Raw genomic sequence first — 55,432 nt, 5'->3', positions numbered from 1 at the left:
TGGACATCGACCCCTCGCGCGAGGAGGACCACGCCTGATGGAGCTTCTCGTCGCGACTTCGATCGGCGTTTTGACCAGCGTCGGGATATACCTCGTGCTGCGCTTCCGCACCTTCCCCGTGATCGTGGGCATGTCGCTTCTGACCTATGCAGTGAACGTGTTCCTGTTCGCCAGCGGCCGGCTTGCCCTCAACCGACCCCCGATCCTGCGCGACGGGGTGGAGCTTTACACCGACCCGCTGCCGCAGGCATTGGTGCTGACCGCCATCGTGATCTCGTTCGGGATGACGGCGGTCGTCGTGGTCTTTGCGCTCGGCGCCTATCTGGGCCTCGGCAATGACAAGGTGAATGACGACGACGTCGAGTTCGACGTGGCCCGCGAGCGGGAGGAGCGCGGCGCATGACTCACTGGATTATTCTGCCCGTCGTGCTGCCCGCCCTGCTGGCTGCAGCGATGATCCTGGTCGCCCGCTTCCACCCAGAGGTCGAGCGGACCCTGTCGCTTGCAGGGCTGGCGGCTCTGCTTGGCATAGCCGCCGGGCTGGCGTGGCAGGCATCCGACGGGACGGTCACGATCTATCAGCTGGGCGCGTGGCAGGCGCCCTTCGGCATCGTCCTCGTTGCAGATCGCCTGTCGACCTACATGGTTCTGCTGCTGGCGATCCTGTCGCTCCTGGTGATGCTGCACGCCATCGGCTCGGGCTGGGACAAGCGAGGGAGGCACTTCCACCCGCTCTTCCAGTTCCAGATCATGGGCATCGCGGGCGCTTTCCTGACCGGCGACGTCTTCAACCTGTTCGTCTTCTTCGAGGTTCTGCTGATCGCGTCCTACGGGCTGATCGTCCATTCGGGCGGCGCCCGGCGCGTGCGAGCGGGGACGCAATACGTCCTCTACAACCTGCTTGGTTCGACGCTGTTCCTGTTCGCCCTCGGCACGCTTTACGCCGAAACCGGAACGCTGAACATGGCGGACCTCGCGGGGCGGGTCGCGATGATCGATCCCGGTGCTTCGGCGTCGATTCGTGTCGCGGCGGTTCTTCTGCTGCTTGTGTTCGCCGTGAAGGCCGCGCTCCTGCCGCTGCATTTCTGGCTGCCCGCGGCGTATTCCAATGCGCCGGGTCCGGTCGCGGCGTTGTTTGCGATCATGACCAAGGTGGGCGCCTATGCCATCATCCGCATCTACACGCTCGTCTTTCCGCCCCAGCTCGAGGTGACGGCCGGCCTTCACGAGGTGTGGTTGCTACCGCTTGCGCTGATCTCGCTCGCTATCGGGATGATCGGTGTACTGGCGGCGCGCAGCCTTGATCGGCTGGTGGCTTTTGCCGTGATCGGCTCGATGGGAATGGTAATGACGGCAATCGGGCTGATGAACGAGGCGGGCCTGACGGCCGCGCTTTACTACATCGCCCATTCCACCTTTGCGACGGCGGCGCTGTTCCTTCTGGTGGACATCGTCGCAGAACGCCGTGGCGCCGGCGCGCGGATCGAGGGCGCGGCGCCGATGGTCGGGGGGCCGCTTCTGGGCGGCATGTTCTTTGCCGCGGCGATCGCCATGGCAGGCCTGCCGCCGCTGTCGGGGTTCCTCGGCAAGTTGTTGATCCTTGATGCGGCGTTCGACAGCCCGCTGATGGCCTGGGTCTGGGCGGTGGTTCTGGCCGCGTCCCTCGTGGCGGTGGTGGGCTTTGCCCGCGCCGGGTCCACGGTGTTCTGGAAGCCGCAACAGCTGGCGCATGACATGGACGATCTTCCGTCCGAAGAGCACATCTCGGCCGCGGATCGCGTCGGTCGCGGGCACAAGGCGCCGGCGCTGCCGCTGGTGGCGGCTGGCGGCTTTGTCGGATTGCTGATCGCTCAGACCGTGTTCGCGGGACCGATGACCGCCTACTTGCGTGCGACAGTGGATCAACTGATGCAGCCCGACGCCTACATCTCGCAGGTGCTCGACACGCCGGGCAAGGAGATCACCCACGGCAATTACGAAGAGGACGCCACCTACGAAAACGAGGCTGGTGCCGATGACGAGGGGGCGCACTGATGCGGAGACTTGGGAAACGACTGCTGCCGCATCCGGTGCTGTCGCTCATCCTCGTTGTGGTGTGGTGCCTCCTGGTCAATGCGCTGAGCCTTGGCACCGTTGTCCTGGCGGTGATCCTGGGCATCGTGATCCCGATCGCCACGGCGCCCTACTGGCCCGATCGGCCGGCGACGCCGAAGATGTTCAAGCTGACGCTTTATGTTGTGATGGTGATCTGGGACATCGCCGTGGCCTGTGTCCAGGTCGCCTTCATCGTCCTGGTGCGCAGCAATGACCGCATGCGCCCGGCTTGGCTCGTCATCCCGCTGGAGTTGAGGACGCCCGAGGCGATCACGATGCTGGCGGGCACGATCACGCTGACGCCGGGCACCGTCTCGACCGACTTGTCGGATGACGGCCATTACCTTCTGGTGCACGCGCTCGACAGCGCCGATCCCGCGGCAGATGTTCAGGCGATCAAGGACCGCTACGAGCGCCGGTTGATGGAGATCTTCGAATGAGTTCCCTTTCCTCGATGACCGATCTGGCGCTGATCGTCGCCTTCGCCGCCGTCGGGCTTTCGCAGATCATGGCGATGGTCCGCCTGGTGATGGGACCCTGCGTCGGAGACCGTATCCTGGCCATCGACACGATGGCGATCAACGGCATCGCGCTGATCGTCCTCTTGGGCATGGCCGGGCACACGCAGATGTATTTCGAAGGCGCGCTGCTCTTCGCGATGCTCGGCTTCGTGTCGACCGTGGCCTATGCGCGCTTCGTGCTGAGGGGGGATATCATAGAATGATCTGGGACATCCTGATGATCGCCGCCCTGCTCTCTGGAGCGTTCTTTTCGCTGGTCGGTTCGGTTGGGCTTCTGAAACTCGACACGCCGATGAAGCGGCTGCACGCGCCGACCAAGGCATCGACGCTGGGGGTCGGCTCGCTGCTGCTGGCGTCGATTATCCAAGGGTTCTCGCAGGGCACCGGGTCGCTGCACGAGGTGCTGATCATGGCCTTCGTCTTCGTGACGGCGCCGATCTCGGCCAACTTCATCTCGAAGGTGAACATGCACCACGAGAACATCGACCCCACGCCTCCGCCGCCGGGCGGCCGCACCTGGGGCACGTTCGACACAAGCGAGGCGGACGAGGGCGACCCGGGCCAGCACGGCTAGATCAGGCGGTCGATCTCTTCTCGGGTCGGCATGGACGGCGCGGCTCCTGCGCGCGTGACGGACAGGCCGGCCGTGGCGCTGGCGACCCGCAGCGCCCGCTCGATCGACTGACCCGCGGCCAAGGCGGTGACGAGACCGCCGTTGAAGGCGTCGCCGGCGCCTGTCGTCTCGACCACCGGGCCCGAAGTCAGGGCCGGGATGTGCAGCACGGTGTCTCCGTCGTGATACAGGGCGCCGAGCTCGCCCAACGTGACGATGACCGCTCCTGCGCCCCGCGCTCGCAATGCTCTTGCGGCAGCTTCGGCGTCTGCCGGACCGGTCACGGACAGGCCGGTCAGCAGCGCGGCCTCACTCTCGTTCGGAGTGACGAGATCGCACAGGGCCAGCATCTCGTCGGAAAGATCGGCGGCGGGGGCGGGGTTGAGAACAGTGCGGACGCCCGCGGCGCGCGCAATTTCAAGGCCTCGTCGCGCCGCGTCCAGAGGCTGTTCCAACTGGGTGACAAAGACCTTCGCGCCGCGGATCGTCGGACCCCAACGATCAAGGTCCGCAGGCGTGATCGTTCCCGCGGCCCCCGGATTCACTATGATCGCGTTGTCGCCGTTTTGCGCATCCACGAAGATGAAGGCGGCCCCAGTGGGATCATCGGTCTCGTCCCCCGCAAAGGCGACCCCGGCCTCGTCCCATGTGCGGCGGGCAAGAGCACCGAACGTGTCGCGCCCGATCTTGCTGAGGAACGCGACGTCGCCCCCCGCCCGAGCAGCCGCGACCGCCTGATTCGATCCCTTGCCGCCGGGGTTCAGCGCGAAGCCCTCGCCAAGCACTGTCTCCCCGATGCGGGGCAGGCGGCTGGCGCGATAGGCAGTATCGGCGGCGAAAATGCCGAGGATGGCGATGTCGGCCATGGTGTCTCCTGCTGGAACGGGCCGCGCCATTCTGCCCGTTCCCGTCACCCTTGTAAAAGGCCTGCGTCAATCAGGCCGGAGCGCGCAGGGAGCGGTGAGCCAACGCCAGCTTCTTTCGCACGCCCGGGGTCAGCACGAAGGGGTAGAGGTCCGGAAGATCGACGGCCCGGTTCACGTGGTTCACCGCGATCGAGATCTGCACGGCGCGATTCAGCACGTCCTCGGTGTCGGTCTGGGCATAGGCGTCGTAGCCTTGGGTTTTGACGCCCGGCAGGCTCAGCGCCACCGCCGTCGCGCTGTCCAGCACGTCCACGAGATGCAGCAGGTGGGCGACGGTCTCGGCCCAGTCCTCGTGCGGGTGCATGGTCGCGTAGTCCGATATGTAGCTGTCGTCGGCCGTTCTGGGATTGTCGTAGTGCCTCTTCAGCGCCTCGCCGTAATCCGTGCGTTCGTCGCCGAAGAGGGCGCGGAATTCGGCGACGAAGCGGTCGTCCTTCGACAGGCGCAAGTGCAGGAAGTGAGCCATCTCATGGCGCATGTGGCCCAGCATGGTGCGGTAAAGCTCGCCCAGCTCGGCCCGACGCTCCACGCGCACGGCCTCGTCGCTTTCGGTGACGTTGATCGTGATGGTGCCATTCGCATGCCCCATCGTCACGTTTATCTCGCCGGTCGACGTCTGCTCGGAGAGGAGCTTGAACACGGGGCGATCGCCCTTGTCGATGGCGCCGAACCAGCCCCAGCGGCCGAGGTTCGCCAGCATCCACCGCTTGGCATATTCTGTCGTGCGCCAGTGGCCGAGGTTCTCGGGCGCGCCGAGATCGGGGACGGTGCGCGTCATTGCGCAGGATCGGCACAAGACCGCTTCGGCCACCCAGTTGCAGCCGATCCTGTCGCGGTTGGCGCAGGTGTCCCGGGCGATGCCCATGCTCTGGGTCTCGGGGTCGAACGCGACTTCCTGACCGCAGGCGCACCGGGTGTTGTGGAAATAGACTGGCCGGTCGCAGACAGGGCAGCGGAAGACTTGCAAAGGCGTAACTCCAACGGGTGACAGGCGATCAACAGTTCCGCGCGGGGGTTCGGTTCCACCGGCGCGCCTGCGGTCAGTTACCGAAGATGCTGAGCACGTCGTTGATGATCTGCTCGGCGACGTTGGCAGGGCGGTTCGGCTGCTGGCTTTGCGGGGCCGGGCCGATCAGGCGGTCGCCCTCCGACCGGACAACCTCGCCCTGGCCCTCGTATTGCGGGGCGGGCACGGGGTCGGCCTGCGAGAGGGCCTGTGGCTCCGGCTGGGACGGCACGCGCATCGGCAGCTGCTGGATCGGCAGGCCGTCATGGACCCGCACCATCGTCTCGCGCCAGATGTCGGCGGGCAGGCCGCCGCCCGTCACGCCGGTGAGCGGTGTGTTGTCGTCGTAGCCCATCCAGACGCCAACCACGTAGTCGGCGGTGAAGCCAAGGAACCACGCATCGCGCGCCGCCTGCGTGGTGCCGGTCTTGCCGGCCGCGGGGCGCGCGCTCAGGCTGGCGCGTGAGCCGGTGCCGCCGTCGACGACCTTGTTCATCATGTAGACGAGCTCTTCGGCCGCCTCTTGGCTGATGACGCGCTCGCCCAAGCCACCCTCCTGGCCCAGAAGGACCTCGTTTTCGCCCTGAAGGCGCAGGTCACGGATACCGTAGGGCTCGACCGAGGTGCCGCCGTTCAGGATGCCGGCATAGGCGCCGGTCATCTCGATCAGCGTGGATTCCGACACCCCGAGCGCAAGCGACGGCCCCGTCGCGAGATCGCTGTCGATCCCGAAATCGGCTGCCACGCGGCGTACGTTCTCGCGGCCCACGGCCTCGCTGATCTTCACCGCCGGGATGTTGAGCGAGTTCTGCAGCGCTTGCGTCAGCGTCACCGGGCCGCGATACCTCCGGTCGTAGTTTTCTGGCGACCAGCTGCCCGAGCCGGGAATATTCATCGTCAGCGGCTCGTCCGTGACCGTGTCGTTCGGGCTGTACCCAAGGTCGAGCGCGGTGGCGTAGACGAACGGCTTGAAAGCCGACCCGGTCTGCCGCTTGGCCATGATGGCGCGGTTGAACTGTCCGGCCACGCCCTGGAATTTGCGCCCACCGACCATGCCGCGTACCGCGCCGTCCGAGGACATGACGACGATCGCGGCCTGCGCCTTGGAATCCGGGCTGACTTTTGTCTCGAACACGTAGCTCAGCGCATCTTCGGCCGCCGTCTGGATGCGGGGGTCGAAGGTGGTGCGCATGATGACGTCTTCGGTCGTCTTGCGCGACAGGAAGTCGGGTGCGGCACTCATCACCCAGTCGGCGAAGTACCCGCCGGCGCGCGCCTCGGCCGCCGCGGAAAGCTCGGCAGGATTGTCGCGGGCGAACTGCGCCTCTGCAGCGGTCAGGTAGCCCTGCTGCTCCATCAGGTTGATGACGGTATCCGCGCGGTTCTGGCTGCGCTCCAGGTTGTTGGTCGGGGCGTAGCGGGTCGGCGCGACCAGAAGGCCCGCCAGCATGGCGGCCTCGGCCGGATCAACCTCGTTCGCGGACTTGCCGAAATAGCGCTGGGCGGCGGCTTCGAAGCCACGTGATCCGGCGCCGAGAAAGGCGCGGTTCATGTAGATCGTGAGGATCTCTTCCTTGGAGTACTTGGCCTCCATCGCCAGCGCGTAGACGCCTTCCTTGATCTTGCGCCACAGCGTCGTTTCGCGGCAGTCGGCCTCATAGGCGGTCTCGTTCTCCCACACGTCGGGATCGTAGGGGCTCCCCAGGCAGAGAAGCTTGGCCGTCTGCTGCGTGATGGTCGAGCCGCCGTGCCCGGAAAGCGGTCCACGCCCTTCCTGCAGGTTGATCTTCACCGCCGAGGCGATGCCGACAGGATCGACGCCCGGGTGCAGGTAGAAGCGCCGGTCCTCGGTCGCCACAATAGCATTGTGCAGATAGGGCGAAACGGTCTTCGCCGTGATCTGTCCACCGAACTGCTCGCCGCGCCAGGCGAAGATCTCGCCGTAGCGGTCCAGAAGCGTGACCGACCCCTGCGAGCGGCCGTCCAGGATCGCTTCGGGTGGGGGCAGCGTGGTGTAGACATATCCCACGGCCAGGCCGAGGATCAGCAGCATCACCAATGCACCGCGCCATGCCAGCCGGAACGCCAGCCGCATGACCGTGCGGAACGGCCACAAAAGCCAGCCGACAAGGCCGTTCGGGGATTTGCGCCTGCGGATCGAGGCAGCTGTCGTCTTCTTCGGCTTGGCCGTTTTGCGGCTCTTGGTCTTCTGTCTTGTCGCCGATCGCTTGGGCGCGGAAAGCGGGGTTCGTGCCATGGCCATCGGCCCCTTGGTGTTCGTTCTGCTCTGCAGCAGACATATCGAATTGCGGCACGACAGAGAAGGCGGGTCGCGCGTTTGTCAGATTCTTGCGTGCCTCATAATTCAGCAATGATACGGGATCGCGCATAAATTGTGCAATCGGGGAGTTTTTGGCCCCGCCCCGGGAACCGCGAAACTTGTGAACATACCCGCGGTCGCGTTCCTCGAGCCAAGGCCAGCTGTGCGAGCGGCCCTGAAAAGACGCGACAAGGGGTGACAGGAACGTGAAACTCATCATCGCAGCGATCAAGCCGTTCAAGCTCGAGGAGGTGCGCGAGGCGCTCACGTCCATCGGAGTGCGCGGCATGATGGTGACCGAGATCAAGGGCTTCGGCTCTCAGTCGGGACATACCGAGATCTACCGCGGCGCAGAATATGCCGTGAACTTCGTGCCCAAGATCAAGCTCGAGATCGTGGTGACCTCCGACATGGCCGAGCAGGTCGTCGAGACCATCGTGAAGACCGCCAAGACCGACAAGATCGGCGACGGCAAGGTGTTCGTCCTCGACGTGGCAAGCGCGACGCGCGTGCGCACGGGCGAAACCGACGCAGACGCCATCTGAAGCCAGAAGCCGAAGGACATCGCAAAAAAGATGACACGTATGAACCGCATTCTCACCACGGCTGCCCTGGCGATCCTGCCGGTCGCCGCCGTCGCGCAGGAGGCCGCCGAAGCGGTCGAGGCGGCGCCGACCTTCGATCAGGTCGGCCCCTACATCATGACCACGCTGCTGTTCCTGATCGGCGGCTTCCTGGTCTTCTGGATGGCGGCCGGTTTCGCCATGCTCGAGGCTGGCCTCGTCCGGTCCAAGAACGTCACCATGCAGTTGATGAAGAACATCGCGCTGTTTGCGATCGCCGCGGTGATGTACTGGCTGGTCGGCTACTCGATCATGTATCCGGGCGATGCCTGGATCATCCCGGGCTACTTCGGCTCGTTCGGCACTGCACAACTCGAAGCCGTGGGCCTTGTAGCCGCGGATGCCGATCTGGGCTATGCCTCGGTCGCGTCGGATTTCTTCTTCCAGCTGATGTTCTGTGCCACCACCGCGTCGATCGTGTCCGGCACCTTGGCCGAACGTATCAAGCTGTGGCCGTTCCTGTTCTTCGTCGTCGTCCTGACCGGCTTTATCTACCCTATCGAGGCGTCCTGGCAGTGGGGCGGCGGCTGGCTGTCCGAAATGGGCTTCTCGGACTTCGCCGGCTCGACCCTGGTCCATGCCGCCGGTGGTTTCGCCGCGCTGGCCGGTGCAATCGTCCTTGGCCCGCGGATCGGCAAGTACCGTGACGGCCGCACCAACCCGATGCCGGGCTCGAACCTGGGCTTCGCCACGCTGGGCACATTCATCCTGTGGCTGGGCTGGTTCGGGTTCAACGGAGGCTCGCAACTTGCCGCAGGCACCGTGGGCGACATCACCGATGTGGGCCGCATCTTCGCCAACACGAACACCGCCGCCGCCGGTGGTGCGCTTGCCGCGCTGATCCTGACGCAGGTGATGTACAAGAAGCCGGACCTGACCATGGTGCTGAACGGTGCGCTGGCGGGCCTGGTGTCGATCACCGCCGAGCCGCTGATGCCCACGCTGGGCGGCGCGACCCTGATCGGCGCCATCGGCGGCATCATCGTGGTCTTCGCGGTCCCGATGCTCGACCGGATGCGGATCGATGACGTGGTCGGCGCCATTCCGGTGCACCTGTTGGCTGGCATCTGGGGCACGCTCGCGGTTCCGTTCTCGAACGGCGACACCAGCTTCGTCACGCAGTTCGTCGGTGTGGCCGCGGTCGGCATCTTCGTCTTCGTCGTCAGCCTGGTCATCTGGCTGATCCTGAAGGTGGCCGGTGGCATCAGGGTGTCCGAAGAGGCCGAGATCACAGGCCTCGACGTGGCCGAGCTTGGGATGGAGGCCTACCCCGAGTTCTCCAAGGCCTGAGAATTGCGGACCGGCGGCGGTTTCCTCCGCTTCCGCCGGATCGCAACAACGGAAGGCCCGGGCGCGCCGCTCGGGCCTTCTGCATTCCAGAGTGTCTGGATCAGGAAATGACCTTCTTGGGGCCGCCTGTCGCGAAATCGGTGCCGATATAGGGCTTCTTCGCCTGCTTCCATGCCGCGAATCCGCCCTCAAGATGCGCGATCGGATCATAGCCCGCTTCGGAGGCGATCCGTGCCATCTTCTCGGACCTGAGCCCCGATCCGCAATGCAGCACGACCCGTTTGCCATCTTGGGTGGGCAGCCGGTCGGCACGGAAGAAGGGCATCGGCATCAGAAGAGCGCCTTCGATATGCTCGAAGGCGTATTCCTGCGGGGAGCGGACGTCGATCACGACGATCTCGCCCTTCGTGAGGGCCTTTTCGACCTCGTCAGGGCTCCAGCGCTCGAAGGTGCCGGTCTCGATTTGTTCGGTATCCATGGGGTCTCCTTCCCGGGTGGTGCCGGGAAGGAGGGTAGATCAGACGCAGGTCTTGGCGATGGCCTCGGCCAGGATCGGCACGGTCTTGGCGTTCAGCCCGGCGATGTTCATGCGGCTGTCGCCAACCATGTAGACGCCGTGGTCGCGGCGCATCGCCTCGACCTTGTCGGCATCCACGCCGAGGCGCGAGAACATGCCCCGGTGCTGCGCGATGAAGTCGAACCGGTCGTCGTTCAGGCGCTGGCGCAGTTCGTCGGCCAGCTGCTTGCGCAGCGCCAGCATTCCGGTGCGCATCTCTTCCAGTTCGGCCTGCCACTCGGCGCGCAGATCGGGGTCGGTCAGGATCGTCGTGACGATGCGGGACCCGTGATCCGGCGGGAACGAGTAGTTCTGCCGGTTCAGGTGGTTCAGGTTTCCCTGCACCGTCTTCGTGTTGGCCGCGTCGCCGATGGCGAACAGGATTCCCGCCCGCTCGCGGTAGATACCGAAGTTCTTCGAGCAGGACGCGCCGACCAACAGCTCGGGCTGCGTCTCGGCCAGGATACGGGTGCCTTGCGCGTCGTCGTCCAGTCCGTCGCCGAAGCCCTGATAGGCAAGGTCGACCATAGGAATGAGCTTCCGCTCGATCAGGATCTCGGCCACCCGATGCCACTGATCGACCGTCAGGTTCGCGCCGGTCGGGTTGTGGCAGCAGCCATGCAGCAGCACCACGTCGCCTTCCTTGGCGCGGTTCATATCCGCGACCATGCCTTCGAAATCCACCTCGCCCGTGGAGGCGTCGAAATAGCGGTATTCCTCGAAAGGCGTGCCGGTCGTCTTGAGGATCGACAGGTGGTTCGGCCATGTCGGCGCGCTGACCCAGACTGTCGCGTCGGGATTGGCCATGCGGATCAGATCCACGCCCTGCCGGAAGGCGCCGGTGCCGCCAGGGGTCGCAATGGCGGCCACGCGGTCGGCCGCGACGCTGTCTGCGAACACGAGTTCCCGCATTGCCTGCGCATAGGCCGGATCGCCCGACAGCGCGGTGTAGCTCTTGGTGGTCTCGGACCGCAGAAGGCGCTCTTCGGCCTTCTTCACCGCCGACATGATCGGCGTGTGACTGTCAGCGTCCTTGTAGACGCCGACGCCGAGGTCGAGCTTGTCGTCGCGCGGATCCTCGCGGTAGCTCGCCATGAGCATGAGGATCTTGTCCGCCGGTTGGTCCTTGAGGCTGCCGAGCATTCAGGCGTCTCCTGTTGCGACCGGCAGGTCGCCGTATGCGCCCCACTCGGTCCATGATCCATCGTAGAGCGACCAGTCGTCATGCCCGATCCGCGCCAGCCCAAGGGCCAGGATCGCGGCGGTCACGCCGGAGCCGCAGGTGGTGATGACGGGCTTCGACAGGTCGATGCCCGCCTCCTCGAACGCCGCCTTGAGGCCGCCGGGGCCCTTCATCGTGCCGTCGGCGTTCAGAAGCTGCGTGAAGGGCAGGTTCTTCGATTTAGGGATGTGCCCCGCCCGCAATCCTTCGCGCGGTTCCGGCTCGTCGCCGCGGAAGCGGCTCGACGCGCGGGCGTCCACGATCTGCGGCGTCCCGAGCTTCGAGGCCTCGGCGACCTGCGTCACGTCGCGCACGAGGTCGTTCCGGCGCGAGACGGTCATGTGGCGATCGCGGATGACGGGGGGCAGATCCTCGATCTCGTGCCCCTCGGCCTGCCACTTGGGCAACCCGCCATCCAGCACGGCGACGTCGGTCTTGCCCATCAGCTTGAACAGCCACCATACCCGCGCGGCGGAAAAGATGCCCGTGCTGTCATAGACAACGACCTGATGACCGTCGCCGATCCCCATGGCGCGCATCCGGCTGATGAATTTCTCGGGCGGGGGCGCGGTGTGCGGCAGGTCCGAGCGCTGGTCGCTGATCTCGTCGATGTCGAAGAAGCGCGCGCCGGGGATGTGCCCCGCCTCGTACTCGGCTCGCGTATCGCGATTGTCGGACGGCATGTGCCACGAGGCGTCGAGGAGGCGCAGGTCAGGATCGTTCAGATGCTGCGCCAGCCAATCTGTCGATACGAGGGTCTTCGGGTCGTCGGTCATAGGGCCGGGCCTTCGGAGCGGTTCACGTTCCGCAGGGCGTAGCCAAGCGCCGCAATCCGCGCAAGATAGAGGCGCACGAAACGCAATGATGGCAGCGTTTCGCCGCGCCGGAAGCACGATCACTTCGCCGCGGGCCGGGGCGGCGCAACGATCGGATCAGCTATGTTCCTTGAGGAGGCGCTGCTTCTGCCGTTGCCAGTCGCGCTTGGCCGCCGTCTCGCGCTTGTCGGGGGCCTTCTTGCCCTTGGCGATCCCGATCTTCAGCTTTGCGATGCCCCGGTGGTTGAAATACAGCACCAGCGGCACGAGCGTCATGCCCTTGCGCTGCGTCTCGGACCACAGGTTCGCCAGTTCCTTGCGGTTGACGAGCAGCTTACGCCGACGCCGGTCCTCGTGCCCGAACATCGCCTGGTCGTAGGGGGCGATATAGGCATTCACGAGCCACAGCTCGCCGTCCTCGACCGTGGCATAGCTTTCGGCGATGTTCGACTGCCCCGTGCGCAGCGACTTCACCTCGGAGCCCTGCAGCTGGATGCCGCACTCGAGGTCGTCCTCGATCGCGTAGTCGTACCGGGCACGCCGGTTCTCGGCGATCACCTTGTAGTTCGGGTTGTCCTTGGGTTTGGCCATGCCGTCCAGATAGGCGCGGGCGCGCGAGGTGTCCACCAGCGGGCCGCCCGAGAAAGGCGCACGCCGTTGTGCGGCGCCCGCGGGATTCGTATCAGGAGCCGAGGAGCCCGAGGTTCTCCATCGTGCTCTTCATCATCAGCTTGGTGCCGTCGGTGAGGCCGACCAGCGGCAGGCGCACCTCTTCGGTGCAGCGGCCCAGAAGCGACAACCCGTATTTTGCGCCGACAAGGCCCGGTTCGGTGAAGACCGCCGTATGAAGCGGCAGCAGCCGGTCCTGGTACTCGAGCGCGTTCGCCCAGTCGCCGTCCGCCATCGCCTGCTGGAACTCGGCGCAGAGGCGGGGGGCGACGTTCGCGGTCACGCTGATGCACCCGACCCCGCCATGGGCGTTGAACCCGAGGGCCGAGGCATCTTCGCCCGACAGCTGAATGAAGTCGTTGCCGCAGGTCATGCGCTGCTCGCTGACGCGGACGATGTCGCCGGTGGAGTCCTTCACGCCGACGATGCGCGGCAGCTTGGCCAGCTCGCCCATCGTCGCGGGCTTCATGTCCACGACCGAGCGGCCGGGGATGTTGTAGATGACGATCGGGATGTCCGTGGCGTCATGCACCGCCTCGAAGTGGGCATAGAGGCCGGCCTGCGTCGGCTTGTTGTAGTAGGGCGTGACCACCAGCGCCCCGTCCGCACCGACTTCCTGCGCGTGGCGCGCCAGCTGGATGGCCTCTTCGGTGCTGTTCGAGCCCGCGCCGGCGATGACCTTGACGCGCCCGGCGGCGGTCTTGACGACCTCGGCCACGACTGCCTCGTGCTCGTCGTGGGACAGGGTGGGCGTCTCGCCTGTGGTGCCGACGGGGACGATGCCCGAGGTGCCTTCCTCGACATGCCATTCGACCAGCCGTTTCAGGGCGTCGAGGTCCACCTTGCCGTCCTTGAACGGCGTGACCAGTGCGACGATCGACCCTTTGAACATGTCTGGCTCCTTCTTGGCTTGCCGGGGCTCCGGCGCGTGGGACCCTATGCGGCGCGCCTGTCGTTGCCAAGGTCGTGAATTGGCCAGAGCGGCATCGCGCCATATCTGAGGAGCATGCGCCATATTATCTTCGCGTCCGCCCTCGCCTTCGCAACCCCTGTCGTCGCGCAGGAGGCCCCTCCCGACCGACCCGGTTTCGACGTCGGCATCGCCGAGGCGGTCGAACGCGCCCGGAGCGGGCAGTGGCTTGCCGCAGAGGCCGCGGCCGAGCGTGCAGGACCTGTCTCTGCCGATATCATCGAGTGGATGTACCTGCGCGAGGGACGTGGCGACTTTGCCTCTGCGTCCGCCTTCCTCGAGCGTCGGCCGGACTGGCCGGGGCTGGCCCGCCTGCGCGCGCAGTCCGAACAGTATCTGCCCGAGACCCCCACCGGCCCTGAGCAGGCCGAGGCGATCCTGCGCTTCTTCGATGGGATTCAGCCCGAGACGGGGCAGGGCACGGTTGCGCTGGTCAACGCGCTTCGCGAGACGGGCCGGGAGGCCGACGCGCAGGCCGAGGCTGCGCTCGCCTGGACGACCCGCTCGCTGTCCGAGAGAGCCGAGCGGCAGTTGCTCGGGCTGTACCCCGACGAGCTGGAGCCGCTGGAAGAGGCGCGAGCCGACCGGATGTTCTGGATCGGAGCGAGTCGTTCTCTCACCCGGTCAGGCGAGCGTCTGGGCGGAGACGCTGGCGCGCTGGTGGCGGCGCGAGGGCGTGCTCTTGGCGGGGCCGACGCGGAGACGTTGGCCGAAGGCCTGCCTGCGGGACTACGCAGCGACCCCGGCCTTGCCTATCGTGCGTTCCGACAACATCTCTCCGCCGGCCGCGACAGCGCGGCGCAGCGGTTGATCCTGCAGCAATCGCCGGACGATCTGGGCGATCCCGGCGCCTGGGCAGGGGACCGCCGCGACATGGTCCGCGAGCTCATGCGCGAGGGCGAGGATCGCCGCGCCTATGACATCGCCGCCTCGCACGGCCTGGTCGCGGGGTCGGACTATGCCGACCTAGAATGGCTGGCGGGATATCTTGCGCTGACCCGGCTGGATCGCCCCAAAGACGCGCTGCTTCATTTCTGGAACCAGCGGAAGGCCGTCTCTTCACCAATCTCGCTGGGGCGAGCGTGGTACTGGATCGGGCGGTCGCAAGAGGCGCTGGGGCGCGAAGCCGAGGCGCGCGCCGCCTACACGCGTGGCGCGGTGCATCAGACCGGCTTCTATGGGCTTCTGGCCGCTGAAAAGATCGGCGCCGCCGTGGACCCCGAACTGGTCGATCCGGGCCCTTCGATGCCCCTGTCCGAGGCCAGCTTCCGGACCTCCTCGGTGCTCGAAGGGGCGCTGTTGCTGCAGGCGGCGGGCGAGCGTGACCTGGCCGAGCAGTTCTTCGCCCACCTCGTCGAATCGCTTGATGCCGAAGAGGCCGCGACGCTGGGCGACCTGATCCTTGAGCTGGGAGAGCCGCATATCGCGGTGCTCGTGGCCAAGCGGGCGGCGCAGAACGGCATCGTCATTCCGCGCGCCTATTTCCCCGTCGTGGATCTCGGGCAGGAGACTTTGCCGGTCTCGGAAAAACTGGCGCTTGCCATTGCCCGCCGCGAAAGCGAGTTCGACCCCTCGGTGTCGTCCTATGTCGGTGCGGGTGGGCTCATGCAGCTGATGCCGGGCACGGCGCAGGATGTGACCCGATCGCTCGGCATCGGCTATTCGCGCGACCGGCTGTTCGAGGATCCCAGCTATAACGCCCGGCTCGGCACCGCCTACCTTGCGGGGCTGGAGCGGCGCTTTGGCCAGAACCCCGTGCTGGTATCGACGGGCTACAACGCTGGCCCCGGCCGTCCGCTGCAATGGATGAGTGCCCGCGGAGATCCGCGCGAGCCCGACGTGGACGTGATCGACTGGATCGAGATGATCCCCTTCGACGAAACGCGCAACTACGCCATGCGCGTGGCCGAATCGCTGCCGGTTTATCGCGCGCGGCTGGGTCGGCCGGACGAGCGCGTCAGGCTGAGCGAAGAGCTGAAGGGCCGCTGATCAGTCGTCTTCGTCCGAGGTGACGTCCTCGATGGCGAAGGCGGCGGCGGGTATGTCGCCCGGATCGCCTTCTTCGCAGGCTTCGTACTTGAAGGCGTAGCCGTCCCAGATCAGCAGAAGGCCGCCATCGGCCGCGTTCATGAACATGGCGCGGCCGTCGAACGTGTCGTCGTCGGCCTCGCACGCCATGTCATAGAGCACAGCCTGCATATCGGTGACATCCACCGGGTTGTTCATCTCGCAGGTGGTTGATGCACCGTAAAGCATGTCGTTCTCGACCTTCAGCGCGCTGTCGTCCTCGCCGGTATGGGTGCACGCGGTGGCCGGGCTCGCGCGCCACAGGCCGTCGAACGTGTAGTCCTGCGCATGGGCAGGCATCGGAAGCACGAGGGCGAGGGCTGCGAGAGGGCGAAGGATCAAGACGGTCGCTCCGGTTGTTCGGGTCCATGCCGGCGCCTGGCGAAATCGTTAACAGTTCAGGAACGTCTCGCAGGTAGCGTTCGGGATGACGAACTCAAGTTGCGAGACCATGCAAACCCCAGTGCACATACGGCGCGGCGCGGCGCAACTTCGGGCGGTTCGGGCGGAATACCGGCGACTGTTCGTGGCCGTGGGTATATTCTCGCTCTTCGTGAACCTGCTGATGCTGACGGGGCCGCTCTTCATGCTGCAGGTCTATGACCGCGTGCTCGGCTCGCGGTCCGAGGCGACGCTGCTCGCGCTGACTCTACTCATGGCGTTCCTGTTCGCGATGATGGGGGTGCTCGATTTCGCGCGGGGGCGGGTACTGTCGCGCATCGGGGCAGGATTCCAGGCGCGGCTGGACCGGCGTGTGTTCCAAGCGATGGTGCGGGGTGCCTCCGTCACCCCGGATGACGGGCCGCGGAACCATCTGGATGACCTTGAATCGGTGCGCCGCTTCATCGGGTCGCCGCTCGTCCCTGCGCTGTTCGACATGCCGTGGACGCCGCTCTTCCTTGGCCTGATCTTCGTGTTTCATCCGCTCCTCGGCTGGGTCGCGTTAGCCGGGCTCGCGATCCTGTCGCTGGTGACGGCGGCGAACCAGTGGCTGTCGCGACACGCCCAGACAGAGGCGATCCTCTCGTCCACCCGTGCACAACGCATGTCAGAGCAGATCCGGACCGAGGCCGAGATGGTGCGCTCGTTGGGGATGCAGGATGCAGCGTTCTCCCGCTGGCAGCGCATTCGCGCTGCCGCGCTGGACCAGTCCGTCCGCGCGACCGAGACGACCGGTGGCTTTTCAAGCCTGACGCGAACGCTGCGGATGTTTCTCCAGTCCCTGATGCTCGGCGTCGGCGCATGGCTTGTCCTGCAAGAGCAGATGACGCCGGGCGGCATGATCGCCGCCTCGATCATGCTGGGTCGGGCGCTGGCTCCGATCGATCTGGCGCTCGGGCAGTGGCAGGTGTTGCAGCGCGCCCGGCAGGGCTGGATTGGCTTGGCCGAGCTTCTGGGCCGTGTCGCTGAAGAGCCGCCGCGCACCACCCTGCCGCGCCCGACGGCGCACCTGACCGTCGACCAGATTACCGTGATTCCGCCGGGTCAACCGCAGGCGTCGCTGCGCATGATCTCTCTCGAGGTCGCGCCGGGCGAGGCGGTGGGGGTTATCGGTCCGTCGGGGGCCGGCAAATCGACGCTCGCCCGTGCCCTGGTCGGAGTCTGGCAACCGGCCGGAGGACGTATCCGCCTCGGCGGTGCGGCGCTCGACCAGTATGAGCCGGACGTGCTGGGGCAACATGTAGGCTATCTGCCGCAGCGGGTTCAGCTTTTCGACGGCACTATCGCAGAGAACATCGCCCGCCTGCGGCCCGGTGCCGACGATGCCCAGATTGTCGCGGCCGCTCGGAAGGCCGCCGCACACGAGATGATCCTGAAGCTGCCCCAAGGGTATGACACACCTGTGTCCAGCGCAGCGGGGCGTCTGTCGGGCGGTCAGATCCAGCGCATCGGCCTCGCCCGTGCCATGTTTGGAGATCCGGTTCTTCTCGTCCTGGACGAGCCAAATTCCAACCTCGACAACGCGGGCAGCCAAGCGCTGAACCAGGCGATTGCCGCTCTCAAGGCGGCGGGCGGGTCGATCGTCATCATGGCCCACCGTCCCGCGGCGATCCAGCTGTGCGACAAGCTGTTGATGCTGGAAAACGGTATGCGTCGCGCTTTCGGCCCGCGCGACGACGTGCTGCGCCAGGTTACTCAGAACCACGGCCAACTGATTGGCCAGGTCGGTGCTGGAGGCGTGTCGTGAGCAACTTTGAAGACCCCGCCCGCGCCTGGTCCGCCCGCGGCCCCGTGGTGATCGGGCTGCTAGCGTTGATCTTTCTTGTCGGCGGCTTCGGAACCTGGGCCGCCTTCAGCCAGATTGCCGGTGCGGTCGTGGCCACGGGACAGATCAAGGTCGAGCAGAACCGGCAGGTCGTCCAGCACCCGGAAGGCGGCGTGGTTCAGGCGATCCACGTCACCGAGGGTGCGACAGTCGCGGCTGGCGATGATCTCGTGACGCTCGACACGGTGACCCTCCATGGCCGGCTGACAGCCGCGCGAGCGCAGCTTTTCGAGCTACACGCCCGGCGTGCCCGCCTTGAGGCCGAGCGCGACGCGGCCAACACGATCGAGTTTCCCGCCGTTCTTCTGGATGCGGCGGCCGTGGACGCCGAGGCCGCCGAACTGGTCGCAGGTCAGCTCAACCTGTTTGAGGCGCGGCGCGAGACGGCGGAGAAGACCCTTGTGCAGCTTCGGCGTCGGCGCGCGCAGATCGAAAGGCAGATCGAGGGGCTCGTCGCGCAAGAAGATAGTCTCAACCGACAGATCGCTCTGGTGTTCGAAGAACTCGCCGATCAGCAGACGCTTCTGGATCGCGGTCTCGCACAAGCCAGTCGCGTGCTTTCACTGCGTCGCGAAGCGGCGCAGCTCGAGGGCCGGATCGGGGAGATCGTCGCCTCCCGAGCCGAGGCAGCCGAACGAATAGCAGAGATCGAGGATCAGGAGCTGGTCTACACCGTCCGCCGTCGCGAGGAAGCCATCACCGAGCTGCGTGATCTGGACCCGAACGAAGCCGAAACCGCCGAGGAGGTCGCTTCGCTCACCTCGCAGATTGAGCGGACCCGGATCACAGCTCCAGTGGGCGGGGTGGTGTACGATCTGACTGTTTTCGGACCGAAGGCTGTGATCCGAGCGGCCGAGCCACTGATGTATATCGTGCCGCAGGACCGCCCGCTGGTGATCGAGGCGCGCGTGCCGCCGATCCACGTGGACCAGGTCGATGTGGGGCAAGCGGCGGTGCTGCGCTTTCCCGCCTTCGATGCCCGCACCACGCCCGAGCTCGTGGGCACGGTCGCTCGTGTTTCGGCCGACAGCTTTGTCGACGAGGCCAGCGGTCGCCCCTTCTATCGCGTGGAGCTCGTGCTTGCTTCCGGTCAGATCGAGCGCTTGCCGGACGGCCTGTCGTTGATCCCGGGAATGCCGGTGGAGGCATATCTGACGACCGCCGACCGTACCCCAATTGCGTATCTGACGAAGCCGCTGATGGACTATTTCACGCGCGCGTTCCGGGAAGGTTGACGGGGACAGGCTCGCCGCGTCATCTGGCCGCAAAGCGAAGGAGGCACGGATGGGACGGATCGAACATAGGCTCGCGGAGCTCGGAGAGACGCTGCCGGATGCCCCGGCGCCTGCCGCCAACTACGTGCCTTACCTCCAGGTGGGCGACATGCTCTACGTCTCGGGACAGATCAGCCAGGGTCTGGACGGTCCGATGACGGGCACTCTGGGTGGCCCCGGTGACATCGAAACTGGCCGCGCCGCAGCGAAGGCATGCGCCCTGTCTCTGCTGGCGCAAGTCCGCAAGGCTACGGGTGGAGATCTTGATCGGTTGGCGCAGGTGGTCAAGCTGACGGCCTTCGTCGCCTCGGCGCCGGGCTTTACGGACCAGCCAAAAGTGGTGAACGGCGCCTCGGATTTCCTGGTGGAACTGCTCGGCGATGCCGGCCGGCACACCCGATCGGCCGTGGGGGTTTCGGCGCTGCCATTGGGAGTGATGGTCGAAATCGAAGGTCTGTTTCGCCTGTCATGAGTCTTTCTGCCAAGTTCCGTGAGCGACCATTCGCCCACCGGGGTCTGCATGATATCGCGGCCGGCGTTGTAGAAAACTCTGTCTCTGCCTTCGACGCGGCGGTGGAGGCAGATTACGCTATCGAACTCGACGTGCAGATGAGCCGCGACGGCGTGCCGGTCGTGTTCCACGACGACACGCTCGACCGGCTGACGGCCAGACACGGGCAGGTAGCGGACCTGACGGCGGAAGAGCTCGGCACCGTAAGCTTGGGGGCGTCCGCCGACAGAATCCTGACGCTCTCCGCAGTTCTTGACCGCATCGGCGGTCGCGTGCCGGTGCTGGTTGAGATCAAGGATCAGGCTGGCCGGGACGGACTGCCTGCCGCTGTCGGACGAGACATCGCTGCTGCCGCTGGTCCGATCGCCGTGATGTCATTCAATCCCTCCTATATCCACGCGCTCGAAGGACTGGACGCGCCGCGCGGCCTCACCACTTGCGCCGCAGACGACTACGGCCCTGACCTGCCCCCCGAGACGCGCGACAGGCTTGGCCGGATCTTGGGCTGGACTCCGAGCCTCAGCTTCGTGAGCCGCGATCACAGGCATTTGACCGATCCGCGCATTGCCGAGCTGAAGGCCGAGGGGGCTGGCATCCTCTGCTGGACGATCCGCAGCCAAGCCGAGGCGGACGCTGCGCTGAGGATCGCCGACCAGATCACTTTCGAAGTGTTCCAGCCGCGCTGACATGCGCCTTGAAAGGTCGGCGGGGGACCCCACTTCCCCGCGCATGACCGAAGCCACCGTGTCCGTTTCCTCGCATTCCAGCCTCACCGGCATCGACCCGCCCGACTGGGACGCCTGCGCGTGCCCCGAGGCAGCCGAGGGGCGGCCCCTAGACCCGTTCACCACCCACCGCTTCCTTCTGGCGCTCGAGACGTCCGGCTCGGTCGGGCGCGGATCGGGGTGGGAGCCGCACTATCTGACGGCCGAGATCGGCGGCCAGATCGTCGCCTGCGCCCCTCTTTACGCCAAGGGGCACAGCCAGGGCGAATATGTCTTCGACCACGCCTGGGCCCAAGCGTTCGAGCGCGCGGGCGGCAACTACTATCCCAAGCTGCAGATTGCGGTGCCCTTCACCCCAGCGACGGGGCGCCGGTTCCTGACCCGGCCGGGCTTCGAAGGGGTTGGCCGCGCCGCGCTAATCGAGGCCGCGGTGCGGATCGCTGACCAGAACGACGTCTCGTCTCTCCACGCGACCTTCTGCACGGCGGACGAGGCAGAGGCCGGGGCCGAGATGGGATTGCTCCATCGCACCGGGCAGCAATTCCACTGGTTCGACGAGAGTTACGGCGATTTCGAAGGTTTCCTCGCCTCGATGTCCTCGCGCAAGCGCAAGAGTATCCGCAAGGAACGGCGCGCGGCGCAGGAGGCGGGGCTGGAGTTCGTTCACCTGACAGGCGACGAGCTGCAGCCGCACCATTGGGACGCCTTCTGGACCTTTTACCAAGACACCGGTGCACGGAAATGGGGCACGCCCTACCTGACGCGGCAGTTCTTCGAAGAGGTGCAGGCGCATCTAAAGAACGACGCGCTGTTGTTCCTGGCGCTCGACCACGGAGAGCCGGTAGCCGGCGCGCTCAATTTCGTCGGGCGCGATTGCCTCTATGGTCGCTACTGGGGCTGCACCCGCGACGTCCCGTTTCTGCATTTCGAACTGTGCTACTATCAGGCAATCGACTGGGCGCTGGCCCACGGTCTGGGCCGCGTCGAGGCGGGCGCGCAGGGTGAGCACAAGCTGGCCCGCGGATACCTGCCCCATCCGGTCCACTCGCTGCACTGGATTGCCGATGCAGGATTCCGCCGCGCAGTCGAGGAATTCCTGACCGCCGAACGGCAGGCGGTGGACGAAGAGATCGAGATTCTGACGAGTTACGGCCCGTTCAGGAAGACCCCAGACGGAGACCCCGAATGAGCGACAAGCTGGAGGGCGAGAGCCGGAGCGTGGCGCTGGAGGCGCTTGCGGCTGAGGGATGGCAGATGGTCGAGGGGCGCGACGCCATCGCCAAGTCTTTCAGGTTCGGTGATTTCGTAGACGCTTTCGGCTGGATAACCCGGGTGGCGATCCATGCCGAGAAGGCGAACCATCATCCCGAGTGGTCGAACACCTACAACCGCGTTCACGTCGTGCTGACCTCGCACGACGTGAAGGGGCTGACCGACAGGGACGTCAAGCTGGCCCGCAAGATGGACGCGCTGGCGCGCGGCTGATCAAAGCGCCGCGACGATTGCCGCGCCGCCGCTGGCATTGCAGGTGCCGGGCTCGTCTTCCTGGATCAGCTGCACCACGCCGTCCTCGGCCACCAGCGCGTAGCGCTTCGAGCGGTCGTAGAACCCGACGGGCGGCGCCGTGAAGGCCATGTCGGCGGCACGGGTAAAATCCGCGGCCGGATCGGCGAGCATGGTGATGCCGGCCTCGTGCGCGCCGGTGTCGGTGCCCCACTGCTTCATTACGAAGGGATCGTTGACGGCGATGCAGATGACCTCGTCCACGCCCTTTTCCTTCAGCGCGTCCATCGCCTCGATGAAGGACGGGACGTGCGCGGTGGTGCAGGTGCCGGTATAGGCGCCGGGAAGGCCGAAGATCACGACCTTGCGGCCCTTGAGCCGCTCGGACAGGCGCACCTCTTGGGGGCCTTCCTCGCCCATGCGCAGAAGGGTGGCGTCGGGAAGGGTGTCGCCTTGGCGAATGGGCATGGAGTGCGCTCCTTAACAGTCGGGTTTAGCGCGGTTATAGCCGATCCGAGGATCGGGACCAGAGAAGAGGCGCGGATGTCGCATATCGTCGTCGTGGGGGCCGGGCAGGCCGGGCAGCAGATTTGCGCCACGCTCCGAAACGAGGGGTTCGAGGGGCGCCTGACCCTGATCGGCGCCGAGACGCACCCGCCCTATCAACGGCCGCCCCTCTCGAAGGGCTACCTATTGGGCGAGATCTCGCGCGAGCGGCTCTTCCTGAAGCCCGAGGCCTGGTACGCGGACCACGGCATCGACCTGCGCCTCGGCGCGCCTGCCGAGAATATTGATCCCGACGCGCGGACCCTGCGCCTTGGGGCCGAGGTGATCTCGTGGGACCAGCTGGCGATTGCTACGGGTCTTGCGGCCCGACCGTTGCCGCCCGAGGCTGGTGGCGACCTCGGCGGTGTCTTCACCGTTCGGACGCTGGCGGATGTGGACCGGATGGAGGCGCCGCTGAAGGCCGCCCGGAACGTGGTCGTGGTCGGCGGCGGCTACATCGGACTCGAGGCTGCGGCGGTCGGCCGCAAGCTCGGAGCCGAGGTCACGGTTGTCGAGGCCGGCCCGCGCATCCTCGGCCGCGTCGCCTCGGCCGAGACGGCGGCGGTCATGCGCGACATCCACATCGAGCACGGCGTGACGATCCGCGAGGATGCGCGACTGGACCGGCTCGTGGGAGAAAGGCAGGTCTCTGCCGCGCGTCTTGCCAATGGCGAAGAGCTGCCGGCAGATGTGGTGATCGTGGGCATCGGCCTTATTCCGCAGTGTAGCATTGCGCAGGCGGCGGGGCTGAAATGCGACGGCGGCGTCATCGTGGATGCCTACGGCCGCACCTCGAACCCGGCGATCTGGGCTGCTGGCGATTGTGCGCTGTTCCCCTTCCGAGGCGGGCTTGCGCGCCTTGAATCGGTGCAGAACGCGATCGACATGGCGCAGGCCGTCGCGCGCAACATGCTGGGCGCCGAGAAGCCCTACGAGCCGATGCCGTGGTTCTGGTCGGATCAGTACGACGTCAAGCTGCAGATCGCTGGACTGAACACCGGCTATGACCGGGTGGTCATGCGCGGCGCGGGCAAGGTGCCGATGTCGCTGTGGTACTTCTGCGGGAGCGAGTTGCGGGCGGTGGATGCAGTGGGGGACGCGCGGGCCTACATGGTGGGCAAGCGCCTGATCGAGTCGGGCGCACGCGTCGCTCCCGACGAGGTTGCGGACCCCGAAACCGACCTCAAGGCGCTGCTGAAGCGGTGAGGATCATTGCGGGCACCCATCGCGGGCGCGCGCTTGCCGCTGTGGGCAAGGGCGACCCGGCAGCGCATCTGCGCCCGACCACCGACCGCGTGCGGGAAAGCCTGTTCGGCGTGCTGGATGGCGGCCGGTTCGGCGACCCGATCGAGGGGGCGCACGTGCTGGACCTGTTCGCAGGCACCGGGGCGCTGGGGCTCGAGGCGCTGTCGCGCGGGGCGGCGCACGGGACCTTCGTGGAGAACGGCCGGAAGGCGCTGTCCCTGTTGACCCAGAACATCCGCTCTCTCGGCGAAGGCGAGCGCACCCGGGTCCTGCGGCAGGACGCGACGCGGCTAGGGCCGGCGGAGCGCGCATGCGATCTGGTGTTCCTAGACCCACCTTACGGCAAGGGGCTTGGGGGCCGCGCGATCGAGGTTGCGCGGGCCGGCGGATGGATCGCCCCCGATGCGCTGATCGTCTGGGAGGAAGCCGCCGCGATTGACCTGCTCAACGGGCTGACCCTGCTGGAAACCCGCCGCTACGGCGACACCTGGATCACTCTGGCCCGAAACGTCGCCTAGCCTCTGCTGCGCTGCAGCGTCCCGCCTGATGCAACCCGGGCTTGTCAACTGGGCGGTGGTGCGCTGCAGCGCGGCGACCTATCTCTGGATCGAACAAGATAGAGCACCGGAGGCAGACATGGCCTACATTCGTACCCACGCCGATCACGCCCACCACGACGGGTTCTTCGCCCATATCGGCGAAACCATCGTCAACTGGTTCGCTGCCGTGATGGAATCCTCGTCCCGTGCCAAGCAGATCGATCGTCTGCAGAGCAAATCCGACGCTGAACTCGCGCAGATGGGCCTGCGTCGGGACGAGATCGTGCGCCACGTCTTTCGCGACCGCATGATGTACTGAGCGAGTCGAGAGGCTGAAAATGCCTCGATCGACTGCCATTGTCGCAAGGGCCGCTCATCGGGCGGCCTTTTCGCTGTCAGCGGGCCCGATCAGGTCCAGGTGGGGTGGAACCGCCCGGCAGGGGACAGGGTGAAGATCTCACATCCCTCGGCGGTCACGCCGACGGAATGCTCAAACTGCGCCGACAGCGACTTGTCGCGCGTCACCGCCGTCCAGTCATCCGCAAGCACCTTCGTCTCGGGCCGGCCGAGATTCACCATCGGCTCAATCGTGAAGAACATGCCTTCCTCGAGCCGGGGGCCAGTTCCGGGGCGACCGTAGTGCAGCACGTTCGGCGGCGCGTGAAACACCTGGCCCAGCCCGTGCCCGCAGAAGTCGCGCACCACGGACATGCGCTGCGCTTCGACATGGGACTGGATCGCGGCGCCGATATCGCCGAACGTGTTGCCGGGCTTGACCGCCTCGATCCCGATCATCAGTGCGTCGTGCGTCACCTCGATCAGCCGCTCGGCCTTTCGCCCAAGCTTTCCGGCAACATACATGCGGCTTGAATCGCCGAACCAGCCATCGACGATCACCGTGATGTCGATGTTCAGGATGTCGCCGTCCTTCAGCTTTTTATCGCCGGGAATCCCGTGGCAGACCACGTGGTTGACGCTGATGCAGCTGGCGTGCTGATAGCCGCGATAGCCGATCGTGGCCGAGGTCGCGCCGGAGTCGTCGACCCATTCGGTGATCAGCCGGTCAAGCTCTCCGGTCGTCTGGCCGGGTTCGACATGCGGGGCGATGCGATCCAGAAGCTCGGCCGCCAGCCGCCCGGCGGTGTGCATGCCGGCAAAATCTGCGGGCTCGTAGATGCGGATTCCGTCCTTGGTCAGACGTCCGGTCGAATTTTCCAAGGATGCTCTCCTGCCGTAGATACGGGGCCAAGATAAGAAATGGCGCGGGGAATTGCCACCGGGTCGGACGAAAATGGCAGGATCCCGGAACGGCGGAAAGGCACCGGCAAAGGCAGTCTCGTGGCAGGGGCGATTGAAAGCGCAAGGCGAGCGGCTATCCTGACGCTCCCGACCCCGCGAAAGACCGCACATGCCCAATCCCACCGCCGCCATGATCGTGATCGGGGACGAGATCCTCTCGGGCCGCACGCGCGATTCCAACGCGCATCACCTGGCGGGGAGGCTCGCGATCCAGGGGATAGACCTGCGCGAAGTGCGCTTCATCGGCGACGACCGCGCGACCATCATCGCCACGGTGCAAGAGCTGTCGGCACAGCGCGACCACGTCTTCACCTCGGGCGGGATCGGCCCGACGCATGATGACATCACGGCCGATTGCGTCGCCGAAGCGATGGGCGCGTCCATCGACGTGCGCGATGACGCCCGCGCAGTGCTGCAGGCCTACTACGACGCGCGCGGGACAGAGATGAACGGCGCACGCCTGCGCATGGCGCGCATCCCCGGAGAGGCGACCCTGATCGACAATCCGGTTTCGGCCGCGCCTGGCTTCTCGCTCGGCAATGTCCACGTCATGGCGGGCGTGCCGCGGATCTTCGAGGCAATGCTCGACGGGTTGCTGCGGCGGGTCGAAGGCGGGCGACAGGTCACGTCGCGCAGCTTCCTGCTTGATCGGGGGGAGGGCGACATCGCCGACATTCTGCGGCAGCTGGCCGGGGACCACCCGGACGTGTCCATCGGCAGCTATCCCGCCTGGACCGGCGCAGGCTACCAGGTCGCCGTGGTGGTCCGCAGTGCCGAGGCGGGCGATCTGGACGCCGTTGCCACGAAGCTGCGCGAGGCCTTTCCCGAGGCGCGGGAATGACCGATCGAGCCGCAGTTCTGCACGCGACCTGGCCGCCCGCTGCGACCCGCAAACTGGGGCCGTTCACGCTGCGCGCCGGGGCAGGGGGCGGCAAGCGCGTGTCGGCTGCGTCCTGCGACGGGGTACCCGACTCCGATGCTTTGGCCGCAGCCGAGCGCGAGATGGACGCGGCGGGCGGCCAGACGCTGTTCTCTGTGCGGCCGGACCAAGGCGCGTTCGACAGGATGCTGACCGACCGTGGCTACCTCGTGCTCGACCCGACGCTCTGGCTGACGTGCCCGATCGACCGCCTGACGGAGATGCCGCCGCCCGAGACCGGCTTTACCGTATGGCCGCCCCTGCAAGTGCAGCGCGAGATCTGGGAGGCAGGCAAGATCGGCCCCGCGCGCATCGCGGTGATGGAGCGTGTCGAAGCCCCCAGAACCTCGATCCTCGGTCGGGTCGAAGACCGCCCCGCCGGCACCGCCTTCGTCGCCGTCCATGGTGGCACCGCAATGGTCCATGCGCTCGAGGTGCTGAAGGATGCGCGCCGCAAGGGGCTTGCCGGCTGGATGATGATCCATGCCGCCCGATGGGCCGCCGAGCAGGGTGCGGCCGAGATGGCGGTGCTGGTCACGGAAGCCAACGGAGGCGCGATCGCGTTCTACCGGGGCCTCGGCATGACGGGCGAGCGGTGCTACCATTATCGCCTGCGCCCCTGAACCCGAGGTCTGTCATGGTCCACGGCTCGATACCGCGCCCGTCCGTTGGCAGCCGCCTCCGGTGAGGGTGATCCTGGTCATTACGCTAACCCTCTGGTCCGGCGCCGCTGCGGCCCTGACGCTCGACCTGCCTGCGGCGGCCGAGGTGACGGAGCGGGTGGTGGAGACGAGGCGCATCGCGCTACCCGCCGGCCCCTGGGACGATGGTGCGCAGCCGGAGCGCGCGGCCGAAGGCCGCGTCACGCGCTCGGCCTGGCGCGTGCCGGGGCAGACCGCGCCGCAGGACTTGGTCGCCCCCCTGCGCACGCAGTTGCGCAAGGCCGGCTTCCGGACGGTCTATGACTGCGCGAACTCCGAATGCGGCGGCTATGACTTTCGCTTTGCGCTCGACCTGCTGCCGGCACCCGCGATGTTCGTGGACCTCGGATCGTTCCGCTACCTGCTCGCCGAGGGCCCGGACGATGCGCTGGTCTCGATCCTCACCAGCCGGGGGCAGGGGGCGGGATATGTTCACGTCACCGAAGTCGGAGCGGGTGAGAGCGAGGCGCTCGTCACCTCGAGCATGTCGCGCGCGACCGACGCCATACCAGTCTGGGAGGAGCTTCGCGCAGACGGGCGGGCGGTGCTGGACGACCTCGTCTTTGCCCCCGGCGCCGTGGCGCTCGATGAGGGGCAGTACCGGTCGCTCCGTGCGTTGGCAGAGGGGCTCGAGGCGGACCCGCAGGCGCGCATCGCGCTGGTGGGGCATACCGATACCGAAGGGGGACTGGACAGCAACCTGGCACTGTCGGAGCGTCGCGCGCAGGCCGTGCGGCAGAGGCTGATCGAAACCTATGGCGTAGCGCCCGCCCGGATCGAGGCGCGGGGCGTCGCCTACCTGGCGCCGCGGGCCGGCAATGACACGTCCGAGGGGCGCGCCGCGAACCGGCGGGTCGAGGCGGTTCTTACGGACTGATCACCAATTGTCGGGGCCCTTGTCGGCGAACGCATGAGCAAGGAAGTCGATGAAGGCGCGCACTTTCGGCTGCGTGAAGCGGCCGGGCGGATAGACGGCATAGATACCCTGAACCTCGACCGGTAGATCCGGGATCGCTTCTTCCACAAGGCCCTGCTTCATCGCGTCGGCGTAGAGGAACGACGGCAGGTAGGCGATCCCGAGCCCCGAGATCGCGGCGTTCAGCAGGGACTGGCCGTCATTGACGGAAAGCCATCCGCTGGTGCGGACCTGCCGCTTCTCCCCCGAGGGCGCGGTCAGCTTCCACATCGATCCGTTGGCTTGACTGGAATAGTGCAGCAGCTTGTGTTCGTTCAGGTCGTCGATCCGCTGGGGCTGGCCGAACCTCTGGAAATATCCGGGCGAGGCGATCATGCGCCGTGTCGTCTCGGTTAGTTTACGCGCGCGCAGGGTGGAATCGTCGAGGTCGCCGATCCGCACCGCCATGTCGAACCCTTCCGAGATCAGCTCGACATAGCGATTGTTCAGCAGCATGTTGATCGTGATGTCGGGAAACTCCGACAGGAACTGCCCTAGGATCGGCGAGACGTGATTCACGCCGAAATCCGTTGCGACCGAGATCCGCAGCAGGCCCGAGGGCGCCGATTGCATGGCCGTGACGAGGCTGTCAGCCTCGCCCGCGTCGTTCAGCACGCGGCGGGCGCGGTCGTAATAGGCAAGGCCGATCTCGGTCGGGCTGACGCGGCGCGTGGTGCGGTTCAACAGCCGCGCGCCCAGCCGCGCCTCGAGCGACGAGACATGTTTCGACACGGCGGATTTCGAGATGCCCATCTTCTTGGCCGCGTCCGTGAACCCGCCCTGGTCGACGACGGTGGCGAAGGCTTCCATTTCGGTCAGTCTGTCCATAGCCCGGCCTCTCGCATGCATCACGCTCTTGATGCCGAGAACTGCCGGACAAGTTGGGCGAGAATGGGCCTTGAGGGAGACAATTCAGGGGTGCCGCGGCCTATCGTGTGCGCAGGCGAAACTAACTATCGGAAAGATGGCGGCGAAACGCCTTCTTCAAGAGCTCCAGTTCCGCGCGCAACAGGGACAGTTCAGCAGTCATGTCGCGCGCGACGATGCGACCTGCCGCGACATGAAGAGAGGCGAGCGTGATGCCGCTTGACTTGTCGACCGCATGGACGCTCTGCAGCCCGTCTGACAGCACCTCGCGCGGCAGCTCGGCCGTGACGGTCACCGCGCCGTCGTCGGTTCCGATCTTCACGCCGGGGATCGCGCGGTGGGCGTGGCTGACCTCGATCTTCGGGGGCGTCGCGCCGCCTTCGAGGCGAAGGGTCCAAACGCCGCGTTCGAGCGCGCTTGCCGTGACGATCCAGTCCTCCATTGGAGCGCTCCTAGAGTTCGGCCCGCAGCCGGCGGCTGAGAACCATCTCACCGATCTCGACCCGGTTCAGCTGCGGATCGCCGAAGATGATGTCGATCCAGGCGCGATCAACGCTCGTGTCGACCAGCCCGGTGTAGGCCAGGTCGAACCAGATCTCCACATCGCTCTGCGACAGGTCCAGCTCGTTGACCATCTGTTCCACGTTCGGTCCTTGCTGCACGTTCAGGCGCGCAAACATCTCCAGCGGCCGCTCCGCATCGACCGTCATCGCGGCATGGACGATGTGGGAGGGAGAAAGTCCGGTAGTCGCCCGCTCTGGCAGGTCGATGGCGATCGACAGGAAAGAGCCTTCGAAGGCGAGCACGTCCACAGCCAGAACGAAGGGGGCGGCTCCGGCCCGTCCGAGACCCGGCCGCTGCGTCACCGACACCTCGGAGGTCGTGCAGTCGTGGAAGATTTTGGCCTCGTCCCCAAGCGGAGTACCGCTGGCTGCGCCCGCGTGTCCGGCGATGGGCAGCCGCGTGCGAAACAGTGACGGGCGCCATGCCCAGTCGCTGTCACTCGGTCCTTCAGGCTTGCCCCGCCCGGCCGCCGGTGACGAGACCCGCCGTTCGGCCGCCGCTATCGTGCGGTCTAGAACGGCGCGCAGGTCTGTCGCCTGCTGCTGCATCGCGGCGAGGGTGACAGGGTCCATCGCGTCGATCCGGTCGATCAGCTCGTTCCACCGCCGAAGCTCGCGGCGGTGGATGATTGCATCAAGGCCGGAGGGCAGGCGCATGGATCACAGGTCCATGTAGACGTGCGTTTCCGCTTCCGCTCCGGGATGGGTGACGGCGCCCTTGTAGGTTGGGCCGACAAGCTGCGCGAATTTCCACAGCGCGCCGCTGGCGTAGTTCGTCGGCTTCGCGCCCGTCCATGCCTGCCGGCGGCGGTCCAGCTCTTCGTCGGCCAGATCGACCGAGATTTCGCCCTTCACCGCATCGATGGTAATGACGTCGCCATTCTGCAGAAGGGCGATGGGACCGCCCTGCGCCGCTTCGGGGCCGACATGGCCCACGCAGAAGCCGCGCGTCGCGCCCGAGAAGCGCCCGTCGGTGATCAGCGCGACCTTCTTGCCCATGCCCTGACCCGAAAGTGCGGCGGTCGTTGCCAGCATCTCGCGCATGCCGGGGCCGCCCGCGGGGCCTTCGTTGCGGATCACGAGGACCTCGCCTTCCGCGTAAGTGCGTGCCTTGACGGCCTCGAATGCTTCTTCCTCGCACTCGAAGACGCGGGCTGGGCCGGTGAAGACCTGCTCTTCCGCGCTCATGCCGGCGACCTTCACGATGGCACCCTCGGGGGCGAGGTTGCCTTGCAGACCGACGACGCCGCCGGTCTTGGTGATCGGCGTCTCGATGGAATGGATCACGCGGCCGTCGGCCTCGCGGTCGATCAGGTCGATCTCTTCCCCGATGGAACGGCCCGACGCGGTGAGGCAATCCTCGTGGATCAGGCCCGCCTTGCGCAGTTCCTTCATCACGACCGGGAGGCCGCCGGCGTCGTAGAGGTCCTTGGCGACGTATTGGCCGCCCGGTTTCAGATCGACGAAATAGGGCGTGTCGCGGAAGATCTCGCAGACGTCCTGCAGGAAGAAGTCGATCCCCGCCTCGTGCGCGATGGCCGGCAGGTGCAGGCCCGCATTGGTGGACCCGCCGGTGCAAGCGACGACCCGCGCGGCGTTTTCCAGCGACTTGCGCGTGACCACGTCGCGGGCGCGGATGTTCTTTTCGAGTAGGTTCATCACTGCCTCGCCCGACGCGGTGCCGTACTGGTCGCGGCTCTCGTAAGGGGCAGGGGCGCCGGACGAGTTGAACAGCGCGAGGCCGATCGCCTCGGACACGCAGGCCATGGTATTGGCGGTGAACTGGCCGCCGCAGGCACCCGCGCTGGGGCAGGCGACACGTTCGAGGATCGCCAGCGCCTCGTCCGACAGGGTGCCGTTCTGGTGGCGGCCGACGGCTTCGAACATGTCCTGCACGGTCAGGTCGCGGCTCGCGAAATCCTCGGGGACGTTGGCACCCGCTGGCACCTTGCCCGGCAGGATCGAGCCGCCATAGATGAAGACCGACGGCACGTTCAGCCGCACCATCGCCATCATCATACCCGGCAGCGACTTATCGCAGCCCGCAAGACCCACCAGCGCGTCATAGCCGTGGCCGCGCATCGTCAGTTCGACTGTATCCGCGATGGCTTCGCGCGAGGCGAGCGACGAGCGCATCCCCTCGTGGCCCATGGCGATGCCGTCGGTCACGGTGATGGTGGTGAACTCGCGCGGGGTGCCGGAGGCGGCCTTGACGCCCATCTTGACCGCCTGCGCCTGACGCGACAAAGCGATGTTGCACGGCGCAGCCTCGTTCCAGCAGGTCGCGACGCCGACGAAGGGCTGCGCGATCTCCTGCTCGGACAGGCCCATGGCGTAGTAGTAGGACCGGTGCGGAGCACGCTCCGGGCCTTCGGTCACGTGCCGGCTCGGCAGTTTCGACTTGTCGGGCTTGCCCTTCAGCATCGCGCTAACTCCCTTGGCTATCGCACACGGGAATAGGATAGGGGCGGGGGCGGAACAAGAGCGGATGCCGCAGCGACGCCCTTGCCCCCGGCGGCACTGCGCCGCAAGTCTGGCGCGCCGCACCCGAAGGAGCCGCAGATGAACACAGCATTCCGGGCCTTCATCGTTCCGGCCCGCCGCAGGTCGGCCCTGTGGCGCCTTGTGCTTGGAATCGTCGTGATGGTCGTCGTGATCCTTGCCTGGGGCGCCGCACAGATCGGCGCGGTCTACCTGTGGGGTGGGCGGACCGGGGCACGCGAAGCGCTGGCGGGTATGGTCGAGCCCGAGGCGCCAGGCGGCACCATCCTGCTTCTGGCGACATTCATCGGCATGGCGGTGGCGCCCGTAGTTGCCGCGCGACTTTTGCACGGGCGGGGCCTGGGCAGCCTTGTCGGCCCGTGGGCGCGCGCGGCGCGGCATTTTGGCTGGGCGGTCAGTCTCGTGGGGGTGGTCTACCTCATCTCCATCGGGGTGACCGGCCTCGGCAACCCGCCCGAGCCGAACCTGACCCCCGGCGTCTGGGTGCGTCTTTTGCCGCTGGCCCTTGTCCTGGTGCTGATCCAGACCGGCGCCGAAGAACTGATCTTTCGCGGCTACCTGCTTCAGCAGCTGGCTGCGCGGTTCCCGTGGCGGATCGTCTGGCTGGTGTTGCCCGCGCTCGTCTTCGGAGCGCTGCACTACGACCCGGCCACGGCCGGGGACAACGCGCCGATGATCGTGGGATCGGCTGCCGCGTTCGGCCTCGTCGCCGCGGACCTCACGGCAAGGACGGGCAGCCTTGGGGCCGCATGGGGGCTGCATTTTGCCAACAATGTCGCGGCCCTGCTGATCGTAGCGACGAAGGGCACGATCACGGGCCTCGCGCTCTACGTCACGCCCTATGCGGCCGACGACGTCGAGGCGACGGGCGCGCTCATCGCCGCCGATGCGCTGGTCCTCGTGGCGATATGGGCGATCCTGCGTTGGCGCCTGCGTTCATGAGCGGCCACGCCCCCATGCGGTCCTTCGCCGCGGCGGCCTTTCCGCCCGTGCGCCTTTGGGTGCCGATCGCGGGGCTGGCACTGGCCGAACTCGCGTTCGACGTGATGTGGCTACCTGTGGCCGGCCTTCTGGGGGATGCGCGGGTTGCGGGGACGGACGCGGCCGCGCTGACGCTGGTACTTGTGGCCTACGCGTTGCCCGTGGTGGCGCTGGGCCTTTGGATGCGGCGGATGCAGGGGCGGGGCGTTGCGACGTTGTTCGGTCCGGCAGCGCGGGTGCGGGCGGACCTGGTCGCGGCGGTCAAGGGGACGGTCATCGTCTACGTCGGCATGACGCTCGCCCTGGCCCTCGTCCCGGCCGGGATGGCCGAGGGCCCGGACGGCACGATCAGGCCCTTCGCGAGCTGGCTTGCCGTCCTGCCCTTCGCGGCCTCGGCGATCCTCGTGCAGAGCGCTGCCGAAGAGCTGATCTTTCGCGGTTACATGATGCAGGAGCTCTTCTCGCGGTTCCGCTCGCGCTGGATCTGGCTGGGCGTGCCGGCGCTGCTTTTCGGGTCGGTGCATTTCGTGAACGGGTCGGGCGCGGCGGACGGGCTGTTCTACGCGATCTGGGCGGCAGCGCTCGGGCTTGCCTGCGGGGATCTCGTGGCGCGCACCGGGTCGATCGGTGCGGCAATCGGGCTGCACTGGGTGAACAACATCTTCGCGATGCTCTTCTTCGGCACCGAGGATGCGGTGGATAGCGGCTATGCCCTGTTCCTTGCACCGGCCGAACCTTCGGTGGCGCCGGGCCCCGGCATCGCCACGTTCTTCACCGGCCAAACCCTTCTGGACCTGGCGCTCGCGCTCGTCTGGGTGGGCAACCTGTGGCTCGGCGCGCGGATCGCGTTGCGCAGGTAGCTGCCGCCGTCGATTGCATTCCGCGGGTTCGGGCCCTATTTCGGGGCGAAACACGACCGGGAACCGCGATGAACTGGATCACCAACTACGTCCGGCCGAAAATCGGCTCGTTGTTCAATCGGCGCGAGGTGCCCGAGAACCTGTGGACCAAGTGCGACGAATGCGGCTCGATGCTGTTCCATCGAGAACTGGCCGAGAACCTGCAGGTCTGCACCAAGTGCGGGCATCACATGCCGATCACGCCCCGCGCCCGGTTCGAGGCGCTGTTCGACGGCGGCGCTTTCGCCACCGTGCCGGTCGAGCAGCCGGTGACCGACCCGCTGCATTTCCGCGATCAGAAGAAGTACCCCGACCGCCTGCGCGCCGCACAGCGCAAGACCGGCGAGCCCGAGGCGATGCTTGTGGCCGAGGGCGAGATGGGCGGCGTGCCCATCGTCGCCGCCGGGCAGGACTTCTCGTTCATGGGCGGCTCGATGGGGATGTATGTCGGCAACGCCATCCTCGCCGCCGCCACCCGCGCGGTCGAGCTGAAGCGCCCGATGATCCTGTTCTCGGCCGCCGGTGGCGCGCGGATGCAGGAAGGAATCCTGTCCCTCATGCAGATGCCCCGCACCACCGTCGCGGTCGAGATGCTGCGCGAGGCCGGGCTGCCCTACATCGTGGTGCTGACCCACCCGACGACAGGCGGCGTCACCGCATCTTACGCGATGCTGGGCGACGTCCAGATCGCCGAGCCGAACGCGCTGATCTGCTTCGCCGGCCCCCGCGTCATCGAGCAGACCATCCGCGAGAAACTGCCCGAGGGGTTCCAGCGCGCCGAGTACCTGCTGGACCACGGGATGCTCGACCGGGTCACCGACCGGCGCGCGCTGAAGGACGAACTGACGGGCGTGCTGCGGATGCTGACTCACATGCCCGCCCCGGTGCGCGGCGACCTGCCCGCGCCGAACACGGCGACCGAGGGCGCGAGCGCGATCCAGCCGCCCGCGACCGCCGAAAGCTGACGGCTTGAACGCCGGGAAGAAGCGGGCATGATCTCGGACGCGATCCTTGCGCGCCTGATGGGGTTGCACCCCAAGATCATCGACCTGACGCTCGACCGGATGTGGCGGGTGCTCGACGCGCTCGGCAGTCCGCAGGACCGGCTGCCCCCGGTGATTCACATCGCCGGCACCAACGGCAAGGGGTCAACTCAGGCGATGATCCGCGCCGGGCTCGATGCGCGGGGTGACCGCGTCCACGCCTATACCTCGCCCCATCTTGCACGGTTCCACGAGCGCATCCGGCTTGCCGGTGAACTGATCTCCGAAGACGCGTTGTCCGACCTGCTGGACGAGGTCGAGACCGCCAATGCCGGCCAGCCGATCACTTTTTTCGAGGTCACGACGGCCGCCGCGCTGCTGGCCTTCGCCCGGACGCCGGCCGAGTGGACGCTGCTCGAGGTGGGGCTCGGCGGTCGACTGGACGCAACGAACGTGATGACGCCGGCGCTGTCGATCATCACGCCGGTCTCGATCGACCACCAGCAGTACCTGGGCGAGACCTTGCCCGAGATCGCGGGCGAGAAGGCGGGCATCTTCAAGCGCCTGACGCCCGCCGTGATCGGCCCGCAGGAAGAGCCTGCGCTCGACGTGATCGAGGATCGGCTGGGAGCGCTTGGCTGCCCCGCCCTGATCCACGGCCAGCACTGGCACGTCTGGGAAGAACGCGGGCGGCTGGTGTTCCAGGACGAGCGCGGCCTTCTGGACCTGCCCCTGCCGGCCTTGCCCGGCGTCCATCAGATCGAGAACGCGGGCACCGCTCTTGCGGCCCTGCGCCACCTGGGCGCAGACGAGGCCGCTTGCGAGGCTGCGGTTACGCGCCCTTATTGGCCCGCCCGGATGCAGCGCCTGCGAGAAGGGCCGCTGGTCTATGCGGCGGGCGGTGCCGAACTGTGGCTCGACGGCGGGCACAATCCGGCGGCGGGACAGGTGGTGGCCGCGACCCTTGCAGCGATGCCGGTGCGCGATACGCATGTGATCTGCGGGATGCTGAACACCAAGGACGTGGACGGTTTCCTACGGCCGCTCGCCGGGGTGGCCAACAGCCTGACCGCCGTTTCGATACCCGGCGAGGCGAACACGCTGTCTGCAGACGACACCGCTGCGGCGGCCGAGGCGGCCGGATTCGCCGCCGGCACAGCGCCCAGCGTCATGGCGGCAGTCGAACGGATTGCAGAGGGCGCGCCCGGCGCCCGCATCCTGATCTGCGGCTCGCTATATCTAGCGGGGCGGGTGCTGCAGGAGAACGGCTAGGCCTTCTTGCCCCAGTCCTCGGATTGCATCTCGTGAAGGCGTGAGGCGGTGCGCTCGAATTCGAACGCGCCCGTGCCCTCGGCATACAGCGCCTCGGGCCGGTCGGCGGCGGACATGATCAGCCGTGTGCGGGCTTCGTAAAGTGCGTCGATAAGGGTGACGAAGCGCTTGGCTTCGTTGTAGTTCTCGGCGCCCAGCCGCGGCACGTCTTCAAGCATCAGCACCCGCACCCGTTCGGCCAGCGCGAGGTAGTCGGCTGCGCCAAGCGGGCGGCCGCAAAGCTCCCAGAATCCTGCGCGGGCAACTCCGGCGGCAAAGCGCGGCACCTCGACCGTGCGGCCGGTAACCTCGAGGCGCAGCGTCTCGGCCTCGGCGCCGCCGGTGAGGCGGTCCCACAGCGCATCTATCCCTTTGCGGGCACGGGCATCGGCGGGCGTGAAATACAGCTCGGCCCCGGCGATCCGATCCTGCCGCCAGTCACGAGGCGACGCGAGCTCGACCACCTTCATCCGCTCTTTCAAAAGGTCGATGAAGGGAAGGAACAGGTTCCGGTTCAGCCCGTCCTTGTAGAGGTCGTCCGGCGGCCGGTTCGATGTCGTCACGACGGTCACGCCTTGTTCGAACAGCCGCTCGAACAGGCGGCCGACGATCATCGCGTCGGTGATGTCGCCGATCTGCATTTCGTCGAGGCACAGAAGGCGCAGACCGACGGCGATGTCGTCCGCAACCGGCTTGATCGCATCGTCGACGCCCTGCTTGCGCGCCCGGCCGATGGCGGCGTGGGTCTCCTGCATGAAGCCGTGGAAGTGAACGCGGCGCTGGCCACCGGCGACCTCGACCCGGCGGGCGAACAGGTCCATCAGCATCGACTTGCCGCGTCCGACCCCGCCCCAGAGGTACAGGCCCCGGGGCGCCTCGGGAGCCTTGCGACCGAAGAAGCCGCGGCGCGTGGGCTTTTCGGCAAGCGCCTGCGACAGGCGCGTGAACTCGGGCAGGACGGCTTCTTGCGCCGGGTCGGGCTCGATCCGGCCGGCGGCCACCTCTTCGGCGTAGATGTCTTCGAAACGCTCCATGATCCGGGATTAGAGCGTGCCCCGGTGGAAGGAAAGAGCGCCGGGCAGGTCACGACCCCATGATCGGCTGACCGCGATCTGGACGGCTGTGCCTCATGTGTTATCTCGGCAGCATGGACTGGACGCTCTTTCTCCTCTTTCTGCTGGCCTGCGCGGGGGCTGCGGCGACCGGCGTGCTGTTTCAGCCGGGCAAGTGGTACGAGACGCTCGCGAAACCCGGTTTCACCCCGCCGAACCGGGCGTTCCCGGTCGTGTGGACGGTGCTCTACATCCTGATTGCCCTGGCCGCCGCGCGTGTCGCGCCCGAGGACGGATCGGGCCTCGCCATGGGCTTCTTTGCCGCGCAGTTGGCCTTCAACGCGGTCTGGACGCCGGTCTTTTTTGGACTGCACAAGATGAAGACGGGACTCGTCATCATGGGGATCCTGTGGCTCGCCGTCGCCGGGACGCTTTGGCAGTTCTGGCAGATCGACGTGATCGCCGGCCTGATGTTCGTTCCCTACCTCGCCTGGGTCAGCGTCGCCTTCGCCCTGAACGCCTCGGTCTGGCGGCTGAACCCGGAGCGGGCCGCCGCCCGCTGAACCACCCTTCCACGATCCAGAGACATCTGCCCTGCACATGACCAAACTGACCGCGCTCCTGCGTACCGCCCTCGGGACCATGGTGATCCTGACGCTCCTCGCGCTTGGACCCGCTGGCGCGCAGGAGGTGGCCGCCGAAGTCGAAGGTGAGGCTGCGGCCGAGCAGAGCACCGTCGATCTGCTGATCAACGTGCTCGAGGATGACACGGCGCGGGCGGAACTGCTGGATCGCCTGCGCCGGGCGCAGGACGCGGGAGACGGCGATACCCCGGCAGACAACGCGGTCGAGCTTCTGGCGGGCGAGGACGCCGCACCATCCGAGATCCTGTCGTTCGGCCGGCGCATCGCGATCGTCACCCAAGGGGCCGCCGAGGGGCTGGCCAATCGCGTGACGTCGGTTTGGGACCGGCTTCAGCGGGCGCCCGACGTTCTGGGCGGGCTCGGAGGGTTGTCGCTTGCCATCGTTCTGCAGACGGTGGGCGAACTGCTTCTGGTGATCGTCGCAACTGTCGCCGTCTTCCTCGTGCTGAGGGGCATGGCCAAGCAGCTCTACGGTCGGATGGGCCGCGCGACGCACGAGGCCACGGCCGCCCGGACAATCGGCCTATGGCTGCTGTCGGCGCTGATCGACTTGGCGATCGTGATCGTCGCCTGGGCCGCAGGCTACCTGATCGCGCTGCTGGCACTGGGCGATTTCGGCACCATCGGCATTCGCCAGACGCTGTATCTCAACGCGTTCCTGCTGGTGGAACTGGTGAAGGTCGGGGTGCGACTGGTGCTGTCACCCTCGGCGCCCGAAATGCGGCTCTTGCCGATGGGTAACCGGGCGGCCAAGGGCACGACGCGGGCCGTTAATGCCATCGTCAGCATAGCCGGCTATGGGCAGCTGCTGGTCGTGCCCATCGTGAACGCCCAGACCGGGCGGGTCGCCGGGTCGGCCGTCACCGCCCTGATCGCGCTGATCGTGCTGGGAATCGCCGTGCTGATGGTCCTGCGCAACCGCCAGAGGCTGGCGAACTGGATGATCGGAGAGGACGGCATCGTTCGTTCCACCGGCTCGCTCGGATGGCTGGCGCGGCACTGGCACTGGCCGGTGCTGCTGTATCTCTTTGCGATGTTCATCGTGGTGATGATCAGCCCGCCGAACCTCGTGTTCCAGTCGTTGCTCACTTCGGGGCAGGTGGTGCTGGTGGTGCTGGCCGGCATCGCGCTGTCGACCTTCCTCAGCCGGGTCATGGCGCGGGGAATCGTGGTGCCCGACGACGTGCGCGCGCGACTTCCCCTGCTCGAGACGCGGCTCAACCGGTTCATCCCGAAGGCGCTGTTCGTCCTGCGGCTGGTGATCGTGGTCTTCGTGGTGCTCTTCGCGCTCGACGCGATCAACATCGTCAGCCTGGGCGTGTGGCTGGCCAGCGAGATCGGGTTACGCCTGACGGGGATGTTCATCTCGGTCGCGCTGATCCTGATCGCGGCCTTCGCCATCTGGGTGGCGATGACGTCCTACGTCGATTACCGGCTGAACCCTGAATACGGCCAGATCGCCACGGCGCGCGAACGCACGCTGCTGACGCTGGCCCGGAACGCCGCGACGATCGCGCTCTTGCTGATCACGCTCATGTTCGTCCTGTCCGAGATCGGGCTGAACATCGGACCGCTTCTGGCCTCGGCCGGTGTGCTGGGCCTCGCGATCGGCTTTGGCGCACAGAAGATGGTGCAGGACATCATCACCGGCGTGTTCATCCAGTTCGAGAACGCGATGAACGTGGGTGACATCGTGACCGCCGGCGGGACGACCGGCGTGGTCGAGCGTCTGACCATCCGCTCGGTCAGCCTGCGCGACCTGTCGGGCGTGTTTCATATCGTGCCGTTCTCGTCGGTGGACATGGTGGCCAACTTCACCAAGGAGTTCGCCCACTACGTCTGCGACATGGGCGTCGCGTATCGTGAAAACGTGGATGACGTGAAAGCTGCCATGTTCGACGCCTTCGAAGAAATGCGTGCCGATCCCGAGCTGGGTCCGCTGATCATGGACGACATGGAGTGGTTCGGCGTCGAGAAACTCGCCGACAGCGCGGTGATCGTGCGGACGCGCATCAAGTGCGTGCCGCCCAACCAGTGGACCATCGGCCGGCGTTATCTCGAGATCTGCAAGCGCGTCTTCGACGCCCGTGGAATCGAAATTCCGTTCCCCCACCGGACGCTCTACCTGGGCGAAGCCAAGGACGGCACGACTCAGACGCTCCACGTCAGCGCCCGCCAGCAGGCGGAGCGCGAGGTCGCTCACACCGGGCCCGACCCTCGCGGTGCGCTGCCTGCGCAGGACGAGCCGACGGGCGATGCGGACACCTGACGGAGAGCTTCAGCGTCGTCAGCCGTCATCCTGTTGTCGCAAAGCCGGTAGATGCCGTCTGCCTCATGCCGCGGCGGATGCGGGCACGCGGGAGCTGGCACAATATCATGGCCCTGTTGCTGGCGTTTGCGCAATGGCAGCGGCGCCTGCCGTCGCGCAGCTGAGGCATACGACAGACGCCGCCAGAGACTCGTTTCCGCGCGCGACGTGGATGCCAAGGGCGCGTCGGATCGCGCCCTTGGCCTCATTGCAGCACTGTCGGAAACCACAGCGTGAAGGCCGGAAACGCGATGAGGATGCTGACCCGCACGATCTCGGCCCCGAAGAACGGCATGACGCCCTTGAAGGTCTCGATCATCGGGGTGTCCTTCGCCAGTGAGGAGATCACGAAGACATTCATCCCGACCGGCGGCGTGATGAGGCCGAGCTCCACCACGATGAGCGCGAGAATGCCGAACCAGATCTTGAGGTCTTCGGTGCTCATGCCATAGCCGGCGCCGTCCGCCATCTGATAGATCCCGCCGTTCACCTCGACGAGGACGGGCCAGAAGAACGGGATGATCAGAAGGATCATCGATAGCGAGTCCATCAGGCAACCCAGCAGGATGAGGGCCACCAGCAGCAGAATGAGCACCGTCATGGGCCCAAGGCCAGACGTCGCGACCCATTGCGCGGCTTCTTGCGGAAGGCCCGAGCGCGACATGAAGATCTTGAGAAGTTCGGCGCCCAGCAGGATCAGGTAGATCATGCCGGTCGTGGAGGCCGTCTCCAGCAGGGCCTCGCGCATGTCGGTCCAGTCGAGCTTGCGTTGCAGCAGCCCGAAGACGAGCACCAGCGCCACGCCGACCGCCGCGGCGGGCGTCGGATTGAAGAGGCCGACATAGATGCCGCCGATGACCAGGCCGAAGATGATCAGGACAGGTATCATGCCTACGGTCGCCGCGACGAATTCGGCGCGGCCGGGCGCGCCGCCCTTCGGTCCGGCGTCGGGGCTGATGGCCACGTAGATGGCGATCGTCAGGATGAACAGGATCACCGCTAGGATGCCCGGGATGAACGCGGCCATGAACATCGTGACGATGTTGGCCTCGACGATGATCGCATAGATGATGAGCACGACGGACGGCGGGATGAGGATTCCCAGCACGCCGCCGGCGGCGAGCGTGCCGGTCGCGAGAGCGCCCGAATACTTGTATCGCCGCAACTCGGGCAGGGCGACCTTGCCCATGGTGGAAGCCGTCGCCAACGAAGAGCCGCACACCGCTCCGAAGCCTGCGCAACCTGCGATGGCGGCCATCGCGGTGCCACCTGGCATCCATCCGAGCCACGCATTCGCGGCGCGGAACAGGGCCTGCGACAGGCCCGTCTTCGAGGCGATGGCGCCCATCAGGACGAACATCGGCACGACCGAAAGATCGTAGATCGAGAACTGCCCGTAGGCGAGTGTCTTGAGCTGGCTCAGGACCAGGACGGGACCGTTGATGATCATCGTGCCGATGCCACCGACGAGGATCATCGCGTACGCAATCGGCATCCGGATCGCGATGAGCAGAATGAGGGCGGCAAACCCGCCGAGGCCGAGCTGAACCGCGTCAGACATGCCCGCCTCCGTTCTTCATGGCTGTGCCTTCTTCGACGATGGTTGCCAGCGCAGCCAGAACGAGAAGAGCGAGTGAAACGAGGATCACGGCGTAGGCGATCCAGTGCGGGATCTGCAGGATGGCGGTCGTGTAGTTGTAGGCCTTCTGGTCGAGCATCCCGAAATACATCCGCCAGATCAGGACCAGGGTGAACAGCAGGGCGACAATCCCGCCGAGCATGGTCAGGAACGCGACCCAGCGTGGCGACGCCGCCGAGGTAAAGATGTCCGCCGTCACGTTGGCGCCCACGACCTGGCAATAGGGAAGGAACGCGAAGGCCGCGATCGCGACGCCGATCTCCGTCAGTTCGAAGTCGCCGGGAAACGGGTGGCCGAACATCCCCCCGATCACCGAGGCCATGTTGACGACAACGACCGCCAGCAGAACCATACCGCCGATCAGCGCCCAGACGCTGACGACGCTTCGGACAGCAACGGTAAAACCGTTGCTGCCTTCGTGAACCGCGTGCGCCATCAGCGGGTCGCGTGCTCTTCCGTGGCCGCCCGGGCCTTTTCTACCAGCGCTGCACCATCGACGCCCTTGCCTTTGACGTCTTCGATCCAGCGGTCGACTACCGGACGCATCGCATCTTCGAACGCCTGCGTCTCTTCCTCGGCCAGCATGATGTGCGTGTTGCCGCTGTCGACAGCCACCTTGATGCCGAAGTCATCGACCCCACGCCAGATTTCGCCGACCTTGCTCGGCCAGTCGCCTTCAGAGGCCGTGCGGAACGCCTGCTTCACCTCCTCGGGAAGGCTGTCCCAGCGGGCCTTGTTCATCGAGACCTGGAAGGTCGTGTTGCCAAAGCGGGTCTCGTCGGCACCTTCGATCTGGTATTCCGTCTGCTCCTGGATCTTGAGCGGCGGGATGATCTCCCACGGAATGAAGGCGCCATCGACCACACCTTTCTGAAGTGCCGGCGGAAGCTCTGGGACGGGCATCGCGGCGGGCGAGGCGCCGAGGGCTTCGATGACCCAGGCGCCGGTCCGGGTCGGAATTCGCATCTTCTTGCCGTTCAGGTCTTCGGGTTTCCGGACTTCGGTGTCGCGCATGTGGATGGCCTGACCGGCGTGGACGTGCAGGAACATGACTTCCACGCCGCTGTATTCCTCCTTGAGGTCGCTCTCGAACAGATCCGCCATCGCCATGTTGGTTGCAGAAGGATCGTTCTTGTAGACGGTCGGCAGTTCGAAGACCTCGGTGCGCGGGAACAGGCCCGGAGTGTAGCCGTTCACCGTCCAGACCAGGTCCACGACCCCGTCACGCACCTGCGAGATCAACTCGGGCGGACGGCCGCCGAGCGTCATGTTGGGGAAGATCTCGATGCTGACCTTGCCGCCCGACGCTTCCTCTACTGCGTCAACCCAAGGCTGTAGCATCTCGGTCTGCGCAGGCGAGGTGGCACCAAGGAAGTGGTGCAGCTTGAACTGGTGTTCCTGCGCATGGGCCGCTCCCGCGCCCAGTGCGGCCAACCCGACCGCGAGTGCGGCAACGGCTGTTCTTCGATCGATCATGTGAGGTTCCTCCCTGAACACACTTATAGGGCCAAGGCGTTCGCCGTGGCCATTTTTCGCCCCGCCCGCCAGTCCGGGAGGCGGAGCGGAATATCAGAGCGCCCCGGCCGGCTCGATCGCGATGTTGAGCAGAACCTGGCGCTTTTCCTCCGTCGCCATGCGGATCGCGCGGTCGAGCGCGGCGGGCAGCTCAGAGCCCTGCACCACCGTCTCGGCATAGGCGCGGCTTGCCTCGGCGGTGCGTGTGAAATCGGGGCTCGGTTTCAGCGAGGTCATTGGGACCTCGTTCGACTTGGCGGCGTAGCCCCCGGAATAAAGCCCCTCAACGGAATGGCGCACGGCGCCCCATTCCTCGTTGTTGAGCACCAGCACGATGACGGGCAACTCCATCGCCTCCGCAACCTGGTGGCAGACGGTCGGGTTGGCGAACATGTAGCTGCCGTCACCCATTGTGGCGAAGATCAGGCGCTCGCGGTCGGCGAGCTGCGCGCCGAGGGCGGCCGGGAAGGCCCAGCCAAGGCCGCCCGAGTGGGGTTCCTGAAAGTAGCCAAGGTGCTGGTCCAGATCGAGCGGCATCAGTGGGCAGCCCAGCTCGTGAAAGACGCTGGCCTTGCGCCCCTTGATGGCACGGCCGAGGCACAGGCTGACCCAGTCCTTGGTCATCGGGCCGCGGTTGCCATCCTCGGCCGCCTTCACGACGGCCTCGCGGTTCCGGGCCGCGAGCGCCGAGATCCGCTCGCGCCGGGCTTCGATCGTGTCTTCATCGCGGCGCTGGTCCGCCATGGCGCGGGCGAGGGCGAGGATGCCAGGTCCCGTCTCGCCCACCAGCGTCACGTCGGCCCGGAAGTTGCGCACCGGTGTCCGCGCAAAGAGCGGGTCCGGCCCCATCTGGATGACCTTCACGTCCTCGCGCAACGTCACCTTGTCTGGCCACCAAGGCGCAAGGCTGTTAATCACAAGAACGACATCAGCCTCCGCCAGCAGCGTCTCGGGCGCAGCGCCGACCTGCATGGGATGCGAGAGCGGGACAGAGATCTGGTTGGCCCAGTAGTGGGAAAGCGGCAGGCCCCAATCCTGCACCAGGTCGGACAGGGCCTGGAAAGCCTCCTCGCTGCCGGCGCCGCGCTGGCTGATGATCAAGGGGTTCTTCGCTCCGGCAAGGAGTGCTGCGGCGCGTTTCAGCGAATCGGGATTCGGCGCGGCGGTGACGGGCGCCATGATCGATGGTTCGTCCAGCCCGGCAGACGGCGTCTGTTCGCACAGGACCTCGCGCGGCAGGCTCAGGTAGATCGGGCCTTTCGGCGTCGAGTTGGCGATCGCCCACCCTCGGTCGAAGAGCTCGGAGACCTGCTCGGGGAAGCGCAGCTCATAGTCCCACTTGGTCGTCTCGCGCACCAGCGCCGTCTGGTCGAACATCTCCTGCCCCCAGCCGATCGGGACGGTCCGTGCGCCAAAGCGGTCCTTTTCCGTCACGGGGGTGCGACCGGACATGAGCATCATCGGGATCTGATCGCACCAGGCGTTGATCGCGCCGGTGGCGCCGTTCGACAGGCCGACATTCGTGTGCAGCATGACCGACTGGATCCGGCCCGAGATCTGGTAATGGCCGTGCGCCATGCTGACCGCGGCCATCTCGTGCGGAACAGTCACGGCCGTCGGCAGATTCATTCCGCGATGCGTGGCCTCGATCAGGCCCTCGATGACCGGAGGAAAATCGGTCCCGGAATTGGCGAAGACATATTCGACGCCAAGCGCCTTGAGCTTTCCAAAGATCGCGCCGCCGGCCGTCACGGATCCCTTGTCGTGGTCTTTTGCCATGTGACCTCAGCTTGTGCTTTGGAGGGCGGTGCCGCGCAGCCGAAGGCGCTTTGCCGATGCGGTGTTGTTTTCCAACGCTCCCTCCGATATCTTAATTTGTAAGATATTTATCTTGAGGATGAACGTGAGTGGCGCTTGCGTCAAGCCCCCGCGGGGGCCGGGTCGGCGCTGAGCGTCCAGTTTGAGAGGACCGCATGAGCACACCACTCAATGGCTCTGTCCTGAAGGCGTTCGCAATCCTGCGAATGATCACGCATGATCGACCGGAGATTTCGGCGATGGCGGTTTCTAAAGAACTGGGGATGACGCACGCGACCGCGCACAGGCTGCTTCTGTCATTGGAAGAAGCCGGGGCCGTGGTATCGTACCGGCGGGGGTATTTTTCGCTCGGGTCGGTCATACAGGAGTTGGGCGCCGTGGCCGAGGCGTCGAACCAGGTAGTCGCGCACCTTCGCCCCATCATTGCGGAACTTGCGCTCGAGCTGAACGAGTCCGTCATGGTCTGCCGCATGGGCCGAAGAGGCCCGACCTGCATCGCAGTGGCGGCATCCAGCCGGCCGATCTCGGTCAACATCAGCGTCGGAACCGTCTTGCCCATGACGAGCACGGCCCAGGGCAAGCTTTGGCTGGCCGCGATGGCCCCCGCGGAGCGCGCGCAGTGGCTGGAGGATGGCCTCACGAGCGAAGCGCTCGGCCTCGACGGAATCCGCGCCGCGGGTTACGCGCGCAACCGTGGCGAAAACGAGCCCGATATCGGCGCTCTTTCCGTGCCGGTAAAGGGTCGCAGCGGCGAGGTTGTCCTGACGCTCAGCACCTTTGGCATGGTGAGCCGGTTCGATGACGAAATGGTCGAGCGGACATTGACCAAGCTGCTGACCACCGCCGGGAAAATCAGGCCGTGAGACTCGTTGTGGTGCAAGGCCACAGCCCGTCTGAAGAGGTGAGAAGATGAAGGTTGCCATACTGGGTGCGGGCGCATTGGGCGGGGTCATCGGTGCCGAGCTCTACAGATCCGGCCTCGACGTCGTCTTGCTCGACACTGATCAGGCGCATCTCGGCGCCATCCGCGAGCGGGGACTGCGCGTCGATTGGGACGATCGTACCGAGCATCTGATGATCCCGGCGATGCAGCCCGCGGAGGCGCCGGACCTCGATCTGGTGATCCTGTTGACCAAGACCCTGCATTCCATTCCCGCGCTGGAGGCCGTCAGGCGGCAGATCAATGCGGGCGCTTGCGTGCTGACCCTGCAGAACGGCTTGGGCAACGTGGAAAGGGTGCTGTCGGTGGTCCCGCCGGGTCAGGTTCTGTTCGGCTGCACGATGACGCCCGGCGACTTGCGCGGACCCGGCCATGTCGCCAGCCACGGCATGGCCTATACCCCTTTCAACGCGATCGAGGAGCATGGGCCTGCTGCCGGCCTGGCAGGTGAGCTGGAGAGAGGCGGCATGACGCAGGCGCCTGCCGCCGAGGCCCAGATCTGGCAGAAGGCCGCCTTCAACTGCGCGATGAATGCGGCGGCCGTGCTGGGGCAGGGCACGGTCGCCGACATCGCAAGGTTCGTGGGCCAGTCGATGGCAGAGCGAATCGCGGAGGAGGTGCTGCGTGTGGGCGAGTGCGAGGGCGTCCAGACCGACCGCGAGGCAGTCGCCAAGCAGATCGCCTTCGCTCTTGAGGCGCACGGGGCGCACAAAGCCTCGATGTTGCAGGACATGGAAGCCGGCCGGCGCACGGAAATCGAGGCGCTCAACGGGTATGTTGCCAAGCGAGGAGTGGAGCTGGGCGTGGAGGTTCCGCTGAACACTCTTCTCGCTGCACTGGTCCGGATGAGGGAAGCTCAGCTGGCATGACTGCCCCGACGAACCGGCCGTGAGCGGCCTGACGTGACGCCAGATCAGGACGGCGGGAAGGGCGCCAGGCGTCCCGCGGCGGGCATGGATACGCAACGTCGATGCGCGCTAGGGCAAGAAGCCGTCAGCAGGAAAGGACTAGAGGGCGTCTCGGTCTCGACTGACCCGGCGCACTCAGGGTACCAGCCGGAGACTGGCGCGCTTTGCAAAAAGTCGATCAAGCGATGATCGAATCTGAGCAGGGCTGCACAAAATTCCTACAAAACTCTTGCAGGATTGATCTCATTGCGTCATCCATAGACTGTCAGGCGAGAGCGGAGCGCCAGATGGGGAGGGAGCATGGAGGAGAATCGCCGTCATCAAGCCGTCCTCGAGGCGTTGCGCGAGCGTCCGTTCCTTTCGGTGAACGAGTTGAAGGATCTGGTGGGTGCCTCGGCGGCTACCGTGCGCCGCGACATCGAGAAGCTGGCCGGGGCAGGACGCGCCAACAAGGTCTATGGTGGCGTGACCGCACTGGACGGCGCGCATCAGCATCGCCCTGTCGCTCTTCCCTTCGCCGACAACCGCGACATTGCCGTCGACGCGAAGCGGGCGATCGCCGCGGCGGCTGCGGAACTGGTTCGCGACGGCAGCCAGATCATCGTCCACGCCGGATCGACCTGCTTCCACTTCGGCGTTCGCATAGCGGACCGAAACGTCCGGGTCGCCACACATTCCATGCCGCTCGCCGCTTACCTGGGCGAGTACGGAACGTGCCAGGTCATCGTCGGCGGCGGCGATCTGCACCGGGAACCTGGGCTGCTCTATCAGTCGCGGGGCCTCGATACCGACTTCTTCGCCCAGCAGTTCTTTGTCGGCGCTCTTGGCGTCAGCGCTAACGGCATCCTCGAGTCGCACCCGCTTCTCGTGAAGTTCGTGCAGCACTTCGCCGAGAGGGCGAACGAGGTGATCTTGCTGGTCGACAGCCGCAAGTTCGAGGAGCGGCCCCCGTCGGTGGCACTTCCGCTATGGCGCGTGGCGCGAATCGTCACCGATAGCGGGCTGAGCGAAGCGCATCGCCAGATGATCGAAGATGCGGGCGTGCAATTGACCATCGCCGATCCGGAGGTACGACTATGACCGCTGACGTTCCCATGCTGGAGATGCGCAACATCTCCAAGACGTTCGGCACGGTCAGGGCGCTGCAGGACGTATCGCTGCGCGCCTATGGGGGCGAGGTTCACTCGCTGATGGGCGAGAACGGGGCCGGCAAGTCGACCTTGATGAAGGTGCTTTCCGGCGCCCACGCGCCGGATGCGGGTGGCGAGGTCCTGGTGGACGGCGAGCCGATCCCGCTGGGCGACCCGAAGCAGTCGAAAGCCCGCGGCGTGGCCGTCATCTATCAGGAGCTGACGCTGGCTCCGAACCTGTCCGTGGCGCAGAACGTGTTTCTCGGTGCCGAGCCGCACAAGGGCGGTGTCGTCGCCCGCCGCACAATGCTCGAACGCACGCAGCCCATTCTCGACCGGCTCGGCGTCACGTTCGATGCCGATACGAAGGTTTCCCGCCTGTCGCTGGGCGAGCGGCAACTCGTTGAAATCGCTCGTGCCATGTCCACGGATGCCAAGATCATCGTCATGGACGAGCCGACGACGTCGCTTTCGGAACGAGAGACTGAAAAGCTCTTCGACGTCATTGCGGGATTGAAGCGCCACGGGATCGCCGTCGTCTACATCAGCCATCGCATGGACGAGATCTATCAGCTGTCGAATCGCTGCTCGGTGCTGCGCGACGGCACCTTCGTCGGCACGCTGGAAAAGGACGAGATTGAGGCCGACCGCCTGGTTTCGATGATGGTCGGTCGGGACGTGTCGAGCTTCTATAAGAAGGAGCACGCAACCCATGAAGGTGCGCGCGAGACGGTCATGTGCGTCGAGGACGTCGCCGACGGCGTCAAGGTCAAGGGCTGTTCGTTCGAAGTTGCCCGCGGCGAGGTCTTGGGGATCGCCGGGCTCGTGGGGTCGGGCCGAACCGAGCTTCTGCGGCTGATCTATGGCGCGGACCCTGCCGTATCGGGGCGGGTCTGGCTTGAGGGGAAGGATGTCACGCCCCGCTCGCCGCGCGACGCGCTCCACCATGGCATCGCCTATCTGACCGAAGACCGCAAGGAACTGGGCCTTTTCCTCGACATGACCCTGTCGGACAACATCAGCATGGCCGTGGCCGAAGAGGACGCGGGTGCCGGCGGAATGCGCAATTTCGGAGCAGCGGCCCGGCGGGCGCGAGGCGCACTTGAGGCTCTGAGCATCCGCGCCCCGTCGGCGCGGGTCAACGCCGGTTCCCTGTCGGGGGGCAACCAGCAAAAGGTGTTGCTTGCTCGCCTGCTCGAGGCACAGCCGAAGGTGCTGATGCTCGACGAGCCGACGCGGGGCGTCGACGTGGGTGCCAAGTCGGAAATCTACCGCTTGATCGACGAGCTCGCCCGCGAGGGGTTGGCCATCGTCGTGGTATCGAGCGAACTGCCCGAGATCATCGGCATCTCGGATCGCTGCCTCGTCATGCGGGAAGGAGAGATCGCGGGCGAGATTTCGGCGGCGCCGGGTCGCCCCATCGAGCAGACGGCCATCATGGCCCTGTCCACCGGCGCAAAGGCCGGGACAAGGGCGGAAACGCGCCCCAAGATCGCAGAGAAGGAAGGCCTATGACCGACAACACAACGTCCTCGAGCGGCAGCAAGCGCGCAATGCTGAGGACCTTGATCATGGCGCTCGGCATGTTGCCCGTCCTGATCCTGCTGGCGATCGGTTTCGAGGTCCTGAGCGGCAAGTTTCTCACCGTGAACAACATTTCGATCGTGATGCAGCAGGCGTCGATCAACATCGTCCTGGCCGCCGGCATGACCTTCGTCATCCTGACCGGCGGGATCGACCTTTCCGTGGGTTCGATCCTGGCGGCCTCTGCCGTGGGGGCTGTCACCGTCTCGCTGATCGACGGTTACGGCATGATGGGTATCCCGGTCGGTTTGGTGCTGGGACTTGCCTTCGGCCTGGTCAACGGCGTCCTGATCGCGTTCATGAAGCTGCCGCCGTTCATCGTCACGCTTGGCTCGCTGACTGCGGTACGGGGTATCGCGCGTCTCATGGGCGATGATACCACCGTCTTCAATTCCGACCTTCCCTTTGCCTTCATCGGCAACGGCGACTTCCTGGGTGTTCCGTGGCTCGCGATCATCGCCTTGGGGGTGATCCTGCTGTCCTGGTTCATCCTGCGGGCCACCGTTCTCGGCACGTGGATCTACGCGGTCGGGGGCAATCAGGAAGCCGCGCGGCTGACCGGGATCAAGGTCTGGCTTGTCCTGATGTTCGTCTACGGGTTTTCGGGCCTGATGTCGGGGCTTGGCGGCGTGATGTCGTCGGCGCGCCTCTACGCCGCGAACGGCCTGCAGCTTGGGCAGGCCTACGAGCTCGACGCGATCGCGGCCGTCATCCTCGGCGGCACCAGCCTGATCGGCGGCATCGGCTCGATCTGGGGCACGCTGGTCGGGGCGCTGATCATCGCCGTGCTCTCGAACGGCCTGATCCTGACCGGCGTGTCGGACATCTGGCAATACATCATCAAGGGCCTCGTCATCATCGGCGCCGTCGCGCTCGACCGCTACCGGATCAAGAGCGGCGCCCGGACCTGAGCACTGTACACCAAAACGCAACCTGGAGGAGAAACCGATGCGTATACTAGGAAAGCTTGCCCTCGGCAGCGCCATGGCCGTCGGCCTGGCGGCCACGGCCTCGGCACAAGAAGAGAAGACGCTCGAGAGCGTCGGCATCTCGGTCGGCCTGCTCGGCAACCCGTTCTTCGTCGCAACGATCGAAGGCATCACGGACGCCGCGAAAGAGATCAATCCTGACGTGGAAATCACGTCGGTCTCGGCGGATTACGACCTCAACAAGCAGGTGAGCCAGATCGACAACTTCGTCGCGTCCGGCGTCGACATCATCATGCTGAACGCGGTCGACGACAGCGCCATTGCGCCCGCTGTGAAGCGCGCCAAGGAGGCCGGCGTCACCGTGGCCGCATTCGACGTGTCCGCACCCGGTGCCGAAGTGACGGTGATGACGGATAACGTCGCCGCCGGCACGATTGCCTGCGAATACATCGTCGACCAGCTCGGTGGTGAGGGTAACGTCGCGATCATCAAGGGGCCGTCCTCGTCATCGCTGAACGACCGCTTCAAGGGCTGCTCGGACGTGTTCGCCGCGGCCGACGGGATCACCGTCGTCTCGGACGATCAGAACGGCATGGCCTCGCGAGACGGCGGGCTTGAAGTCATGCAGGGTCTCCTGACCCGGTTCGACGACCTCGATGCCGTGTTCGGCGCCAACGATCCGATGGCCCTGGGCGCTCAGCTGGCGGCCCGACAGCTCGATCGCACGGACATCATCATCACTGGTGTGGACGGCGCACCCGACACCGAAGAGGCGTTGCAGACCGAGGGGTCGCTTCTCAAGGCCTCCGCAAGCCAGGATCCCTACGGCATGGCGGCCGAGGCCATGCGTCTTGCCCACGACGTGTTCCAGGGTAACCCGCCCGAGGAAGACACCGTCCTGATCCAACCGGAGCTGATTACCGCCGAGAACGTGGACGAGTATCAGGGCTGGACCGCCGAGCGCTGAACGAAGGGCCTGCGCCGCTTGCCGGCGGCGCAGGCCGCACCAACGACGAAAGGGTGTCAAAATGGACCTTGCCGAACTCAAGGCAGCCGTCTGCGAGGCCAACCTCGCCACAGTGCAAACCGGGCTGGTGATGGCGACCTTCGGCAATGCCAGCGGTGTCGACCGCGAAACCGGAATCGTCGCAATCAAGCCGAGCGGCGTGCCCTACGACAGCATGACCTCCGATGACATGGTCGCCGTGCGCCTCGACGGCTCGGTCATCGACAACCATTACAAGCCGTCGTCCGACCTCGACACGCATCTGTTGCTGTATCGCGCCTTCGACGGCGTGGGTGGCGTTGTGCACACCCATTCGACATTCGCCACGATCTTTGCGCAGGCGCTGACGCCCATTCCGTGCTTTGGCACGACCCATGCCGATTATTTCCGCGGCACCGTTCCGGTGACACGGCACCTCACGGAGGCCGAAATCGCCGAGAGCTATGTCGCCTCGACCGGCCAAGCCATCGTCGACAGCTTTGCTGAACGCGATCCGATGGAGGTTCCCGCGGCCCTGGTCGCCGGCCATGGCCCATTTGCCTGGGGCCGGACCCCGGCCGAGGCGGCGATGAACGCCCATATCCTTGAGGAATGCGCCCGGATGGCGTGGTACTCGCTGCAACTTCGTCCTGATCTCGAAAGCCTGCCGGTTGCGCTCCGGGATCGTCATTTTTTGCGCAAGCATGGCCAAGCTGCAACCTACGGACAGGAGACGCCCGCATGACCATCATCGCAGGCGCAGATTTCGGAACGCTCAGCGTCCGCGTCACCCTTATGGAAACCGAGACCGGCGCAACCCTCGGCACGGGGATCGGGGAGTATCCGCTGAAGCGCTCGACGGCGGAGCCTCTGGCCGCGAAGCAATCCCACGACGACCATATGTCCGCCCTGTCCACCGCCATGAGCCGGGCCATCGCGGCCGCGGGGATCGAGGGCACCGATATCGCCGCATTCGCCGCCGACACGACGGGATCGAGCGTGGTCATGGTGGATGCTGACCTCGTGCCGCTCGACGACTATTACCTGTGGTGTGACCACACCGCCCATGTCGAAGCCGAAGAGATCACGCGTGTGGCTCATGAGGAGGGCCTCGAGGCAATCCGTTGGTGCGGCGGCGTTTACTCGCACGAATGGGGTTACGCCAAGCTTCTGCACTTCTTGCGCCACAACCCCGACAAGCGTGACCGCGTGGCGACAGCGCTCGAGCATTGCGACATGCTGGTGGCCACTCTGACCGGCGCCACGGTCGACGATCTTCCGCGATCGGTCTGCGCAATGGGCCACAAGTGGATGTGGGGCGAGGCCTGGGGCGGACTGCCTGCACAGGACTTCCTTTCCCGCGTCGATCCTCTCCTCAACGGGATCAACGCGAAGCTCGGCGGGCGCTATGGGACGTCGGACCAAATTGCAGGCTACCTGACCGAGGAGTGGGCGGCAAAGCTGGGCCTCCGTCCCGGCATCCCGATCCCGTTCGGCGCCTTCGACTCGCACTGGGATGCCATCGCGTGCGGGTGCGGACCGGGCGACCTCGTCAACGTGGTCGGCACCTCCACATGCATGATCTCGATCGCCCCTCTGGGCATCGAGCCTGTGCCCGGGATTTGCGGCGCCGTGCCAGGAAGCGTGGTGCCGGGGCAGATTGGCGTCGAAGCCGGACAATCGGCCACCGGCGATATTTTCGATGCGATTGCGACTCGCGCCGGATCGGACGTGGCGACGCTGTCGGCCGGGTTCGATGGCCGTGGGCCGGGTTCGACCGGGCTCCTGCGCATGGTCTGGGACAACGGGGATCGCACGATCCTCGTGCGCTCGGACCTGGGCGGCATTACGCTGGGCTGGGACTTGCACCACACCGCTGCTGACGAACTCCACGCGGCCATCGAAGGTATGGCGATGCACGTTCGCCTGATCATCGATCGGATCAAAGAGAACGGCGTTGTCGTGAATCGCGTCATGAACGGCGGCGGAATTCCGCAGAAGAACAGCGCTCTGAACCAGATCTACGCCGACGTTCTCGGGACCGAGGTGCATGTCCCGCGACAGTCACCGACCGGAGTCGGCGCCTGCATATTTGCAGCGCTCGCAGCGGATCTCTTCGATGATTACGGGGCTGCGCAGGCACGGCTTGCTCCCCCGCACCGTGTCTACTCGCCGCGTGCCGAGGGGACGGACGCCTATGATCGGCTCTATGCCCTGTTTCGATCGGTCTATTTCGCCTTCGGCAAGGGAGAGAAATTGGACCTGGGAACCGTTCTACCGGAGCTGCGGGCGTTTCGGCAGGGAGTTTGATGTGGCACTCAAGCGACGAGGCATCGGCGAGAGGACGACCGAGCAGCTGGTGCCTTACCGACTCCCGGATCAATTCCTGATCGGAGCATCTCACTAACCCGCGGACACAGGAGCACGCATGAAGCGCTCGCAGATAAACGCCAACATCGCTCAAGCTGAAGAGGACTTCGCCAAGGTCGGATTTGCGCTTCCGTCCTTCGCCAGCTGGACGCTTGAAGACTGGGAAAAGCAAGGAGATGCCGCGCGCTACCTGATCGAGGCGGGGCACGGGTGGGACATCACCGACTTCGGCGGAGACGAATTCGACGCGAAGGGTCTGCTGCTATTCACGCTCCGCAACGGCCTGCTGAGGGAAGCCGCCGGGAACAAGCCCTATGCGGAGAAGATCATGATCACCCGCAAGGACCAGCTGACGCCGATGCACCGCCACAACATCAAGGTCGAGGACATCATCGTCCGAAACTCTCTCGTTCCGGGTGCGCAGCTTGCGGTGAAGGTCCTGGGGAGCAACCCGGAGGGAAAATTGTCCCGGACCGGAAAGGTGAGGGTCTTCCTCGACGGCATCGCAGGCGAAGTCGATCCGGGAACCGTCATTAGGCTGTCTCCCGGCGAAAGCATCACGCTGTTTCCCGACACCTTCCATTCATTCTGGGGCGATGGGGGCGACATGGTCGTCGGCGAGGTGTCTTCGGTAAATGACGACAAATCTGACAACGTCTTTGCCGAACCGCTTGCGCGTTTTTCGCCTGTCGAGGAGGACGAGGCGATCTACCGTCCTCTTGTGAACGATCATCCGGACTCCGCCGGCGGCTACTGAGGTGGTATAACGGGAGGGCGAGCTTGTGCGGCGTCGGTGAGGCGTCGAAAGCAGTTCCGGCCAAGTGACCGCGAGGTGCTGGACTATGCCCCGCCACTAACGTGGCCCTCGAAGAGGGGTCTGCCGACGTCAATGTGGCGAAATCTGGCGGTAGATGAGTTGATTGTGCGGGATGGAAAGATGTCGGCCGAGTCCCTCGGACTAGAGGGCTGTGAAGGCGGATCCTTACCACGCGGAGTAGCATCCATCTGCCGCGCGATCAGCGGGCGTAACGCCCAGGCCACGACGTACTGCTCATAGTGAATCGGCAGGGTCGCTTGGAAGGTTGGCGTTGCGGCATCCGGCAGCACAGGCTGAAGGAAGGGATTAGCTGCGCCCTCGCGTCGGCGCCGTGCCGATGACCGCACGACTGCCGGAAGGAAAACTTCACCTCGAACCGCAGCCTAGATAGGAATGTTGCGCGAACTCCGACATTCAGTCGCCTCTTATGACTTGTTAACAGAGGCCGGTGTTTTCCCTCAGAATCCTCTTGCGGGTTTTGTTTGCGGACCGTAGATAGCGCTTCACCGGCG

At 66.0% G+C, this 55,432-nt stretch carries 56 protein-coding genes (1 of these 56 cut by a window edge); 36 read left to right on the top strand and 20 right to left on the bottom strand.

Going from position 1 to position 55,432, the window contains the following annotated elements; genetic code table 11:
• The 6 genes in view from ACFDS3_RS02380 to ACFDS3_RS02355 are tightly spaced (each overlapping or abutting the next) and all read left to right on the top strand, a layout consistent with a single transcriptional unit that may run on beyond the window.
• Positions 1-38 carry the 3' end of a monovalent cation/H+ antiporter subunit A gene (locus ACFDS3_RS02380; RefSeq protein WP_375260741.1) on the top strand. Its footprint begins 2,815 nt before the window's first position, so the window shows 38 of its 2,853 coding nt (coding positions 2,816-2,853); its start codon lies beyond the left edge, outside the window; its stop codon occupies positions 36-38.
• Positions 38-403, top strand: a complete 366-nt coding sequence (locus tag ACFDS3_RS02375) for a Na+/H+ antiporter subunit C (RefSeq protein WP_375260740.1) — start codon at positions 38-40, stop codon at positions 401-403. Before ACFDS3_RS02380 ends, ACFDS3_RS02375 begins: the two co-directional genes overlap by 1 nt.
• Positions 400-2,034, top strand: a complete 1,635-nt coding sequence (locus ACFDS3_RS02370) for a monovalent cation/H+ antiporter subunit D (protein ID WP_375260739.1) — start codon at positions 400-402, stop codon at positions 2,032-2,034. Before ACFDS3_RS02375 ends, ACFDS3_RS02370 begins: the two co-directional genes overlap by 4 nt.
• The gene (locus ACFDS3_RS02365; RefSeq protein ID WP_375260738.1) at positions 2,034-2,534 is read left to right on the top strand and encodes a Na+/H+ antiporter subunit E; all 501 of its coding nucleotides are present in this window, start codon (positions 2,034-2,036) and stop codon (positions 2,532-2,534) included. Before ACFDS3_RS02370 ends, ACFDS3_RS02365 begins: the two co-directional genes overlap by 1 nt.
• Positions 2,531-2,818 carry a K+/H+ antiporter subunit F gene (locus tag ACFDS3_RS02360; RefSeq protein ID WP_375260737.1) on the top strand — a complete coding sequence of 96 codons (288 nt, stop codon included), beginning with the start codon at positions 2,531-2,533 and terminating at the stop codon, positions 2,816-2,818. Before ACFDS3_RS02365 ends, ACFDS3_RS02360 begins: the two co-directional genes overlap by 4 nt.
• Positions 2,815-3,189 carry a cation:proton antiporter gene (locus tag ACFDS3_RS02355; protein WP_375260736.1) on the top strand — a complete coding sequence of 125 codons (375 nt, stop codon included), beginning with the start codon at positions 2,815-2,817 and terminating at the stop codon, positions 3,187-3,189. Before ACFDS3_RS02360 ends, ACFDS3_RS02355 begins: the two co-directional genes overlap by 4 nt.
• On the opposite strand, the gene rbsK is transcribed toward ACFDS3_RS02355, so the two are convergent.
• The 3 genes from rbsK to ACFDS3_RS02340 form a co-directional block, all read right to left on the bottom strand.
• The gene (gene rbsK / locus ACFDS3_RS02350) at positions 3,186-4,094 is read right to left on the bottom strand and encodes a ribokinase (protein ID WP_375260735.1); all 909 of its coding nucleotides are present in this window, start codon (positions 4,092-4,094) and stop codon (positions 3,186-3,188) included. The two genes, ACFDS3_RS02355 and rbsK, sit on opposite strands and share 4 nt — an antisense overlap.
• Before the next feature lie 70 nt (positions 4,095-4,164).
• A complete protein-coding gene (locus tag ACFDS3_RS02345; protein WP_375260734.1) occupies positions 4,165-5,121 on the bottom strand; it encodes a putative zinc-binding metallopeptidase in 957 nt (318 codons plus the stop codon).
• 73 nt (positions 5,122-5,194) lie between these two features.
• Positions 5,195-7,417: a transglycosylase domain-containing protein gene (locus ACFDS3_RS02340; protein ID WP_375260733.1), complete on the bottom strand. Its 2,223-nt coding sequence runs from the start codon at positions 7,415-7,417 to the stop codon at positions 5,195-5,197.
• 269 nt (positions 7,418-7,686) lie between these two features.
• Between ACFDS3_RS02340 and ACFDS3_RS02335 the strand changes: the two genes are divergently transcribed.
• A complete protein-coding gene (locus tag ACFDS3_RS02335; protein ID WP_375260732.1) occupies positions 7,687-8,025 on the top strand; it encodes a P-II family nitrogen regulator in 339 nt (112 codons plus the stop codon).
• Positions 8,026-8,064: 39 nt separating this feature from the next.
• Positions 8,065-9,393 carry an ammonium transporter gene (locus ACFDS3_RS02330; RefSeq protein WP_375260731.1) on the top strand — a complete coding sequence of 443 codons (1,329 nt, stop codon included), beginning with the start codon at positions 8,065-8,067 and terminating at the stop codon, positions 9,391-9,393.
• A gap of 100 nt (positions 9,394-9,493) precedes the next feature.
• On the opposite strand, the gene ACFDS3_RS02325 is transcribed toward ACFDS3_RS02330, so the two are convergent.
• The 5 genes from ACFDS3_RS02325 to dapA all read right to left on the bottom strand — a co-directional run bounded on the left by ACFDS3_RS02325 (position 9,494) and on the right by dapA (position 13,547).
• Positions 9,494-9,871 (bottom strand): rhodanese-like domain-containing protein, encoded by a 378-nt coding sequence (locus tag ACFDS3_RS02325; protein ID WP_375260730.1) that lies wholly within the window; start codon positions 9,869-9,871, stop codon positions 9,494-9,496.
• A 39-nt stretch (positions 9,872-9,910) separates the two neighbouring features.
• On the bottom strand, positions 9,911-11,092 hold the full coding sequence (locus ACFDS3_RS02320) for an aromatic amino acid transaminase (RefSeq protein WP_375260729.1): 1,182 nt from the start codon (positions 11,090-11,092) through the stop codon (positions 9,911-9,913).
• Entirely contained in the window at positions 11,093-11,947 is an 855-nt protein-coding gene (gene sseA, locus ACFDS3_RS02315) for a 3-mercaptopyruvate sulfurtransferase (RefSeq protein ID WP_375260728.1), read from the bottom strand.
• Positions 11,948-12,103: 156 nt separating this feature from the next.
• Positions 12,104-12,577, bottom strand: a complete 474-nt coding sequence (gene smpB / locus ACFDS3_RS02310; RefSeq protein WP_375260784.1) for an SsrA-binding protein SmpB — start codon at positions 12,575-12,577, stop codon at positions 12,104-12,106.
• Positions 12,578-12,668: 91 nt separating this feature from the next.
• On the bottom strand, positions 12,669-13,547 hold the full coding sequence (gene dapA, locus ACFDS3_RS02305; protein ID WP_375260727.1) for a 4-hydroxy-tetrahydrodipicolinate synthase: 879 nt from the start codon (positions 13,545-13,547) through the stop codon (positions 12,669-12,671).
• A 114-nt stretch (positions 13,548-13,661) separates the two neighbouring features.
• On the opposite strand from dapA, the gene ACFDS3_RS02300 reads away from it, so the two are divergent.
• The gene (locus ACFDS3_RS02300) at positions 13,662-15,614 is read left to right on the top strand and encodes a transglycosylase SLT domain-containing protein (protein WP_375260726.1); all 1,953 of its coding nucleotides are present in this window, start codon (positions 13,662-13,664) and stop codon (positions 15,612-15,614) included.
• Here the strand turns inward: ACFDS3_RS02300 and ACFDS3_RS02295 are convergent, their stop codons facing one another.
• Positions 15,615-16,034, bottom strand: a complete 420-nt coding sequence (locus ACFDS3_RS02295) for a hypothetical protein (RefSeq protein ID WP_375260725.1) — start codon at positions 16,032-16,034, stop codon at positions 15,615-15,617.
• Between the two features lie 109 nt (positions 16,035-16,143).
• Between ACFDS3_RS02295 and ACFDS3_RS02290 the strand changes: the two genes are divergently transcribed.
• The 6 genes from ACFDS3_RS02290 to ACFDS3_RS02265 are packed head-to-tail and all read left to right on the top strand — an operon-like array spanning position 16,144 to position 21,953.
• The gene (locus ACFDS3_RS02290; RefSeq protein WP_375260724.1) at positions 16,144-17,880 is read left to right on the top strand and encodes a type I secretion system permease/ATPase; all 1,737 of its coding nucleotides are present in this window, start codon (positions 16,144-16,146) and stop codon (positions 17,878-17,880) included.
• Entirely contained in the window at positions 17,877-19,193 is a 1,317-nt protein-coding gene (locus ACFDS3_RS02285) for an HlyD family type I secretion periplasmic adaptor subunit (protein WP_375260723.1), read from the top strand. The genes ACFDS3_RS02290 and ACFDS3_RS02285 overlap by 4 nt, the downstream gene beginning before the upstream one ends.
• 49 nt (positions 19,194-19,242) lie before the next feature.
• Positions 19,243-19,704 carry a RidA family protein gene (locus ACFDS3_RS02280; RefSeq protein WP_375260722.1) on the top strand — a complete coding sequence of 154 codons (462 nt, stop codon included), beginning with the start codon at positions 19,243-19,245 and terminating at the stop codon, positions 19,702-19,704.
• Complete coding sequence (locus ACFDS3_RS02275) at positions 19,701-20,429, top strand: glycerophosphodiester phosphodiesterase family protein (protein WP_375260721.1); 729 nt, start codon at positions 19,701-19,703, stop codon at positions 20,427-20,429. The genes ACFDS3_RS02280 and ACFDS3_RS02275 overlap by 4 nt, the downstream gene beginning before the upstream one ends.
• A gap of 43 nt (positions 20,430-20,472) precedes the next feature.
• Entirely contained in the window at positions 20,473-21,657 is a 1,185-nt protein-coding gene (locus ACFDS3_RS02270) for a GNAT family N-acetyltransferase (protein WP_375260720.1), read from the top strand.
• Entirely contained in the window at positions 21,654-21,953 is a 300-nt protein-coding gene (locus ACFDS3_RS02265; protein WP_375260719.1) for a 4a-hydroxytetrahydrobiopterin dehydratase, read from the top strand. The genes ACFDS3_RS02270 and ACFDS3_RS02265 overlap by 4 nt, the downstream gene beginning before the upstream one ends.
• On the opposite strand, the gene ACFDS3_RS02260 is transcribed toward ACFDS3_RS02265, so the two are convergent.
• Positions 21,954-22,439 carry a peroxiredoxin gene (locus ACFDS3_RS02260; protein WP_375260718.1) on the bottom strand — a complete coding sequence of 162 codons (486 nt, stop codon included), beginning with the start codon at positions 22,437-22,439 and terminating at the stop codon, positions 21,954-21,956.
• A 75-nt stretch (positions 22,440-22,514) separates the two neighbouring features.
• On the opposite strand from ACFDS3_RS02260, the gene ACFDS3_RS02255 reads away from it, so the two are divergent.
• The 3 genes from ACFDS3_RS02255 to ACFDS3_RS02245 all read left to right on the top strand — a co-directional run bounded on the left by ACFDS3_RS02255 (position 22,515) and on the right by ACFDS3_RS02245 (position 24,620).
• Complete coding sequence (locus ACFDS3_RS02255) at positions 22,515-23,723, top strand: NAD(P)/FAD-dependent oxidoreductase (protein WP_375260717.1); 1,209 nt, start codon at positions 22,515-22,517, stop codon at positions 23,721-23,723.
• On the top strand, positions 23,720-24,280 hold the full coding sequence (gene rsmD, locus ACFDS3_RS02250) for a 16S rRNA (guanine(966)-N(2))-methyltransferase RsmD (protein WP_375260716.1): 561 nt from the start codon (positions 23,720-23,722) through the stop codon (positions 24,278-24,280). Before ACFDS3_RS02255 ends, rsmD begins: the two co-directional genes overlap by 4 nt.
• Positions 24,281-24,398: 118 nt before the next feature.
• Positions 24,399-24,620: a DUF1127 domain-containing protein gene (locus tag ACFDS3_RS02245; RefSeq protein ID WP_375260715.1), complete on the top strand. Its 222-nt coding sequence runs from the start codon at positions 24,399-24,401 to the stop codon at positions 24,618-24,620.
• An 89-nt stretch (positions 24,621-24,709) separates the two neighbouring features.
• Here ACFDS3_RS02245 and map read toward each other — a convergent pair whose 3' ends face one another.
• A complete protein-coding gene (gene map, locus ACFDS3_RS02240; RefSeq protein WP_375260714.1) occupies positions 24,710-25,519 on the bottom strand; it encodes a type I methionyl aminopeptidase in 810 nt (269 codons plus the stop codon).
• 190 nt (positions 25,520-25,709) lie between these two features.
• Between map and ACFDS3_RS02235 the strand changes: the two genes are divergently transcribed.
• From ACFDS3_RS02235 to ACFDS3_RS02225, 3 genes are all read left to right on the top strand, one after another.
• On the top strand, positions 25,710-26,441 hold the full coding sequence (locus ACFDS3_RS02235) for a competence/damage-inducible protein A (protein WP_375260713.1): 732 nt from the start codon (positions 25,710-25,712) through the stop codon (positions 26,439-26,441).
• Positions 26,438-27,142, top strand: a complete 705-nt coding sequence (locus ACFDS3_RS02230) for a GNAT family N-acetyltransferase (RefSeq protein WP_375260712.1) — start codon at positions 26,438-26,440, stop codon at positions 27,140-27,142. The genes ACFDS3_RS02235 and ACFDS3_RS02230 overlap by 4 nt, the downstream gene beginning before the upstream one ends.
• Positions 27,143-27,203: 61 nt before the next feature.
• The gene (locus ACFDS3_RS02225; protein WP_375260711.1) at positions 27,204-28,097 is read left to right on the top strand and encodes an OmpA family protein; all 894 of its coding nucleotides are present in this window, start codon (positions 27,204-27,206) and stop codon (positions 28,095-28,097) included.
• On the opposite strand, the gene ACFDS3_RS02220 is transcribed toward ACFDS3_RS02225, so the two are convergent.
• The 4 genes from ACFDS3_RS02220 to ilvD form a co-directional block, all read right to left on the bottom strand.
• Positions 28,098-29,003: a LysR family transcriptional regulator gene (locus tag ACFDS3_RS02220; RefSeq protein ID WP_375260710.1), complete on the bottom strand. Its 906-nt coding sequence runs from the start codon at positions 29,001-29,003 to the stop codon at positions 28,098-28,100.
• Between the two features lie 121 nt (positions 29,004-29,124).
• The gene (locus ACFDS3_RS02215; RefSeq protein WP_375260709.1) at positions 29,125-29,484 is read right to left on the bottom strand and encodes a hypothetical protein; all 360 of its coding nucleotides are present in this window, start codon (positions 29,482-29,484) and stop codon (positions 29,125-29,127) included.
• A 10-nt stretch (positions 29,485-29,494) separates the two neighbouring features.
• Positions 29,495-30,262, bottom strand: a complete 768-nt coding sequence (locus ACFDS3_RS02210) for a DUF6478 family protein (protein WP_375260708.1) — start codon at positions 30,260-30,262, stop codon at positions 29,495-29,497.
• 3 nt (positions 30,263-30,265) lie between these two features.
• On the bottom strand, positions 30,266-32,029 hold the full coding sequence (gene ilvD / locus ACFDS3_RS02205; protein WP_375260707.1) for a dihydroxy-acid dehydratase: 1,764 nt from the start codon (positions 32,027-32,029) through the stop codon (positions 30,266-30,268).
• Between the two features lie 138 nt (positions 32,030-32,167).
• On the opposite strand from ilvD, the gene ACFDS3_RS02200 reads away from it, so the two are divergent.
• The 4 genes from ACFDS3_RS02200 to ACFDS3_RS02185 all read left to right on the top strand — a co-directional run bounded on the left by ACFDS3_RS02200 (position 32,168) and on the right by ACFDS3_RS02185 (position 36,242).
• Positions 32,168-33,049, top strand: a complete 882-nt coding sequence (locus ACFDS3_RS02200) for a lysostaphin resistance A-like protein (protein ID WP_375260706.1) — start codon at positions 32,168-32,170, stop codon at positions 33,047-33,049.
• Positions 33,046-33,948 (top strand): lysostaphin resistance A-like protein, encoded by a 903-nt coding sequence (locus ACFDS3_RS02195; RefSeq protein ID WP_375260705.1) that lies wholly within the window; start codon positions 33,046-33,048, stop codon positions 33,946-33,948. Before ACFDS3_RS02200 ends, ACFDS3_RS02195 begins: the two co-directional genes overlap by 4 nt.
• A gap of 68 nt (positions 33,949-34,016) precedes the next feature.
• The gene (gene accD, locus ACFDS3_RS02190) at positions 34,017-34,952 is read left to right on the top strand and encodes an acetyl-CoA carboxylase, carboxyltransferase subunit beta (protein WP_375260704.1); all 936 of its coding nucleotides are present in this window, start codon (positions 34,017-34,019) and stop codon (positions 34,950-34,952) included.
• A 27-nt stretch (positions 34,953-34,979) separates the two neighbouring features.
• Positions 34,980-36,242: a bifunctional folylpolyglutamate synthase/dihydrofolate synthase gene (locus tag ACFDS3_RS02185; protein ID WP_375260703.1), complete on the top strand. Its 1,263-nt coding sequence runs from the start codon at positions 34,980-34,982 to the stop codon at positions 36,240-36,242.
• On the opposite strand, the gene zapE is transcribed toward ACFDS3_RS02185, so the two are convergent.
• Positions 36,239-37,315: a cell division protein ZapE gene (gene zapE, locus ACFDS3_RS02180; RefSeq protein WP_375260702.1), complete on the bottom strand. Its 1,077-nt coding sequence runs from the start codon at positions 37,313-37,315 to the stop codon at positions 36,239-36,241. The genes ACFDS3_RS02185 and zapE overlap by 4 nt on opposite strands.
• A gap of 95 nt (positions 37,316-37,410) precedes the next feature.
• On the opposite strand from zapE, the gene ACFDS3_RS02175 reads away from it, so the two are divergent.
• Together ACFDS3_RS02175 and ACFDS3_RS02170 are read left to right on the top strand one after the other, a co-directional pair.
• Positions 37,411-37,896 (top strand): TspO/MBR family protein, encoded by a 486-nt coding sequence (locus tag ACFDS3_RS02175; protein WP_375260701.1) that lies wholly within the window; start codon positions 37,411-37,413, stop codon positions 37,894-37,896.
• A gap of 37 nt (positions 37,897-37,933) precedes the next feature.
• A complete protein-coding gene (locus ACFDS3_RS02170; RefSeq protein WP_375260700.1) occupies positions 37,934-40,246 on the top strand; it encodes a mechanosensitive ion channel domain-containing protein in 2,313 nt (770 codons plus the stop codon).
• 244 nt (positions 40,247-40,490) lie between these two features.
• Here the strand turns inward: ACFDS3_RS02170 and ACFDS3_RS02165 are convergent, their stop codons facing one another.
• The 4 genes from ACFDS3_RS02165 to ACFDS3_RS02150 all read right to left on the bottom strand — a co-directional run bounded on the left by ACFDS3_RS02165 (position 40,491) and on the right by ACFDS3_RS02150 (position 45,218).
• Complete coding sequence (locus ACFDS3_RS02165; RefSeq protein ID WP_375260699.1) at positions 40,491-41,846, bottom strand: TRAP transporter large permease; 1,356 nt, start codon at positions 41,844-41,846, stop codon at positions 40,491-40,493.
• On the bottom strand, positions 41,839-42,360 hold the full coding sequence (locus tag ACFDS3_RS02160; protein ID WP_375260698.1) for a TRAP transporter small permease: 522 nt from the start codon (positions 42,358-42,360) through the stop codon (positions 41,839-41,841). Before ACFDS3_RS02160 ends, ACFDS3_RS02165 begins: the two co-directional genes overlap by 8 nt.
• Entirely contained in the window at positions 42,360-43,400 is a 1,041-nt protein-coding gene (locus ACFDS3_RS02155) for a TRAP transporter substrate-binding protein (protein WP_375260697.1), read from the bottom strand. Before ACFDS3_RS02155 ends, ACFDS3_RS02160 begins: the two co-directional genes overlap by 1 nt.
• A gap of 93 nt (positions 43,401-43,493) precedes the next feature.
• Positions 43,494-45,218, bottom strand: a complete 1,725-nt coding sequence (locus ACFDS3_RS02150; protein WP_375260696.1) for a thiamine pyrophosphate-requiring protein — start codon at positions 45,216-45,218, stop codon at positions 43,494-43,496.
• A 194-nt stretch (positions 45,219-45,412) separates the two neighbouring features.
• On the opposite strand from ACFDS3_RS02150, the gene ACFDS3_RS02145 reads away from it, so the two are divergent.
• The 9 genes from ACFDS3_RS02145 (at position 45,413) to ACFDS3_RS02105 (ending at position 54,860) form a co-directional block, all read left to right on the top strand.
• A complete protein-coding gene (locus ACFDS3_RS02145; RefSeq protein WP_375260695.1) occupies positions 45,413-46,120 on the top strand; it encodes an IclR family transcriptional regulator in 708 nt (235 codons plus the stop codon).
• Positions 46,121-46,166: 46 nt separating this feature from the next.
• A complete protein-coding gene (locus tag ACFDS3_RS02140; RefSeq protein WP_375260694.1) occupies positions 46,167-47,066 on the top strand; it encodes a ketopantoate reductase family protein in 900 nt (299 codons plus the stop codon).
• Between the two features lie 339 nt (positions 47,067-47,405).
• A complete protein-coding gene (locus ACFDS3_RS02135) occupies positions 47,406-48,185 on the top strand; it encodes a DeoR/GlpR family DNA-binding transcription regulator (protein WP_375260693.1) in 780 nt (259 codons plus the stop codon).
• Positions 48,182-49,750 carry a sugar ABC transporter ATP-binding protein gene (locus tag ACFDS3_RS02130; RefSeq protein ID WP_375260692.1) on the top strand — a complete coding sequence of 523 codons (1,569 nt, stop codon included), beginning with the start codon at positions 48,182-48,184 and terminating at the stop codon, positions 49,748-49,750. Before ACFDS3_RS02135 ends, ACFDS3_RS02130 begins: the two co-directional genes overlap by 4 nt.
• Positions 49,747-50,730 (top strand): ABC transporter permease, encoded by a 984-nt coding sequence (locus ACFDS3_RS02125; RefSeq protein ID WP_375260691.1) that lies wholly within the window; start codon positions 49,747-49,749, stop codon positions 50,728-50,730. The genes ACFDS3_RS02130 and ACFDS3_RS02125 overlap by 4 nt, the downstream gene beginning before the upstream one ends.
• 37 nt (positions 50,731-50,767) lie before the next feature.
• Complete coding sequence (locus ACFDS3_RS02120) at positions 50,768-51,715, top strand: ABC transporter substrate-binding protein (RefSeq protein ID WP_375260690.1); 948 nt, start codon at positions 50,768-50,770, stop codon at positions 51,713-51,715.
• Positions 51,716-51,776: 61 nt separating this feature from the next.
• Positions 51,777-52,478 (top strand): L-ribulose-5-phosphate 4-epimerase AraD, encoded by a 702-nt coding sequence (gene araD / locus ACFDS3_RS02115; protein ID WP_375260689.1) that lies wholly within the window; start codon positions 51,777-51,779, stop codon positions 52,476-52,478.
• Positions 52,475-54,043: a ribulokinase gene (locus ACFDS3_RS02110; RefSeq protein ID WP_375260688.1), complete on the top strand. Its 1,569-nt coding sequence runs from the start codon at positions 52,475-52,477 to the stop codon at positions 54,041-54,043. Before araD ends, ACFDS3_RS02110 begins: the two co-directional genes overlap by 4 nt.
• A 118-nt stretch (positions 54,044-54,161) precedes the next feature.
• The gene (locus ACFDS3_RS02105) at positions 54,162-54,860 is read left to right on the top strand and encodes a D-lyxose/D-mannose family sugar isomerase (protein ID WP_375260687.1); all 699 of its coding nucleotides are present in this window, start codon (positions 54,162-54,164) and stop codon (positions 54,858-54,860) included.
• The last annotated feature ends 572 nt before the right edge of the window (positions 54,861-55,432 follow it).

Source organism: Palleronia sp. (assembly GCF_042089775.1).
Taxonomy (GTDB): domain Bacteria; phylum Pseudomonadota; class Alphaproteobacteria; order Rhodobacterales; family Rhodobacteraceae; genus Palleronia.
This window is presented reverse-complemented; position numbering and strand designations above follow the sequence as displayed.

Coding starts and splice junctions, on each gene's coding strand:
- rbsK (WP_375260735.1), bottom strand. CDS start 4,094: ATGGCCGACATCGCCATCCTCGGCATTTTCGCCGCCGATACTGCCTAT.
- ACFDS3_RS02210 (WP_375260708.1), bottom strand. CDS start 30,262: ATGCGCCTGCCCTCCGGCCTTGATGCAATCATCCACCGCCGCGAGCTT.
- smpB (WP_375260784.1), bottom strand. CDS start 12,577: ATGGCCAAACCCAAGGACAACCCGAACTACAAGGTGATCGCCGAGAAC.
- ACFDS3_RS02130 (WP_375260692.1), top strand. CDS start 48,182: ATGACCGCTGACGTTCCCATGCTGGAGATGCGCAACATCTCCAAGACG.
- ACFDS3_RS02150 (WP_375260696.1), bottom strand. CDS start 45,218: ATGGCAAAAGACCACGACAAGGGATCCGTGACGGCCGGCGGCGCGATC.
- ilvD (WP_375260707.1), bottom strand. CDS start 32,029: ATGCTGAAGGGCAAGCCCGACAAGTCGAAACTGCCGAGCCGGCACGTG.
- zapE (WP_375260702.1), bottom strand. CDS start 37,315: ATGGAGCGTTTCGAAGACATCTACGCCGAAGAGGTGGCCGCCGGCCGG.
- ACFDS3_RS02320 (WP_375260729.1), bottom strand. CDS start 11,092: ATGCTCGGCAGCCTCAAGGACCAACCGGCGGACAAGATCCTCATGCTC.
- ACFDS3_RS02160 (WP_375260698.1), bottom strand. CDS start 42,360: ATGGCGCACGCGGTTCACGAAGGCAGCAACGGTTTTACCGTTGCTGTC.
- ACFDS3_RS02230 (WP_375260712.1), top strand. CDS start 26,438: ATGACCGATCGAGCCGCAGTTCTGCACGCGACCTGGCCGCCCGCTGCG.
- ACFDS3_RS02260 (WP_375260718.1), bottom strand. CDS start 22,439: ATGCCCATTCGCCAAGGCGACACCCTTCCCGACGCCACCCTTCTGCGC.
- ACFDS3_RS02235 (WP_375260713.1), top strand. CDS start 25,710: ATGCCCAATCCCACCGCCGCCATGATCGTGATCGGGGACGAGATCCTC.
- ACFDS3_RS02185 (WP_375260703.1), top strand. CDS start 34,980: ATGATCTCGGACGCGATCCTTGCGCGCCTGATGGGGTTGCACCCCAAG.
- ACFDS3_RS02290 (WP_375260724.1), top strand. CDS start 16,144: ATGCAAACCCCAGTGCACATACGGCGCGGCGCGGCGCAACTTCGGGCG.
- ACFDS3_RS02215 (WP_375260709.1), bottom strand. CDS start 29,484: ATGGAGGACTGGATCGTCACGGCAAGCGCGCTCGAACGCGGCGTTTGG.
- ACFDS3_RS02245 (WP_375260715.1), top strand. CDS start 24,399: ATGGCCTACATTCGTACCCACGCCGATCACGCCCACCACGACGGGTTC.
- ACFDS3_RS02135 (WP_375260693.1), top strand. CDS start 47,406: ATGGAGGAGAATCGCCGTCATCAAGCCGTCCTCGAGGCGTTGCGCGAG.
- araD (WP_375260689.1), top strand. CDS start 51,777: ATGGACCTTGCCGAACTCAAGGCAGCCGTCTGCGAGGCCAACCTCGCC.
- ACFDS3_RS02280 (WP_375260722.1), top strand. CDS start 19,243: ATGGGACGGATCGAACATAGGCTCGCGGAGCTCGGAGAGACGCTGCCG.
- ACFDS3_RS02370 (WP_375260739.1), top strand. CDS start 400: ATGACTCACTGGATTATTCTGCCCGTCGTGCTGCCCGCCCTGCTGGCT.
- ACFDS3_RS02170 (WP_375260700.1), top strand. CDS start 37,934: ATGACCAAACTGACCGCGCTCCTGCGTACCGCCCTCGGGACCATGGTG.
- sseA (WP_375260728.1), bottom strand. CDS start 11,947: ATGACCGACGACCCGAAGACCCTCGTATCGACAGATTGGCTGGCGCAG.
- ACFDS3_RS02300 (WP_375260726.1), top strand. CDS start 13,662: ATGCGCCATATTATCTTCGCGTCCGCCCTCGCCTTCGCAACCCCTGTC.
- ACFDS3_RS02255 (WP_375260717.1), top strand. CDS start 22,515: ATGTCGCATATCGTCGTCGTGGGGGCCGGGCAGGCCGGGCAGCAGATT.
- ACFDS3_RS02330 (WP_375260731.1), top strand. CDS start 8,065: ATGAACCGCATTCTCACCACGGCTGCCCTGGCGATCCTGCCGGTCGCC.
- accD (WP_375260704.1), top strand. CDS start 34,017: ATGAACTGGATCACCAACTACGTCCGGCCGAAAATCGGCTCGTTGTTC.
- ACFDS3_RS02365 (WP_375260738.1), top strand. CDS start 2,034: ATGCGGAGACTTGGGAAACGACTGCTGCCGCATCCGGTGCTGTCGCTC.
- ACFDS3_RS02265 (WP_375260719.1), top strand. CDS start 21,654: ATGAGCGACAAGCTGGAGGGCGAGAGCCGGAGCGTGGCGCTGGAGGCG.
- ACFDS3_RS02275 (WP_375260721.1), top strand. CDS start 19,701: ATGAGTCTTTCTGCCAAGTTCCGTGAGCGACCATTCGCCCACCGGGGT.
- ACFDS3_RS02165 (WP_375260699.1), bottom strand. CDS start 41,846: ATGTCTGACGCGGTTCAGCTCGGCCTCGGCGGGTTTGCCGCCCTCATT.
- ACFDS3_RS02360 (WP_375260737.1), top strand. CDS start 2,531: ATGAGTTCCCTTTCCTCGATGACCGATCTGGCGCTGATCGTCGCCTTC.
- ACFDS3_RS02105 (WP_375260687.1), top strand. CDS start 54,162: ATGAAGCGCTCGCAGATAAACGCCAACATCGCTCAAGCTGAAGAGGAC.
- ACFDS3_RS02195 (WP_375260705.1), top strand. CDS start 33,046: ATGAGCGGCCACGCCCCCATGCGGTCCTTCGCCGCGGCGGCCTTTCCG.
- ACFDS3_RS02145 (WP_375260695.1), top strand. CDS start 45,413: ATGAGCACACCACTCAATGGCTCTGTCCTGAAGGCGTTCGCAATCCTG.
- ACFDS3_RS02325 (WP_375260730.1), bottom strand. CDS start 9,871: ATGGATACCGAACAAATCGAGACCGGCACCTTCGAGCGCTGGAGCCCT.
- ACFDS3_RS02220 (WP_375260710.1), bottom strand. CDS start 29,003: ATGGACAGACTGACCGAAATGGAAGCCTTCGCCACCGTCGTCGACCAG.
- ACFDS3_RS02200 (WP_375260706.1), top strand. CDS start 32,168: ATGAACACAGCATTCCGGGCCTTCATCGTTCCGGCCCGCCGCAGGTCG.
- ACFDS3_RS02355 (WP_375260736.1), top strand. CDS start 2,815: ATGATCTGGGACATCCTGATGATCGCCGCCCTGCTCTCTGGAGCGTTC.
- ACFDS3_RS02110 (WP_375260688.1), top strand. CDS start 52,475: ATGACCATCATCGCAGGCGCAGATTTCGGAACGCTCAGCGTCCGCGTC.
- ACFDS3_RS02270 (WP_375260720.1), top strand. CDS start 20,473: ATGACCGAAGCCACCGTGTCCGTTTCCTCGCATTCCAGCCTCACCGGC.
- ACFDS3_RS02340 (WP_375260733.1), bottom strand. CDS start 7,417: ATGGCACGAACCCCGCTTTCCGCGCCCAAGCGATCGGCGACAAGACAG.
- ACFDS3_RS02120 (WP_375260690.1), top strand. CDS start 50,768: ATGCGTATACTAGGAAAGCTTGCCCTCGGCAGCGCCATGGCCGTCGGC.
- ACFDS3_RS02155 (WP_375260697.1), bottom strand. CDS start 43,400: ATGATCGATCGAAGAACAGCCGTTGCCGCACTCGCGGTCGGGTTGGCC.
- dapA (WP_375260727.1), bottom strand. CDS start 13,547: ATGTTCAAAGGGTCGATCGTCGCACTGGTCACGCCGTTCAAGGACGGC.
- ACFDS3_RS02125 (WP_375260691.1), top strand. CDS start 49,747: ATGACCGACAACACAACGTCCTCGAGCGGCAGCAAGCGCGCAATGCTG.
- ACFDS3_RS02375 (WP_375260740.1), top strand. CDS start 38: ATGGAGCTTCTCGTCGCGACTTCGATCGGCGTTTTGACCAGCGTCGGG.
- ACFDS3_RS02140 (WP_375260694.1), top strand. CDS start 46,167: ATGAAGGTTGCCATACTGGGTGCGGGCGCATTGGGCGGGGTCATCGGT.
- ACFDS3_RS02175 (WP_375260701.1), top strand. CDS start 37,411: ATGTGTTATCTCGGCAGCATGGACTGGACGCTCTTTCTCCTCTTTCTG.